Annotated in this window: 42 protein-coding genes (1 of these 42 running past the window's edge); 25 read left to right on the top strand and 17 right to left on the bottom strand. The window is 56.3% G+C overall.

From position 1 onward, the window contains the following. Positions 1–627 carry the 5' portion of a glucosamine-6-phosphate deaminase gene (gene nagB, locus NB063_RS27125; RefSeq protein ID WP_250932195.1) on the bottom strand. 162 nt of this gene lie to the left of the window's left edge, so only the first 627 of its 789 coding nucleotides appear in the window; its start codon is at positions 625–627; its stop codon lies beyond the left edge, outside the window. A 637-nt stretch (positions 628–1264) separates the two neighbouring features. Between nagB and NB063_RS27120 the strand changes: the two genes are divergently transcribed. Both NB063_RS27120 and NB063_RS27115 read left to right on the top strand, forming a co-directional pair. Then, on the top strand, positions 1265–2143 hold the full coding sequence (locus NB063_RS27120; protein WP_250932194.1) for an AraC family transcriptional regulator: 879 nt from the start codon (positions 1265–1267) through the stop codon (positions 2141–2143). A gap of 212 nt (positions 2144–2355) precedes the next feature. Further along, the gene (locus tag NB063_RS27115; protein ID WP_250932193.1) at positions 2356–3720 is read left to right on the top strand and encodes a Gfo/Idh/MocA family protein; all 1365 of its coding nucleotides are present in this window, start codon (positions 2356–2358) and stop codon (positions 3718–3720) included. A 72-nt stretch (positions 3721–3792) separates the two neighbouring features. On the opposite strand, the gene NB063_RS27110 is transcribed toward NB063_RS27115, so the two are convergent. After that, entirely contained in the window at positions 3793–5433 is a 1641-nt protein-coding gene (locus tag NB063_RS27110; RefSeq protein WP_250932192.1) for a vitamin K epoxide reductase family protein, read from the bottom strand. 371 nt (positions 5434–5804) lie between these two features. Here NB063_RS27110 and NB063_RS27105 point away from each other — a divergent pair, with 371 nt between their 5' ends. From NB063_RS27105 to NB063_RS27045, 13 genes are all read left to right on the top strand, one after another. Beyond that, positions 5805–6140: an Hpt domain-containing protein gene (locus tag NB063_RS27105; RefSeq protein ID WP_250932191.1), complete on the top strand. Its 336-nt coding sequence runs from the start codon at positions 5805–5807 to the stop codon at positions 6138–6140. A 192-nt stretch (positions 6141–6332) separates the two neighbouring features. After that, on the top strand, positions 6333–12770 hold the full coding sequence (locus tag NB063_RS27100) for a PAS domain S-box protein (protein WP_250932190.1): 6438 nt from the start codon (positions 6333–6335) through the stop codon (positions 12768–12770). A gap of 93 nt (positions 12771–12863) precedes the next feature. After that, on the top strand, positions 12864–14387 hold the full coding sequence (locus tag NB063_RS27095) for an ATPase domain-containing protein (RefSeq protein WP_250932189.1): 1524 nt from the start codon (positions 12864–12866) through the stop codon (positions 14385–14387). Next, the gene (locus tag NB063_RS27090; RefSeq protein WP_250932188.1) at positions 14384–16033 is read left to right on the top strand and encodes a response regulator; all 1650 of its coding nucleotides are present in this window, start codon (positions 14384–14386) and stop codon (positions 16031–16033) included. The genes NB063_RS27095 and NB063_RS27090 overlap by 4 nt, the downstream gene beginning before the upstream one ends. After that, positions 16030–19149, top strand: a complete 3120-nt coding sequence (locus NB063_RS27085) for a PAS domain S-box protein (protein ID WP_250932187.1) — start codon at positions 16030–16032, stop codon at positions 19147–19149. The genes NB063_RS27090 and NB063_RS27085 overlap by 4 nt, the downstream gene beginning before the upstream one ends. A 650-nt stretch (positions 19150–19799) precedes the next feature. Continuing rightward, the gene (locus tag NB063_RS27080; protein ID WP_250932186.1) at positions 19800–21215 is read left to right on the top strand and encodes an MBL fold metallo-hydrolase; all 1416 of its coding nucleotides are present in this window, start codon (positions 19800–19802) and stop codon (positions 21213–21215) included. Then, complete coding sequence (locus NB063_RS27075; RefSeq protein WP_250932185.1) at positions 21208–21768, top strand: YeeE/YedE thiosulfate transporter family protein; 561 nt, start codon at positions 21208–21210, stop codon at positions 21766–21768. Before NB063_RS27080 ends, NB063_RS27075 begins: the two co-directional genes overlap by 8 nt. A 61-nt stretch (positions 21769–21829) precedes the next feature. Then, the gene (locus NB063_RS27070; protein WP_250932184.1) at positions 21830–22441 is read left to right on the top strand and encodes a YeeE/YedE thiosulfate transporter family protein; all 612 of its coding nucleotides are present in this window, start codon (positions 21830–21832) and stop codon (positions 22439–22441) included. Between the two features lie 486 nt (positions 22442–22927). Continuing rightward, entirely contained in the window at positions 22928–23503 is a 576-nt protein-coding gene (locus NB063_RS27065; RefSeq protein WP_250932183.1) for a DsrE family protein, read from the top strand. 14 nt (positions 23504–23517) lie between these two features. Beyond that, entirely contained in the window at positions 23518–24051 is a 534-nt protein-coding gene (locus tag NB063_RS27060; RefSeq protein ID WP_250932182.1) for a YeeE/YedE thiosulfate transporter family protein, read from the top strand. Beyond that, a complete protein-coding gene (locus NB063_RS27055; protein WP_250932181.1) occupies positions 24044–24655 on the top strand; it encodes a YeeE/YedE thiosulfate transporter family protein in 612 nt (203 codons plus the stop codon). Before NB063_RS27060 ends, NB063_RS27055 begins: the two co-directional genes overlap by 8 nt. A 251-nt stretch (positions 24656–24906) precedes the next feature. Further along, positions 24907–25272, top strand: coding sequence for a DUF2200 domain-containing protein (locus NB063_RS27050; RefSeq protein WP_250932180.1), 366 nt, complete (start codon positions 24907–24909; stop codon positions 25270–25272). A gap of 177 nt (positions 25273–25449) precedes the next feature. Beyond that, positions 25450–25611, top strand: coding sequence for a hypothetical protein (locus tag NB063_RS27045; protein ID WP_250932179.1), 162 nt, complete (start codon positions 25450–25452; stop codon positions 25609–25611). 278 nt (positions 25612–25889) lie between these two features. On the opposite strand, the gene NB063_RS27040 is transcribed toward NB063_RS27045, so the two are convergent. The 9 genes from NB063_RS27040 to NB063_RS27000 form a co-directional block, all read right to left on the bottom strand. Continuing rightward, complete coding sequence (locus NB063_RS27040) at positions 25890–26396, bottom strand: hypothetical protein (RefSeq protein WP_250932178.1); 507 nt, start codon at positions 26394–26396, stop codon at positions 25890–25892. A gap of 104 nt (positions 26397–26500) precedes the next feature. Beyond that, positions 26501–26785 (bottom strand): hypothetical protein, encoded by a 285-nt coding sequence (locus NB063_RS27035; RefSeq protein ID WP_250932177.1) that lies wholly within the window; start codon positions 26783–26785, stop codon positions 26501–26503. A gap of 682 nt (positions 26786–27467) precedes the next feature. Then, the gene (locus tag NB063_RS27030; RefSeq protein WP_250932176.1) at positions 27468–29036 is read right to left on the bottom strand and encodes an MlaD family protein; all 1569 of its coding nucleotides are present in this window, start codon (positions 29034–29036) and stop codon (positions 27468–27470) included. A gap of 5 nt (positions 29037–29041) precedes the next feature. Next, entirely contained in the window at positions 29042–29896 is an 855-nt protein-coding gene (locus NB063_RS27025) for an ABC transporter ATP-binding protein (RefSeq protein ID WP_250932273.1), read from the bottom strand. A gap of 17 nt (positions 29897–29913) precedes the next feature. Beyond that, positions 29914–30711 carry an MlaE family ABC transporter permease gene (locus NB063_RS27020; protein ID WP_250932175.1) on the bottom strand — a complete coding sequence of 266 codons (798 nt, stop codon included), beginning with the start codon at positions 30709–30711 and terminating at the stop codon, positions 29914–29916. Between the two features lie 245 nt (positions 30712–30956). Continuing rightward, positions 30957–31409 carry an FHA domain-containing protein gene (locus NB063_RS27015; RefSeq protein ID WP_250932174.1) on the bottom strand — a complete coding sequence of 151 codons (453 nt, stop codon included), beginning with the start codon at positions 31407–31409 and terminating at the stop codon, positions 30957–30959. A gap of 94 nt (positions 31410–31503) precedes the next feature. Continuing rightward, positions 31504–32892 (bottom strand): HEAT repeat domain-containing protein, encoded by a 1389-nt coding sequence (locus tag NB063_RS27010; RefSeq protein ID WP_250932173.1) that lies wholly within the window; start codon positions 32890–32892, stop codon positions 31504–31506. Positions 32893–32931: 39 nt separating this feature from the next. Beyond that, a complete protein-coding gene (locus tag NB063_RS27005) occupies positions 32932–34152 on the bottom strand; it encodes a glycosyltransferase family 4 protein (RefSeq protein ID WP_250932172.1) in 1221 nt (406 codons plus the stop codon). Next, positions 34149–35381, bottom strand: coding sequence for an O-antigen ligase family protein (locus NB063_RS27000; RefSeq protein WP_250932171.1), 1233 nt, complete (start codon positions 35379–35381; stop codon positions 34149–34151). Before NB063_RS27000 ends, NB063_RS27005 begins: the two co-directional genes overlap by 4 nt. A 616-nt stretch (positions 35382–35997) precedes the next feature. Between NB063_RS27000 and serC the strand changes: the two genes are divergently transcribed. The 4 genes from serC to NB063_RS26980 all read left to right on the top strand — a co-directional run bounded on the left by serC (position 35998) and on the right by NB063_RS26980 (position 40974). Then, entirely contained in the window at positions 35998–37119 is a 1122-nt protein-coding gene (serC, locus tag NB063_RS26995; protein WP_261367621.1) for a 3-phosphoserine/phosphohydroxythreonine transaminase, read from the top strand. A gap of 131 nt (positions 37120–37250) precedes the next feature. Continuing rightward, positions 37251–38873 (top strand): phosphoglycerate dehydrogenase, encoded by a 1623-nt coding sequence (serA, locus tag NB063_RS26990; RefSeq protein WP_250932170.1) that lies wholly within the window; start codon positions 37251–37253, stop codon positions 38871–38873. 43 nt (positions 38874–38916) lie between these two features. After that, positions 38917–39789 carry a DUF1015 family protein gene (locus NB063_RS26985; protein WP_250932169.1) on the top strand — a complete coding sequence of 291 codons (873 nt, stop codon included), beginning with the start codon at positions 38917–38919 and terminating at the stop codon, positions 39787–39789. Positions 39790–39993: 204 nt separating this feature from the next. Continuing rightward, positions 39994–40974: an acyl-CoA desaturase gene (locus NB063_RS26980; RefSeq protein ID WP_250932271.1), complete on the top strand. Its 981-nt coding sequence runs from the start codon at positions 39994–39996 to the stop codon at positions 40972–40974. Positions 40975–41053: 79 nt separating this feature from the next. Here the strand turns inward: NB063_RS26980 and NB063_RS26975 are convergent, their stop codons facing one another. Next, positions 41054–43519 (bottom strand): sensor domain-containing diguanylate cyclase/phosphohydrolase, encoded by a 2466-nt coding sequence (locus NB063_RS26975; protein WP_250932168.1) that lies wholly within the window; start codon positions 43517–43519, stop codon positions 41054–41056. Positions 43520–43872: 353 nt separating this feature from the next. Here NB063_RS26975 and NB063_RS26970 point away from each other — a divergent pair, with 353 nt between their 5' ends. Next, positions 43873–44448, top strand: a complete 576-nt coding sequence (locus NB063_RS26970; protein ID WP_250932167.1) for an RNA polymerase sigma factor — start codon at positions 43873–43875, stop codon at positions 44446–44448. Positions 44449–44480: 32 nt separating this feature from the next. On the opposite strand, the gene NB063_RS26965 is transcribed toward NB063_RS26970, so the two are convergent. Together NB063_RS26965 and NB063_RS26960 are read right to left on the bottom strand one after the other, a co-directional pair. Beyond that, positions 44481–44906, bottom strand: a complete 426-nt coding sequence (locus NB063_RS26965; protein WP_250932166.1) for a thioredoxin family protein — start codon at positions 44904–44906, stop codon at positions 44481–44483. A gap of 227 nt (positions 44907–45133) precedes the next feature. Further along, positions 45134–46378 carry a cofactor-independent phosphoglycerate mutase gene (locus NB063_RS26960; protein WP_250932165.1) on the bottom strand — a complete coding sequence of 415 codons (1245 nt, stop codon included), beginning with the start codon at positions 46376–46378 and terminating at the stop codon, positions 45134–45136. Positions 46379–46695: 317 nt separating this feature from the next. On the opposite strand from NB063_RS26960, the gene NB063_RS26955 reads away from it, so the two are divergent. Continuing rightward, the gene (locus NB063_RS26955) at positions 46696–47790 is read left to right on the top strand and encodes an acyltransferase family protein (protein ID WP_250932164.1); all 1095 of its coding nucleotides are present in this window, start codon (positions 46696–46698) and stop codon (positions 47788–47790) included. 115 nt (positions 47791–47905) lie between these two features. Here NB063_RS26955 and NB063_RS26950 read toward each other — a convergent pair whose 3' ends face one another. Then, on the bottom strand, positions 47906–48856 hold the full coding sequence (locus tag NB063_RS26950) for a ribose-phosphate diphosphokinase (protein ID WP_250932163.1): 951 nt from the start codon (positions 48854–48856) through the stop codon (positions 47906–47908). Next, the gene (locus NB063_RS26945; RefSeq protein ID WP_250932162.1) at positions 48849–49625 is read right to left on the bottom strand and encodes a sugar phosphate nucleotidyltransferase; all 777 of its coding nucleotides are present in this window, start codon (positions 49623–49625) and stop codon (positions 48849–48851) included. The genes NB063_RS26950 and NB063_RS26945 overlap by 8 nt, the downstream gene beginning before the upstream one ends. Positions 49626–50218: 593 nt before the next feature. On the opposite strand from NB063_RS26945, the gene NB063_RS26940 reads away from it, so the two are divergent. Then, entirely contained in the window at positions 50219–50554 is a 336-nt protein-coding gene (locus NB063_RS26940; RefSeq protein ID WP_250932161.1) for a flagellar biosynthesis anti-sigma factor FlgM, read from the top strand. A gap of 241 nt (positions 50555–50795) precedes the next feature. On the opposite strand, the gene NB063_RS26935 is transcribed toward NB063_RS26940, so the two are convergent. Continuing rightward, the gene (locus tag NB063_RS26935) at positions 50796–51803 is read right to left on the bottom strand and encodes a sugar phosphate isomerase/epimerase family protein (protein ID WP_250932160.1); all 1008 of its coding nucleotides are present in this window, start codon (positions 51801–51803) and stop codon (positions 50796–50798) included. Positions 51804–51906: 103 nt separating this feature from the next. Here NB063_RS26935 and NB063_RS26930 point away from each other — a divergent pair, with 103 nt between their 5' ends. The 3 genes from NB063_RS26930 (at position 51907) to secD (ending at position 57205) form a co-directional block, all read left to right on the top strand. After that, positions 51907–52932, top strand: a complete 1026-nt coding sequence (locus tag NB063_RS26930) for a hypothetical protein (RefSeq protein WP_250932159.1) — start codon at positions 51907–51909, stop codon at positions 52930–52932. 319 nt (positions 52933–53251) lie between these two features. Next, the gene (gene yajC / locus NB063_RS26925; protein WP_250932158.1) at positions 53252–53788 is read left to right on the top strand and encodes a preprotein translocase subunit YajC; all 537 of its coding nucleotides are present in this window, start codon (positions 53252–53254) and stop codon (positions 53786–53788) included. A gap of 105 nt (positions 53789–53893) precedes the next feature. Next, positions 53894–57205 (top strand): protein translocase subunit SecD, encoded by a 3312-nt coding sequence (secD, locus tag NB063_RS26920; protein ID WP_250932157.1) that lies wholly within the window; start codon positions 53894–53896, stop codon positions 57203–57205. Positions 57206–57671: the final 466 nt, after the last annotated feature.

Below are 57671 nucleotides of genomic sequence, written 5' to 3'. Positions count from 1 at the left end.
TCGAGCTTGCATGATCGTGCCAACGCCCATCGTGATCGCTTGCCGCGGCACATTCTCAATTCCCGAATACGCACTTGCGGCATCCTCGCGTGTGACGTCATTGAGCGTGACCAAGCGAGTGCGGGAGTCGAGCGTCGAACCCGGTTCATTGAATCCGATATGACCGGCTCGACCGATGCCGAGCAATTGAAGGTCGAGTCCTCCTCTGGCCGCGATTTTTTGTTCGTAACCATCACAGTAAGCAGCGACATCATCGAGCGAAATCGTGCCATCGGGGATGTGAACGTTTTCGGCAGGGATGTCGATGTGATCGAATAGTTGCTCGTTCATAAAGCGAACGTAACTTTGGGCCGCCGTCGGTTGCATCGGATAGTATTCGTCGAGATTGAACGTGACGACGTTCCTAAAGGACAAGCCTTCTTCGCGGTGCATGCGAATCAGTTCGGCGTAGACGTCCAGCGGTGTTGACCCGGTGGCCAATCCGAGAACGCATGTTTGCCCGTCGGACTCACGCAGACGAATCAGGTCGGCGATCTCTCGTGCGACAGCTTGGCTAGCCTCCAATCCTGACGTCAAAACTTGGGACGGGATACCTCGTTTGGCAGGGCAGAGCGGGTCAACTGGCATGGGGCCAAGGTTCCTAGGTGGGGGATGGATTGCGAATTTGAACGCGTGACGGTTGCGTAAGCGTTGTTCTGGATGGGTAAGAGTTTAGAACGCAAGGCGGTTCCAACTCTAACACTAGAACAGCAAAACGTGGCACGTTCTGTGCGCGACAGGGGTGAGGCCGATTGCGATCCCTTCGGTGCGTCACAACGGGAGCGGGCACTTCCGGTGTTTCGATTTGCAGCGAGTGTTTGTTGAATTGGGAGCTGTTTGAGACTTCGTAAGTCACGGGATGTGTGAGCCGATGCACGAAGGTGGGGGGTAGGTACGGCGCAGAGAGTGTGCCACTCCTTGTCGGTCTTGGAAGAGCCAGCTGATTTCTCTTGACGCGGCTCGATGGGGTACACGAGAAACCGGCCGGCGATTCGGGGGCTCGATCGATCGTGCACTGTCTCGCAGAAGTCGCACGGCGAACGCGCGGACATTGGAATCTGTGTCGCATTCGTGTGACCGATGAGAGCAGCGTCTGTGCTTCAATGGCAAAGAACTGTCAGGGGACACGGACGCTAGGCACCAAGAGGAGGTTTTTTTCTGGAAAGTGAGAGGGCGTCGATTCGATTCGGAAAACTTCGCATTCGCGAGTTGCCATAATTGACGTATGAAACCTTCTTTCGAAAAACTGGTTCCCGACGCCGATCAATCGTTCCGTTGCTTCGACCGCGCGACGCTGACGGCGCCGTTGAAATGGCACCGTCATCCCGAGGTCGAATTGACCTACGTCGAGTCTGGGTCGGGCTCTCGATTGGTGGGCGACCATATCGGCGAGTACTCGGATCATGACCTTGTGTTGGTGGGATCGAATCTTCCACATACCTGGTCATCGGATGCGTTTCGTGACAAGAAGTATGACTTGCACGCGGCGACGGTGGTGCAGTTTCGTCCTGATTTTTTGGGGACTGAATTCTTTGAAGTTGCCGAAATGAAACAGGTTCGTCAGATGCTCGACGACGCGTCGAGTGGCCTGTGGTTTCCCGCCACTGAAGCTCACATCATCGGCAAGCGGATGAATGCGATGATCTCGTTGACTGGCGGCGAGCGTCTGTTGAGTTTGCTCAGTTGCCTCCATGACTTGTCACAATCAGCGGCGTCAAAACCACTCGCGTCGAGCGGATACACGGGGCCGGCGACGCAGGAAGCCGAATCGAGAATTCGTATCGTTTGTGACCATATTCAACAAAATTTTTCGGACCCCGAATTTTCCGCCAGCGAACTTGCTGACTTGCTCTACATGAACGCGTCTGCTTTCAGCCGCTTCTTCAAACAGGCAACCGGACGCACTCCCTCGAGTTATATCAATGAACTTCGCATCGGCTACGCCTGTCGTCAATTGATCGAAACGGACCGGGGTATTCTGCAAATCGGCTTCGATTCCGGATTCTCGAGCACCTCTTACTTCAACCGAACTTTCCGTGCCCTGCGGGATCTCACGCCACGGGAGTATCGTGCCGAATATGCCAAGTTCGGAGAGCCGGCCTAGCGTGAGAACCCGGTTGGCGCACAAGGAGTGCTACCTTTTGCAATCACCGAGTGAGATTTCTCGACGTTGACGAAGCTAGACTTGAAGTCCCCGATGCGGAAGCTGTGCGTCGAACACAAACGATTCGGCCGTCACGGCCAACCAAGTGTTGCGATCGGACTACCGCATTTCACCCCACCAGTCGAACCCACCCCAACTGACAGGAACCGACAATGACCGATATCAACACCAATGGCCTGAAACCTTCAGGTGATCCAGCGGTAGCAACCGGTAGCTCACGACGCGATTTTCTTCGTGATCAACTCGCTGCAAGTGCGACCGTCGTGGGCGGTTGGGCGATGGCGACCAACGCTTCGGCCAGCCAAGCGGAGCCATCTGCTGGTTCTTCGGATGATCAGCCATTGCGGATTGCGTTGGTGGGATGCGGGGGCAGAGGCACCGGTGCCGCAAACGATACGTTGACCATCAACGAAAACATTCAGTTGGTCGCGGTCGCGGATCTCGACATGAGTAAGTGTGAGCAAAAGCGAACCTTGATCTCAAAACGGCACCGAGAGAAGGTTGCCATCCGTGATGACAAAATGTACGCCGGTTTGGACGCCTACAAGCGAGTGTTGGACGACCCCGAAATTGACCTCGTTCTGTTAACGACTTCGCCTGGATTCCGCCCCTATCATATCGCCGAGGCGGTCGAGGCGGGCAAGCATGTGTTTGCCGAAAAGCCGACGTGTGTGGATCCAGCGGGATACCGCGTGTGTCTGGCGGCTCATGAAAAAGCGGTCGCCAACAAGACCGCAATCGTGACGGGAACGCAGTACCGTCGGCAAACGAATTACATCGAAGCGGTCAACAAGATTCGCGAAGGTGCGATCGGCGAGATCGTCAGCGCGACAAGCCGATATTGTTCCAACGGGATTTGGCATAAAGTCCGCAAAGACGGCATGAGTGATCTCGACTTCCAGCTCGACAACTGGATGCACTTCATCTGGCTCTCGGGCGATCAAATCACCGAACAGGCGGTTCACAATATTGACGCGATGAACTGGGTGATGGGCGCGCCGCCTGAGTCTGCGTTTGGTTGCGGAGGAAGGTTTACCCGACCCGATGACAGCGAAATGTGGGATAGTATGTCGATCGACTACCAGTATCCCGGCAACCGCATCCTTTCATTCACCTGCCGCCAAATTCCCGGTGCGACCGGCGACAATGGCAATGTCGTTTATGGAACCGAGGCCATCATGCATATCGGGGCGGGAAGCACCGGTTCACGTATCGTCGATCGCTCGGGTAAAGAATTGTGGTCGTGCAAAGGCAGCATCGCCGACGCTTATAAGCAAGAGCACAAGGATTTGGTCGATTCGATTCGATCAGGAAATCCAATCGTCGAATTGAAGCAGACGGCGGAAAGCTCGCTCACCGCTGTTATGGGACGTATGGCGGCGTACACGGGCAAGCAAGTCGATTGGAACTTTGTTACCGAACGATCCAAACTGGATCTGTTTCCGAAGAATCTGACATCGACTTCGGAAATCACCAGTCCAGGATATGCCATCCCGGGCAAAACGAAGCTGGTCTAGCCAGCACCAAGAGCAACGATGGGCCTTCCGCAGTGTGAAGGCTCATCCTGCAAAACCGCAACTTAAAAAGGCTCATCGAACGTAGCGATCCCAACTGCCGTAGGATTCGGTGACCTTACCTCGCGGGATCGACAGGGCGGCGACCGTGATTCCCATGATCATGCTCGTTACGGCATAGTTGATCGAGGCTTGGTCAACCAGCCATGGTCCGACCGCGAGAGCGAGGGCGAGCACTAGGTTCAGGTAGCGTCCCAAACGTACCACCTCGCCCATGCTGATGACGGAAACGGTCACGATTAGGGCGCCACCGAGGTGGCCAATGTCCGCTGCCGTGGTTGTGATGTCGATTCCGAATAGTGTCGGCATGCACATCACGAAGACTCCCAATCCGGTACATGCCACCAACGTCCAGGGGAAGCTCATGCCCCAAATCGACGCTTTAAAAAGGGAAACCGGTCGGTCAGCAAAACCGATCATGGACGGCGATCGCGAGTCCGCGGTGCAACCATCAGCTTTGCCGCCTTTCCAAAAGATGGCCCACAGCGATCCGTCCCGGTCACCACGTTTTTTGGCTTGACGCACGTGCTGGAACATCGCAACCACTTCATCGACCTCCAATGGAATCATCGGAAGCATCACGAGGGCTGCTAGCAGACAGAGTGAGCACCAAGCATGAACAATCACCGGTTGGGAAATCACCAACACGATATGCGTTAACCCCAGCGGAATGACAAGGACGCCAAAGAAGGCAACCATCCACGGCATCGTTCGCCACCGTGCAGGACTGCCCATGTAGCCCATCAAAAACTCGAAGGTGTAGGAAATCACACCAAGACCGCCGTCGGAGATCGGCCACAGATGCGACATCTGTGAGTTCAATACCTTTTTGGTGCCGCTTTCAAATCCGAAGAACGGGTCCCAGACATAGTCGATGTAGCCCAGTTGAAACATCGCCAGGTAACGCGAAACGATGAATCCTAGAAAACCGGTCACGATCATCACCCAACGCTGCGGCCAGCTCGAAGGATTGTAGCTCCAGCCGGGAGGTTGGGCCGGACCATGCTGCATGTACATGATCATGTTGGGCATGCCCGGAATCAAAATCGTCAGTGCCATGACGAGGATCCCGACGAGAGAATCGTTCGCGTACGACGCCGCCGTGGGTGCCCAAAACAAGACCGGCGCAAACGTCAGCCAGACGCCCACGCCGCAGCAGATCCAGAGACTATACGGGCGGTTAGGTTTGAGCGATCGCCAACCAAAAATCGTCAGCAGAATCCCGCTGAGCACATCGCTGCCGGTCATCAACCAGGCTCGTAGTGCTCGCAGTTCGGCGGTGGAGTCTTCGGCAAACCAGGGCCCTCGTCCGCCGCTCGGATCGACCCATAAGGACTCGTTGAGATAACCGAAATTCAACGGGGCGAGCACCAGCCAAATTCCCAGGAGCGGCAACGTCCAATAGACCCACAACGTCTGCTGGTAGTGCATCTTTAGCATCGACAGTCGCTCCTCGCGACTCATCGCATGATCGTGTTCATTGTGCTGCCGCTGTTCATGCTCGTGTTTCTCGTGATCCCGATGCTCGTGATCTCGATGGTTATTGTCATCTCCGCCGGATTGCACTTCCATTTCAGCCATCGGGCGGGACACGCCACGCGAGCCCATTGGGAGGTGGTTATCGCTGTTCGATTTTTGACCTGGTTGCTCGTTCATCTGCCATTCCGGACGTCTGCACCTTTCACGATCGAATTACTGGGGATGTCACTGACTCTGCGAGCGGCAAGATCGCAGGGTCAGCGATGTCGAGCGGCGACGCAAAATGTGTGCCGGGGTGTTGGGGTAAGCCCTCGCTTTTCGGCGTTGTCCGTAATTGCGGATGCATTTCGCGCTGCTGGTAGTCACGAGCGTTCGAGACGTGATACAACAACGAAATGGGCATCATTTTAGAGTGCGAAATTAAAAATTCACCAGAATGTGGCATGTTCGACCCCTTGGAACCTCGCGGGACAGTCGCCGGCGACCTGGGGTTGAAACGCCCGCCCGCCGGATGAGCCGAAAACACGGGGCACCAAAAGGAAATAGACATGAATGAGCGCGAGTTTCCTGAAGCCCTCAAACGCTGTGGCGGTGATCTCGAATTGTTGGCTTCTACGGCGGTGATGATCGGGGAAGACGTTCCGATCGAGTTAAAGCGACTCACCAAAGCGATCCAAAATGGAGATGCACATCAAGCCGGAGCGAGTGCTCATGCACTGAAGGGGATGTTGGCGACGTTTGAGGAGGGGGCTGCGGTGAACGGGCTGCGGAATGTTGAATCAGCGGCGTTTGGCGGTGACCTTGCTGTTGCCCAAACCAGTCTGGATGGCATCCGTGCTGATATCCTTTCACTTACGGAACGAATTCGGGCAGTCGGCACTTGACTCTGTTTCCATTTCACTTTCGGGTTGAGGCCGTCGTGGGAGCTTTGCGGACTGACGAGAATTCAACTTGTGCGTCAAAGGTATTGACGACTATCGCTATTGCCCTTTCTCTGGTCAGTCATCTTTGCTGTTTTCGATACGGTCGTTCTTTTTGGGGCCCTGTGCTGCGTTTCTTTTCTGATGGGCGTTGTAATGAGTGATCAATCACATTTCACGCCATGTGTCGTTGGTGTTGGAGTCTCTGCGGATGGAGTGGAGGCGTTCCAAAAGCTGGTAGCCGCGTTTGATGATGCAGCCGATATGGCGATCGTGTTGGCTCCGCATGTCGATCCCGAAACCCGATCGCAACTGCACAACTTTCTCTGCAATCAAACGTCGCTGTCGATTGTGGAGGTCAGTGATCGTGAAGAGATCGCGGCGGGGTGCGTCTATATCTCTCCGTCCCAATCGCTGTTGGAATTGGACGGCGACAACGCGATCATCGCACATCCCGAAAGTTCGAATCTCGAAGCCAACTCGATCGACCATCTCTTTTATTCCATTGCTAGGCAGCGCGGTGAGTACGCCGTGGGAGTCATCCTGTCCGCTTCCGAGAGTGACGGCACGTTCGGATTGAATTCGATTAGCGATGCTGGTGGGATGACATTCGCTCACAATGCCGAATCTGCCATGGGAGCGATGGGTGCGATAACCACCGTGGCCGATTTCGTCATGCCTGCGGCCAAAATCGCTGCGACAATTCGCAAACAATTCGCCCAGTGGAAAAAAATCGAACAACTCCAGCGAAAGTTGTCGGCCGCCAGCATGCGTCTGGAACAATTGACGCAACCGGTGGAGCAACAGTCAAACGACAACGGTCTGGTAATGCCGCCGGCAAAGGGTCACGTTTCGCCGGTTCGTGCCGCGCCTTCGGAATCCGATCAATCGTATCTGTTGGATAGCACAAATATTGCCACGCTATTCCTCGATGAAAGCTTGTGCATTCGAAGTTTTACTCCAGGTGTGACGTCGATTTATCATGTGACATCGAACGATGTTGGTCGCCCGCTGCAGACCGTATCGCACACCGCGACTGCGATGCCACCGATTCCGAATGCCGTTTCGCTCGTCAAAAACGGGCCAGTTGAAGATGAGGTGGAAACGCAAGACGACCGCTGGTTCCTTCGTCGTATTCAACCTTACGGGGATGAAACGAATCGCGATGGGCTCGTCGTAACGTTTTATGAAATCACCGAGCAACATCGGCTCCGCATGCGATTGGCCGCCGCGCATGCGGTCACGAAACTATTAGCCGATGCTGATTCCTTTGAGACGGTGATTCGCAAGGTTCTCAATGCGCTTCGGGTCTCGCTTTCTGCGGAAGTTTGCTTGCTGTGGCGGGTGGATGAGCGTGGCGAGTTCTTGAAGTGCGTTGAGGCCGACGCGATTGACAGCACGTTGCAGCCATTCGTCGACGTCAGTCGCAACACACGGCTCAAGATGGGGCAGGGATTACCTGGGCAGGCTTGGAAGGATCGTGAGCCGGTTTGGTTTGAAGATGTTCCCAATAAGAAAGGATTCGTCCGAGCAGAGGCCGCCAAGCTAAGTGGGATAGCCAGCGGCGTTGGGACTCCGATCGTCGTCGGTCGCAAGTTTAAGGGTGTCATTGAGATCTTCACCACTCGAATGCTGACGCGAGAGCCCGAATTGCTTCAACTGCTGGGGGCGGTTGGAAACGAAATCGGGCAATTCATTCGACAACGTCGACTGACCGACACGATTCGTGACGAAGAGGCTCGCAAGTCAGCGATTCTTCGATCGGCGCTTGATTGCGTCATCACGATGGATACCGCCGGTCGGATCGTTGATTTCAATCCGGCAGCAGAGCGGACGTTCGGATACGTGGCCGCCGACGTGGTCGGTCGACCGTTAGCCGACGTGATCATCCCCGAAGAATTCCGCGACGCTCATCGCCAGGGATTGTCTCGGTATCTTCGCTCCGGAAATTCCGATTTGTTGGGCCAGCGAGTGGAATTGACGGCCCAACGAGCCGACGGCCGTTTGATTCCTGTCGAATTGGCAATTAGCGTTTCGCACGGTCGTGATGGCACGCCCTTCTTTACCGGCTATTTACGTGACATTACCGAACGCAAACGAGCGGATGCGATTCTCCTGGAACGGGCCGGCTTGGCAGCGCTTCACGCGTCGCTCGCGGTGTCGCTGGCGGGCGAGGCACCGTTGGATGAAATTCTCGACAAGTGTTGTCGCAGGATTGTCGAGGGGCTCGATGCCGCCTTCGCCCGGGTTTGGTTGCTAAACGAGCAAGATCAAGTGCTCGAACTGACCGCCAGCGCCGGGATGTATACTCACCTCGACGGTCCACACAGCCGAGTTCCGTTGGGTGAGTGGAAAATCGGGCGAATTGCTGCCTCGCAGCAGCCGCTATTGACCAACGACGTGTCTCACGATCCCAACATTAGTGATCCTCAGTGGGCTGCGCGGGAAGGTATGGTCGCGTTTGCCGGAATTCCTTTAGTGGTTGAGCATCGAGTCGTCGGTGTTGTCGCACTCTTTGCCAAACATCCGTTGGCACCGGAAGTCTTTGAACAATTGATCCCGATGGCGGATGCCATCGCCCAGTGCATTGCGAGAAAGGAATCCGAGCAACGGCTGGTCGATCGCGAGCAACGCTTAAACTTGGCACTTGAGGCCGGACGACTGGGGACTTGGCATTGGGACATTAGCGTTGACCGCGTGACCTGGTCCGATCAGCTTTTCGAGATTTTCGGGTATTCAAAGGATCAGTTTACCGCGACGAAAGCCGGTTTTCTCGATGTCATCCATCCCGACGATCGAGGGTACGTTGCCGAGCGGCTCGAGGCTGCATTTGCGGGGACCTGCAAAACGTACGAAATGGACTTTCGGATCATTCGCGGGAATGACCACCGGATCATTTGGACGTCGGGACGTGGCGTGATCGATCGCGATGAGTTCGATCGGCCGTTGAGTATTACCGCCGTTGCGAGCGATATCACGGATCGTAAGCACTGGGAGTTGGAACTCACTGACCGAGAATCTCATCTCCGTAGCGTGATCGACAACACACTCTTCTTTATCGGAGTGTTGGATGTCGATGGCACGCTCTTGGAAGCCAATGCGGTGGCGATCAAGGCGGCGGGAATCGATCGGAGCGACGTCATCGGCAAAAAATTCTGGGACTGTTACTGGTGGAACTTCGACGAAGAGCCGGTCGCCAATCTGCAGGTCGCTGTGCAACGGGCGGCCGCGGGTGAGGTGGTTCGCTACGACGTAGATGTTCGCATGGCGGGTGATACACGCATGACGATCGATTTCATGCTGAGTCCCGTCCGGTCCAGTGACGGTTCGATTACCCACCTGATTCCATCGGGAGTCGATATCAGTGAAAGGCGTGCGGCGGAAGCCGCGGTCATCGATCGAGAGCAGTTCCTGACCCTCGCACTCGACGCTGGGAAAATGGGTTCGTTCAAATGGGACGTTGGTTCCGGGAAGGTGGAATGGTCGGAAATGGTGTACGCCATGTACGGCTGTCGCCAAGAACAATTTGATGGCACGGTGACCAGTTTTTGGCAACTCGTTCATCCTGACGATCGGACGAACGTCAGGGAGTGGGTCGAGGAGGAACTTGCCAGTGACACTGACGACCATTTTGTGGAATTTCGCTTGGTACGAGCGAGTGACGGTCGCGTGATTTGGGTCGAGGAGCGTGGGGTCATTCACCGGGATGCCGGCGGTGAACCGTTGCAGGTGACCGGATTGGTGCAAGATATTTCGGAGCGTAAGGTCGACGAACTGAATCTCGCGTTTCTTTCCGATCTGCAAACGCGGCTCGTGCCGTTGTCTTCCGTTGATGATTTGATGGCTGTGGCAACTAAGCTGACCGCAGAACACCTCGGATTGGCTCGCTGTTTGTTTGTTGAGTTCGACAAACAGGGCGAAGTTGCGGATATTCTCTGCGACTATCATCAAGGCGACGGGCCGAGCATGGTGGGGACGCACTCGGTACGGGATTTCCATGACGACGCCGAGCGGGCGGATTTGATCGCCGGACAACAAGTTTTTTCTGGCGACGCCCAGGGGCGGCAGCGTGACGAGCGACTCACCGCGAATTTTCGGGCGTTCGATATCGGCGCGTTTTGCAATTCTGCGTATGTGACCGATCGAGGCACCAAGTTTGTTGTCTCTGCCCTTCACGCCGAACCGCACCCGTGGCAAGCCGACGAACGCAGGCTGTTGCAGGAAGTCGCCGATCGCGTCGGTATTCGGATCGAACGGGCGCGGTCGGAGGAGGAACTGGCAAATCGAGAAGCACACTTGCGTCGCGTGATCAACAACCAGCTCGGGCTCGTCGGCGTTATCGATCGCAACGGTATCCTGTTGGAGGTTGACGACCGTTCGTTGAAGATCGCACGAACGCGGCGTGAAGACGTGATCGGTAAACACTTTGCCGAGGCGCCTTGGTGGAGTTACGACCCGGCTGTTGCCGCCAAGATGCGTGACGCCATGCGGCGGGCGATGGCGGGCGAAGTCGTTCGTTACGACGTTTCGCTGTTCGCCCACGGCGATGAAGGCGTGATGATTGATTTCATGATCGCGCCCGTGAAGGACGACAATGGTGAGATTGAGTTCCTGATCCCATCGGGCGTTGATATTCGAGACCGTTACCGGGCGCAGCAACAGTTGATGGAGAACGAACGTCGCGTCTCGATGGCACTGCGAGCCGGGCGAATGGCAGCTTGGGAGTGGACCCCTGAAAAGAGCCATTGGGATACCAAGTTGTTCGAATTGCTGGGAACACCGCAGGTCGCGGATCCGTCACCGGAGTTCTTTTTAGAACGGATCCACCCTGACGATTTGCCGATGCTGCAAGAGATGTGGGAAACTGCCATCGCGGGCCAAGACGACTACGATGCGGAGTTTCGAGTTAAGTTGCCCAACGGAAGTATCCGTTGGCTCGCCGCGGTGTGCACCGTCATCCGAAACCCCGACGGTAGCGTGGCCGCGATGCACGGATTGAACTGGGATATCACCGAACAAAAGGAGACCCAGCAACGGATTCGTGACAGCGAACAACGGTTCCGCATCATGGCAAACGCGGCTCCCGCAATGATTTGGGTGAGCGACCATAACCATCAATGCACGTTTTTGTCACAGCGTTGGTGCGACTTCACGGGACAACCCGAATTGGAAGGGTTGCAGCTGGGATGGATCGAAGCGGTCCATCCGGACGACCAAGCGGCCACACGGGCAGCTTTTCTGGCTGCTGCGGAGCGACACGAGCCATTCGAGTTGGACTTTCGATTGCGAACAGCCGATGGCGGCTACCGTTGGGCCATTGACGCCGGGCAACCGCGGTTCGATGAATCGGGTGAGTTTGCCGGCTACGTCGGATCCGTGATCGATGCTCACGACCGACACGAAGCTCAAGCGGCGTTGCAAGAAGCTCGTGCCGTTGCCGTTGCGGCTAACGAATCCAAGAGCGCATTTCTCGCCAATATGTCGCATGAAATTCGTACGCCCATGACGGCAATCTTGGGCTATGCCGATCTTCTGGGCGATTTGGTTGAGAAAGAAGAAGCGAAGCAACATTTGCAAACGATCCGTCGCAACGGCGGATACTTGCTCGATATCATCAACGACATTCTCGACCTGTCCAAAATCGAAGCCGGCAAACTGGATGTGGAGCATGAACGCTTCGACCCGTATCGATTGATCGAAGATGTGCGAAGCTTTATGGATGTGCGCGCCAGCGAGAGAAACCTAGCCTTGAGCGTTGAGTATCACGGCAAACTTCCCAAGTTGATCAACTCCGACTCGAAACGGCTGAAGCAGATTTTGATCAATCTTGTTGGCAATGCGATCAAGTTCACGAAGCAGGGCCGCGTCCAGATTCGCGTCCGGTTCGAATCTGCGTTGCAGCAATTGCAATTTGATGTCGTTGACACGGGGATCGGCATCGCGGATGAACAGATGGACAAATTGTTCAAACCGTTTTCACAGGGCGACGCGAGTGTCACCCGTAGCTTTGGCGGCACCGGCTTGGGGCTGGCGATCAGTCAGCGACTCGCAGAAATGCTGGGAGGAGCAATCACGGCGAGCAGTACTGAAGGCGTCGGTAGCACTTTCACCGTCAGAATCTCGACCGGGGAAGTTGCCGAGTCTGAGTTGGTCGAGTATGGCGGTATCGAAGCCAGCAACACCACGGAAACCGTGGCGAGCGGCGGTGGATCCACGCAGTTATCATGTCACGTATTGATCGTGGATGATCGGCGCGATATCCGGTTTTTGAGCAAACGCATTCTGACGACCGCCGGAGCGAGAGTGGACGAATGCGAGGACGGGCTGCTGGCGGTGGATTACATCACCGAGTGCCTCGGCACGGGCGACTGCCCCGATCTGATTTTGTTGGACATGCAAATGCCGAATTTGGACGGCTACTCGACCGCGGCAAAACTGCGAACGCTCGGCTACACCAGTCCGATTATCGCCCTCACCGCGGACGCCATGCAGGGCGACATGAATAAGTGTTTGGAAGCGGGTTGCAACGACTACCTGTCCAAACCGATCGACAAAGCGGCGATGCTTCAGAAGGTTTCGGAAATGCTAACATGATCACAGGCGGTCGACTTATCGCTCTTGCTTCGCTCGAGGAGAAGGTTTACTAGGCTGGCCGTTGGCGGTACGCAAAATGATGGAATTCAGAATATGACCCAACCCGAACAACAAATCAGCACTGGCATCCGCACACTCGACGATATCATGCACGGCGGCTTCACGGCCGATCGTCTATACCTGATCGAAGGTTACCCCGGCACGGGTAAGACAACTCTGGCCATCCAGTTCTTGCTCGATGGCGTCGCAAAAGGCGAGCGGGGACTTTACGTCAGTCTGTCGGAAACCCGCGAGGAACTTGAGGGAGTTGCGGCGTCTCATGGCTGGTCACTCGATGGGATCGACATCCATGAACTTGTCGATCAAGAGAAACTGACCCAGGAGCAAGCTCAATACACGATGTTCGAGCCGTCGGAAATCGAACTTGGTGCAACGATCGAAGGCGTACTCAAGAAAATTCAAGCGATTCAACCAAGACGAATCGCGTTTGATTCGCTGTCGGAGATGAGGCTTCTCGCCCAAGGTCCACTCCGTTACCGCCGTCAAATCCTCGCCCTCAAACAATTCTTCGTCGGTCGCGGATGCACCACGCTCATGCTCGACGATAAATCGGGCGGGGACTTGGCAACCGACCTCAATGACCAACAACTCCAAAGCATCGCTCATGGTGTGATTCGGTTGGAGCAATCCTTGAACCACTACGGCGCTGAACGTCGCTACCTGCGAGTGATCAAACATCGTGGTCGAGATTTCATCGGTGGAACACACGATGTCTTGCTCAAACGTGGTGGGATGCAAGTGTTTCCTCGCAAAACAATCGAGAACGCTCAATGGCAGTCTAGCGGGGAAGACATCAGCAGTGGCAACGCGGAATTAGATACCCTTATCGGTGGTGGGCTGATGGAAGGCACCAGCACGTTGTTGCTCGGTCCGGCCGGTGTCGGTAAGTCATCGACAGCGACTCAGTTTGCAGTTGCGGCGGCTGAGCGAGGCGAACGAGCTGTCTTTTTCGAGTTCGAGGAAAGCAAGCATTCGTTCTTACAACGCAGCCGCGGACTGGGTTTTGATATCGATCGGTATATCGACGAAGGACTGATTGAATTACGGCATTTTGCGTCGGGCGAGACTGCGCCTTCCGAATTCGCGTCGCAAGTCCGTGAGGCGATCAAAACTGACGAGCAAGGGCGAAAGGTGACCGTCGTCACGATCGACAGCCTCAACGGTTTTCTCAATTCAATGCCGCATGAACAATTTCTGTTGATCCAACTCAACGACATTCTGCAAATGCTCGGCCGTCAGGGGATTGTGTCGTTCCTCATCACAGCCCAACACGGAATGCTGGGAACAGGGATGAAGACGCCAGTGGATGCCAGCTATATGGCAGACAATGTCCTGTTGTTTCGGTACTTCGAAACGTCGGGTGAAATCCGTCAAGCAATATCGATGGTGAAGAAACGGACGGGCAGACACGAACGCACCATCCGCGAATTTGCCTTGACGCATAATGGCTTGCAGATTGGGCGTCCACTAACGGAATTTCACGGTGTGCTGAGCGGCACACCGGCATTCCAAGGGAAGCGTGAAGACCTGCTCGGTCGCGACGGAACGAATGCATGAGCGAGCTACCCAAGATCAAACTGCAGCCAAAACACGGCGATAGCCAGACGGTCACCGTGCTGGCGCCCACACCTCAAGACGCGAAGTACTGCGATCAGGTTCTGCGTGAACACGGGGTGCCGGTCGAGATTGTGACGTCGGTCTACGAGGTCACCTCTCGAATTCGTGAGGGTGCGGGTGTTGTGCTGATCGCACAAGAATTTCTCACTTCCGAAGCGACCGCGCGTCTTCGCCAAGCGGTTAATGAACAACCGTCCTGGTCGGATGTGCCGATCCTGGTCCTGCTTGCTCAGCGTGAAACACCGCCTCGCGTCATTACCGAATTGTTAACCATTGGCCACGTGACGTTGATCGAACGGCCGCTAAGGATCGCCCTCTTGGTAAGTACGCTCCAGGCGAAGCTGCGTGACCGCGCCAGGCAGTATGAGGTTCGAGACCTCTTGCTCAAAGCTCAGCTGGCAAATGCATCCAAGAGTGAATTCCTGGCCAACATGTCACACGAAATTCGCACGCCGATGACCTCGATTCTTGGTTATGCGGAATTGATGACTGGGCTGATCGAAAACGAAGAAGCTCTCGGGTATCTTGCCACTATCCGTCGCAATGGCGATTTTTTGCTAGGCATCATCAATGATATCCTTGATTTGTCCAAGATCGAGGCGGGAAAGTTCGATATCGATATCGAGCGGTTTGATCCGGCCCGAGTGATCGAAGATGTGCGCAGGATCATGGAGGTGCGTGCGAGCGAGAAAGGTTTGAAGCTGGATGTCAAATTTGCCGGTGCGATCCCGCAGTTCATTGAAAGCGATGCCAAACGTTTAAAGCAGATTCTGATCAACCTTGTGGGCAACGCGATCAAGTTCACAAAATCGGGCAGCGTCAAAATCACCGTCGAGTTCGAGAGAAACGCTGTCACAGGCGACGATTCAGCAAACCCAGTCACAGACCAACTGCGAATCGGCATCAGCGATTCCGGCATCGGGATGACGCCGGTGCAACGGGAACGATTATTCAAACCTTTCTCCCAAGGCGACTCCCTCATCACGCAGCAATTCGGTGGTACCGGATTGGGACTTGCGATCAGTCAACGACTCGCCGCGATGCTGGGTGGTGAAATCAGAGTCGACAGTAAGATCAACAAAGGTAGCACGTTTACTCTCACGATCGCGACGGGCAAGTTGAGTGACACTTCGTTGATCGAACCGAGGGGGCGGCAAGAGTCGGAGAAGGTAAATGAACCTGCGGAGTCGATTGAGCTCGATGTTCACGTATTGATTGTTGACGATCGCCGCGACATCCGCTTTCTCAGCAAACACATTGTGACCAACGCTGGCGGACGGGTCACCGAAGCGGAAGACGGCGTGCTCGCTATCGAAACGGTCAAACAGGCGACCGCGAATGGAATCTTCTTTGACCTGATTTTGTTAGACATGCAAATGCCAAACATGGACGGCTATGAAACCGCACGACATCTACGCCAACTCGGCTACGCTGGTCCGATTATTGCTCTTACCGCCGATGCGATGCAGGGCGATATGAACAAGTGCCTCGAAGCAGGATGTAACGACTATCTTTCGAAACCCATCGACAAGTTGCGAATGTTGGAAAAGGTGGCGGCGCTAGTCAAGACATCGGAGGAACGATGAATCAGATTTCCATTGATGATCAGATTCAGCAATCACACGAAATCTTTCGACAAGTCGTTGAGGGGAATCCGTTTGGCGTTTATATCGTCGATCACGAATTCAAAATTCGCTATATCAGTGACGGTGCTCGGGAAACGTTCTCGTCGCAAATGCCTGTCGTCGGTCGCGGTTTCCCGGATGTGATGCGTGCGATTTGGCCGGAGCCGTTTGCGACCGAGGCGATTGAGCGTTTTCGCCATACGTTGGAAACCGGTGAACCATACACCGCACCGTTGCTGATCGAGGAACGCGCCGATCGCAAAACGATTGAATCGTACGATTGGAAGATCAAGCGGATTTCCCTACCCGACAACAAATATGGCGTTGTTTGCTACTACTACGACGTCACCGAGCGTCAGAAGTGGGAGCAATCGCTTCGGGATAGCAATGAACTCGTCCACACGATTGCGGAGAACTCAACCGAAGCATTGATCATGATGGATGCATCGGGATACTTGATCTACTGCAATCAAACTTGGCTCGACATGACTGGTTTCAGTCGCGAAGAGTTGGAGTCTGCGCCGTTGCATGAGTTGGTGCATCACCACTACCCCGATGGTCGACCGTTTCCGATCACCGAGTGCCCGATCGACCGAGCGCTTCCTCAGGACAGCCTGATCCGCTTCCACGAAGACGTGTTCTTTCGTAAAGACGGCACGCCGTTCGATGTGCTTTGCTCGGCGCGACCGATCTATCGCGACGGCAAACCACACTCGACAATCATCGAAGTAAGTGATGTTACCGAGCAAAACGCGGCAAAGCGTGAATTGATCGAGTCACAGCAATTCCTCCAGGCGGCATTGTCAGCAACCGGACTCGCGGTCTGGTCGTGGGATTTAAAGACTGGCCAAGTCCATTCGCCCCAGGATATCCGTTCGCTGTTCGGGATGAACGCCGAGGCACCCATGGTAGCCCGCGAATTCGTGAAACGCGTCGATCCGCAAGACCGCGACCGCGTCGATGAGGCGATGAAAACGGCCATTCAAACTGGTGACGTCTACAACGAAGAATTCCGCGTGGTGCGTCCTGACGGGGCGACACATTGGTTGCACATGTTGGGACGCATCGTCCGCGACGAGTCGGCCAATCTCGATTCCTTCTTGGGGGTCGTTGCAGACGTGACGGAACGCAAGAATGTCGAGATGAGAATCCGCGAGAGCGAGAAGTACTTTCGCACGATGGCCGATGCATCACCGGCAATGTTGTGGATTACGGATCGCGATCACATGTGCACTTACCTGTCGCGTTCATGGTACGAGTTCACCGGTCAAACCGAAGAGGAAGGTTTGGGGTTGGGGTGGACCGACGCGACTCACCCCGACGACAGACAACGTGCCGGTAAAGAGTTTTTGTCGGCCGCGGAGGCTCATGTGAATTTCGTGACGGAATACCGTTTGCGAACGGCGAGTGGTGAGTATCGGCATGCCGTCGACTTGGGCCGTCCCCGATTCAACAAGGCTGGCGAATTTGAAGGCTACATCGGTTCGGTAATTGATGATCATGAGCGACGCCTCGCCGAAAATACGATGCGTGCCAGCGAGAGTCGGTTGCGACTCGCTGCCGAGGCAACCGGTTTTGGGACTCACGACTACGACGCTATCAGAAACCGATTGGTGTGGTCTCCCGAACTGTATGCGATCTATGGCATCTCTCCCGAAATAACGCCGACGCTCCAGATGGTCCGCCAGCTCATCTTCCCGGATGATCTGAAAGCATTCGAAACGATCATGGCGGATGCTTTTCGAACGGATGGTTCCGAACGCTATGAAAAGGAATACCGCATCGTGCGAAGCGATGGGGCGATCCGATGGGTTGTCGATACGGGGCGAGTCATTCGCGAAGAGAAGGGCGATGCCCGACACCTCCAACGCATCGTTGGCACGGTTCAGGACATCACGGATCGAAAGAATTTCGAGCGTTCGTTACAGCAAGCCATGACGTCCGCTGAGGCGGCGAATCGCTCGCGTGGTGAGTTTTTGGCGAACATGTCGCATGAAATTCGCACGCCGATGGCAGCGATTTTGGGACACGCAGATATTTTGAAGGATCATCTCGTTGATCCTGACAATTTGCAGGTCGTTGATACGATTCGACGTAACGGACATTTCTTGTTGAATATCGTCAACGATATCTTGGATCTCTCCAAGATCGACGCCGGAAAAATGGAGATTGATACCCAACCGGTTCGTCCTGACGCGATCGTCGGAGAGATTCGTTCACTGATGGATGTTCGCGCAGCCGAGAAAGATATTCCGTTGCGAATTGCGTTCACCGGTCCGGTTCCCGAAACAATCGATACTGACGCGGTGCGTTTGCGCCAGGTGTTGTTGAACCTCGTCGGAAACGCAATCAAGTTTACCGATGAAGGTGAAGTTCGATTGAACGTCGACTTCGACGCGTCGGCAAATCGGCTTCAGTTCGATGTCGTCGACACGGGAATCGGGATCCCATCGGAAAAGCTCGATTCCTTGTTCGAACCGTTTGTGCAAGTCGACAACACGTCAACGCGATCGTTCGGTGGTACCGGTTTGGGGCTGGCGATTTGCCGCCGTCTCGCACAAGCTCTCGGTGGCTTGATTACCGTCGAGAGCGAACTCGGCAAGGGGAGTCGTTTTACACTCTCACTGGACGTCATGAAGCCTGGTCAATTGATCGAACCCAATATCTCGGTTGTCGAGGCGTCGGATCTCTCCCACGACGAAATCACGTTAACGGCAAACGTTCTTGTCGTGGACGATCGGCGTGACATCCGTTACCTCGCTCAACATTTTATTGAGAAAGCCGGCGGTAAAGTTTTCACGGCGACCAACGGGAAAGAAGCGGTCAATTTTGTCATGGCAGAACAATCACCGCGGATCGACGTGATCGTGATGGATATGCAAATGCCAGTGATGGACGGTTACGAAGCATCAAGGCAGCTTCGCAGTCGCGGTTGCGTGTTGCCCATCCTCGCCTTAACCGCCAACGCGATGAAGAGTGATCGTGACGAGTGTCTGGCCGCCGGATGCAGCGACTACACCACCAAACCGCTAGATCAACGTAAGTTGGTCGAGATGATTGCAAGGCTCGCCGAATAATACGGCGTTGGAGCAGATTGTCTGGTGCGGGATCCATCGATCTCGTGATTACGCGATTTGATCGCATGTCGTCATCACGTTTTCCCGTTTACAGCAGCCCCAAAAACAAGAACAGGAGTGCCGTCCCGAGCAACGAAACGACCAGCGAGCCGAGGCAACCCAATCGACTGGAAAAGAATGCGAACATATCGAATAGCATCGAAGTGAAGGAGATAACATGGCAGGGCACAGTACCCAGGGGACGTCGATTTCATTACTGCGGGATTCCAAAAGTAGCGGAACGGCGCGAGCCGTCCGGTAACGCGGGTCCGGACGGCTCACGCCGTTCCGCTAAAAAGAGCACTAAAGCAATCGACGTCCCGTGGGTACATCGAGTTGCAACTGCCGTGCCGGATTCTCATCACGCCGCCCCCTCTCTCCGCACCGCATCCGCAGGTGTAGGCCGCGAAAGTCTTAGCGATTTCCCTCGCCTGTAAATTTCGGAGTTGATGCGGTAGATCAGTCGTGTCCGTCGTTGCGAGTGTCGCGTTGCCCCCGGTACCGTCGATCGTCTTGGTAATGACTTGGTAGCCCCGCCGCACGTCGACAATGGCATGCGATTCGCTCCTGGTGGTGTTGGAAATACCGATACCACCAAAAGGAGTAATCAGATGTTTGTACTTGAAACAGTTTTGACGGATGGCATCGCTCAGCTTTCCTACCTCGTCGGCGATACCGGTACAGGCAAAGCGGCAGTGATCGACCCCCGGACGGACGTCGAAATCTACGAAGAACTCGCAAGAAAGCATGGTGTGTCCATCACCCACGTTTTCGAAACACATATCCACGCCGACTTTGTCTCGGGCGCTCGTTCACTTGCCCAGCGTGTTGGAACGGCGAAAGTTTTCGTGAGCGACGTGCAAGCCAACTACCAGTTTGATGCTGAACCGGTAGCCGACGGCCAGTCGTTTGATTTCGGATCGTTCATGTTGACCGCTCGTCATACGCCTGGGCACACGCCGGAGCATATGTCGTTTTTGCTAAGTGAGGCGAAGCACGCTGACACACCTTGGGCTGTCTTTACGGGCGATTCGCTGTTCGTGGGCTCGGCGGGAAGGCCTGACTTGCTCGGTTCGGGCGAAACCGAGCAACTGGCACGGTCTCTCTACGACACGCTCTATAACTTCTATCTCAAGCTCGAAGACTACGTCACGATTTATCCGGGGCACGGTGCGGGTTCGGCATGCGGTGCCGACATTGGTGACCGGCTCAACAGTACCGTCGGTTACGAGCGGCGAACGAACAAATTCCTGTCGTTCCCAGATTACGAAGCGTTCCGCGAGTTCGTTGTCGGAGATGCACCGCCGGTCCCGTGGCACTATCCGGAACTCAAGAAAGTCAACGCGAAAGGGCCGGACATCATGGACCGGTTGCCAACGATTCCGGCGTTGCCACCGAGCGAATTCCGGAAGGTTTCTCGCGAGCCCGGCGTCGCACTCATCGACACGCGAAGCATGACCGCGTTCGGCGGCGGGCATGTTCCTGGAAGTATCAACATCGGATCGAGACCTGAGATGTCCGCGTGGGTCGGACAAATGTTTGACCTGGACCAACGTCTGTTGCTCGTTTTGGACGATGACGAAGATGCCGAGCGGGTTCAGCGATTGATCGTACGCAGCGGCCACAGTCAATTTGCAGGCTATTTGGCGGGAGGGATGAAAGCCTGGCAAAGCTCGGGCTTCCCGCTGGAGCGATTGGAGCAGATGCCGGTCCACGAACTGCGCGATCATCAATCCAACGGTACCGGCCCAACGATTCTCGACGTGCGAGGCCCGGATGAATGGGAAGGAGGACATGTCCCCGGTGCGGAGCATTGCTTCGTCGCTGATATGCGAGATCGCATCAACGGATTGGACAAGGATCAGCATTACGCGACGTATTGTGCGAGCGGTTATCGAGCCAGCATCGCGTCGAGCTTGATGCAGTCACGCGGTTTCAAGCACGTGTCGAATGTTCCTGGTAGCTGGGGGGCGTGGACCGCTGCGGGCTATCCGGTTGAGAAAGTGAAGGAGCTCAGTCATGCATGAGTTCATGCACAGATTAGGCGGGCTCGGTGATGTCGATCCGCTTCAATACTCCGGACCCGCATGGTCACCCTACCTAGTGGGCGCTCTGATCGGTGTCCTGTCCATGCTGACCTTCTATTTTTCGAACAAGCCGATCGGGGCATCAACTGCTTATGCACGGATTGCCGGAATGATCGGCTTGGCGGTGGCTCCCAAGCACACGCGGTCGCTCAAGTATTTTGAGGGCAAGCCGCCTAAGGTTGGGTGGGAGTTGATGCTGGTGCTCGCTGTCGTCGCTGGGGCGTTTCTTGCCGCCTGGACGGGTGGCGAGCTGACCGGAAAGTTTCTGCCCGCAATGTGGCAAGACCGATTTGGTAGCGACAGTTATCTACTTCGCACTCTCGTCACTTTAGCGGGCGGTGTCTTGATGGCATTTGGCGCCAGAATGGCCGGAGGTTGCACGAGCGGACATGGGATCAGCGGCACGTTGCAGTTAGCGATCGGATCGTGGGTCTCCGCGATCTGTTTTTTCATCGGTGGGATCGTCGCCGCGATGCTGATGTACGCGACCTAATTATATCAATCCGAAACAGTCAATTGACGGTGAACCATTTGGAACCGTAGGAGATAGCGAGATGGCAACAATCACTGAACAACCTCCCGAGACGAAGGCCAAGGCCTCTCCGCCTGTGAACTCTCAGCCCGAGGCTGCCCCTGGGAAAACCTTGGTGCTGGGTGCGGTGTTTGGGCTCATCTTTGGGTTCCTGTTGCAGAAGGGCGGCGTGGCGAAGTTCCATGTCCTGATTGGGCAGCTCATGTTGGTCGACTTTACCGTCCTCAAGGTCATGTTGTCGGCAGTCGTGGTGGGTGCGTTGGGGATTCACTTTATGCACCGTGCCGGGCTCGTTGAATTGCATATTAAGCCGACGCGTTACGCTTCGAACATTATCGGAGGGCTGCTCTTTGGAGTTGGTTTTGCACTGTCCGCCTATTGTCCAGGCACCGGCGCCGCGGCACTGGGGCAAGGCAACTACGACGCGATTGCCATGATGATCGGGATGATCGGTGGGTCGTACCTCTTTGCCGAAGCATCCGGCTGGATCGGCCGCCATATCGACCCAATCGGCGACCGAGGAAAGCTGACGTTGCATGATGTGATCCCGGTGAATCGAACCGGGCTCGTGGTTGCGTTTGCGGCGGTATTAGTCATTGTCCTCGTGGCTATCGAGACGCTTGGAGGACGCTGAATCGACTAGAAGCCTCGGGTCGATGTGTATGAACGAAACACACTCACGATTTTGCAAATCGACGACACCCGCGACTCTTTCAATAAGCACCGTAGGGTATTCCACGAAGGAACCGGAGTTCGTCATGATTGGCTCGGCCGCTACCCACGCATCGAGTCGTCCGTCGACGGTGATCACACGAAGCGTGAGGATTCTTCGTCCTTTGCATTGGACCTTAGCTGGACAGCGCACTTTCGAGCAAAAGGTAAACCGAAGCGTGAGCGAGGGAAGGAGTTACGAAGAATCGCTCGCTCACGCTTCGGGTTACCAATGCATTGTTCGCAAACAACGCACCCACAACACTTTAGATGCCTATTGAACGATCGAAGTGTCGCGACGCGGTCGTTCACACTTCCGTAATCTTGTCGACCACTGACCCGTTAGCCAAAAACGTCGTGGCTGTGGTCGCCATTTGACCAGTTCTTACAACTCAATCGGGGAATCGAAATGAAGACTGCAATCTATCTAGTGGTGTCCATCTTACTGTCTCATTCCGCCGTGTTGGCCGCCGATCCGACAGGTGAGCCGTCGTTTGAGCATCCACTGATCAAAGATCACGGCGGCATTGTCGTTTTGCCGGATGCGGATCAGCAGCCAAAGCCGAACTCAAAAGTTCTTCTTGATATCACTTCTGATGCTAAATCTGGCAATGTGATAAAGGGCTTTGATCGTGCCGCCTTGATCCTAAACCAGTACACGCAAGCCGGTGCGGGAATCGAAAACGGTTTCAAGATGGCCCTCATTTTGCATGGACCTGCAACAACGGCGGCGCTCTCGGATGAGGCATACGGCAAACACGTCAAACCCTATATGAAGGACAAGGGGCAGACGAAGAACCCCAACCTCGAGCTGCTAAAGGAGTTGAGAGAAGCAGGTGTCGAAATCTTCGTGTGCGGTCAAGCGTTGGCGCATCACGGTTTTGGCACCAATGAAGTAGCTCGCGAAGTGAAGGTTGCGGTCTCTGCGGCCACCGTCAACATCAACCTGCAAATGAACAACTACGCATACATTCCCTTTCACTAACTGAGGCGATATCGATGGGAAATCCGTTTCTGAAAAAACAATGGTCTCCGTATTTGGTTGGGTTGGGGATCGGGGTCCTGAGTTGGTTCGCGTTCGCAACCGCTGATCACCCACTTGGCATCACCACTGCCTTCGAGCACGGTGCGGCAATGATCGGACAGGCGATTGCACCCACCCTGGCAGAAAACAATGAATATTTCAGCGAGGAGACGCCCAAGATTAGTTGGGAAACGATGCTGGTTGTTGGCGTGTTTTTTGGTGCTCTGATGAGTTCCGCATGGTCCGGTGATCGCGAGAAGACTGTCGTTCCCGCCATCTGGGAGCAGCGTTTCGGACCGAGCGTCGCAGGACGATTGACGGCAGCCTTTTTCGGCGCTGGTTTGATGATGTTTGGCGCGCGGCTGGCTCAGGGTTGTACCAGCGGGCATGGCATCAGCGGTACGTTGCAGCTCGCTGCATCAAGTTGGGTGTTTTCAATCCTGTTCTTCGGGACGGGAATTATCACGGCACTTTTGATGTATGGCAGAAAAGGAGTCACACATGTTTGATCCAACTTGGAAACTCGCGTTGGGGTTAGTGACCGGTTTGGTCTTTGGAGTCCTGTTGCAGAAAGGGGGCGTGGCGAAGTTCAGGATTATCGTCGGTCAGTTCATCCTGAAAGACTGGACGGTTGTTAAGATCATGGGATCCGCGGTGGTCGTCGGTGCGATCGGCATCTACGGCTTGCTTGCTTTGGATTTGGTGTCGCTGCACATCAAGCCTCTGGCATGGGCGGGTATCGTCGCCGGCGGAATCCTGTTCGGGATCGGCATGGCGGTTTTCGGTTATTGCCCCGGTACATCGGTGGCCGCATGTGGTGAAGGTCGTCGCGATGCAATGGTCGGTGTGTTGGGGATGATCTTTGGTGCGGGTGCGTATGTCGGCTTTTACCCCACAATCCATCGATTCACCGAGAGTCTTGGGAACGGCGGCAAAGTCACTTTGCCAGAGGTTACCGGGACATCACCCTGGCTGTGGATTGTCGCTTTAGCCACGGTTGCGGTCGTGGCCTATCTACTAACACGCTCGGGCATCCGTTCCCCGCGAGAAACGAGCCCCGCCAGCAGCGGGCTTGGTGACGGTAAAATGCCACGTCATCCCGCAAACGTTTAGCATGTAGCCCGACTCATTGAGCACCATCACGAAGTCCCCTTTGAAACTCGCTCGCGGTGGACAACCGCAAGCGAGCAGGGGCTCCGCCAGCCGATCGAGAGGGAACGCACGTACTGCAACTGGATGGGGGCGGAAATCTTGATGATGCCTCGACGTGATGTCTGTTGATCGCGACTCCGCTGTCTGGGACAATGCTAAATTGTCCTGATAACTAGGGGCTAATCGACAACGATCACTATGAGTCGCGTGAGATGAACCGCACCAACGACCACGATGAAAGAGTTGCAAAATTGACGTTCGCAGGCGTGTATCCGCATCTGCTTGCGAAGGTTGAAAGAAAAGGCCGCACCAAAGACGAGCTGCATCAGGTGATCAAGTGGCTGACCGGTTTCAACGAAAGAACGCTACAGAAGCACATCAAAGGCAAGATGTCTTATGAGGAGTTTTTCGCGGAAGCCAAGTTGAACCCCAACGCGCATCTAATCACCGGTGTGATCTGCGGCTACCGGGTGGAAGACATCGAAAACCCGTTGACGCAGAAGGTTCGCTACCTCGACAAGTTGGTGGATGAATTGGCGAGAGGCAAGAAGATGGAAAAGATCTTGCGTGCGGGATAGAAGATAGCTGCGTTCGTCCGCCTTTCGGCGGTTTCAAGACGTCGCCCCTATCCAAGCACCCAACACCCTGCAGTTTGGGATGTCGGCAGTGCCGCCAGGGTGGACGCTGTATTGCTTCGCCGGCCTATAGGTCGCGGGCGAAACCGGGCATCGATGTCCCAGTTCACAGGCAATTTCATGGTCGACTCCTTCGCCGATCGAGTCTCCGTACTCGTCGCTGAGTTCACCTTAGGTTGCAAAGAAGATCGTCTATTCGTTTGGGTGGAAGGAAAGCGAACCTTTGCCATGGATGCCGAGTCTTTTTTGTCGTTGCGTCAACGCGATATCGTCTTGTTCTGAATAGGTGGCGGATTCAAAAACGGTCATATTTGGCATGACTTCCACATCACCATGAGCGTAGATCTGCAATATGTGGTCGGTTGTTCCCACTTCGTGGTGGTTGTCAAATTCCAAGAAGGAATTGACCGCTCCGATGGCAACGTGAGTTGGTCGTCCGCAAACCACTGATTTTCGATCGTGTTGATACAGGATAGAAACGTTACCGAAAAAGAATGGCATCGCGGCGAGTCAGATCGCCGCGTGCATAGCAAGCCCTGAAAGTCGGATCATCGAAGGCACTATTGGCTTTCAATTGCCGCTCCAATAGCGGCCCCGATGTCTGCTCCTCGATTTCCACCGACGGCATTTCCGATCGCTCCACCGATCACGGCACCACGTTGTTGGGATGGACTGACGTAGTTGTACCCGTTGTTGTACGTTCCGCCGTAATAGGATTGGCTCGAATATCCGGGGCGATAGCTTTGATATGTCTGGCCGTAGATCGGTTGCGAGCTGTAACCTCGATATCCGCTACTGTAACGCTGGGGTGTCGAGTAGGAACGATAGGGTTGCCTGTAGGATTGGGAATATCCGTACCGGTACGTGGGTTGTGAATACCGATAGCTTGACTGTGGATACACGCGTGGCGTGGTGTAGACGTTGCCGCCGTAGACAGATTGAGTGCCATAGTAGCTAGGCGTACCAAACTGCACGGTTACTTGGGCGTGGGCGGCTTGATCCGCCGAATGTGCGAACCATAAGGCTGCTGCGACGGCGATGAGGAGCGTAGCTTTGATTTTGGACATGTTATTGTTCCTTGGGTTGGGGGGAGTTTGGGAGTCGTAGTGCATTGTTGAGCTTTTAGTAGCAAGCCGTGTGCCCGGAATGCGGGCATCGTGATGAATTGGGCCTAGCGGCCTGAACGGACGCGGGTCGACGATCCGAGGAAAATCTGGCGTAACGGCCGAATCGGCTCATTCGAAACGCGAGAATTTCTGATCAGACGAACCGTGTTGCCGTATACGTGCAGGGGACGCCCCGGTCGCTGATGAATCGGTGTGGATTTGATCCGTTCACGGTAGACGCCCGTCGGAATGATGATTGGGCTCCAACCGGTGGGGGAGGACGCTTTGGCGTCGTTAGCTGCCACGAGGACGAGGCTGAGTGCAGTGATGAATAGAATGGGGCGTAGCATGACTGTATTTTCTCCAGTTGCGAAAGCGTGATGTGAATGAGTCCAGCGGTGGACGGCGCAAGGCGGTACCGCCTCATGCGATTGTGTATTTCATACAATCACAGTGGCTGTGCAGTTTGCATCTGCTGTTCGCAACTGTTGTGCCAAACAAAGGCCCGACGGCGGTGCCGACACCCCGGATCACGGTGGGGTCTTGGGATAGAGTTTGGGGCCACCCATGTCATTTGGCGACGACCACGACATTGCTGTCACGGGCTAGTGCCATACGGGGGTGCCTAGCGACATGCGGACTACGCCGCGCCAGTGGTCCTGGAGGGCGGGCCGAAGGTCGTGGCGGTGCCGAGACTTCGAGCGGTGGAGAGATGCGCTCGTTGGTCGTAGTCGAGCGGTCGGTTATGTGACCCGTTGATAGGAGCCCAAGGTAAGTGACGGATCACTTCCGCAAGGCCCGCTCGCACGCGGTTAAGATTGGGAGAGGATACTAAAGCGCGTGTTCGCCAATCACGCCGCCCCCATCACGTCAACTCGCTTGGCACCATTCGTTTGCGAGTTTTTACCTCTCAGGTAGCTGAGTCATCGCGAGGTTCCGAACGTAGGCAATGCCCACAATTCTCGGTCTTGCAGCGACCGAGCCACGTGAAAAGTAACGCTGTCCCGTTAGCCGACAGCGTATTGATTCGTCTTACTTCAGTCCGGCTCCGGTGGGGCGGCCACCCAATGCTCCTCGTACGCCGAGTTGGCGTGGGTCGCGAGCGATCTTGTCCGTGAAGACACGAACGTCGTCTAGAATCGGACGGACGCGAGCGGTGGCTGCTTCGATATTCTCGACGGTTCGACGGATCTCGTAGTAGAGTTCATCGTCTTCGAGCAGACGTTTGATCGTGCCGTCGGAAGTGTTGAGTGTTTGGCCGAACGTGTCAATTTGAATCAACGCGTTGTCCACGTTCGCGAGACTTCGCAAGACTTGTTCAACGAGATCTTCGCTCCGCCGTCCGATCGGTTCCGTGATGGCCTCGACGTTTTTAGCAGTCGCTTGGAAACTCTCGAGCGTGTCACCGGCAGTCGTCTTCAGTTCATTAAGTGCTTGTTCGGCGACCGAGCCGACTTGTTCAAACTGTTTGCCGACGTCAGCAAAACTATCAAACGTCTTTTGAGTCGTCTTGAGCGTCTCGGTTGCTTGGTCAAGCACCGTTGGGAAACGACCGATCGAATCAGTCAGGCCGCGACGAATTTGTTCGTTGCTGAGGATCGATCGCGCGTCGCGAATAGCGCCTTGCAGTTCTTCCAGTGTTTCGATTGCTTCTCTTTGGAGATCGACCAGGGTGGGTTGCCCTGTGTTTGGACGCTGCGTGACGGGCGGTGTGAGACCTTGTTGCAGCGAGTTCGGCGGCAGTGTTCCCGGTGGCGGGTACTGGGCTCCAGGAGGGGGAAATTGATTCTGGTTCGGATTGGGATCCGCGTAAGCGACCATTTGGATGGCGTTTGCGTCCCTTGAATCGGCCGAGGCACGCGAGACCAGACGCACCGGGCGTGCCCAGGCGGGCCCGGGCATCATTTGGCCCCGACCCGTTGCTGCGAATTGTGGCAAGCCATGTACCGATTCGAACGAAGACTGATTCGGCAAACGGGACGGGTAAGTCGGCGATACGGGAGTCGCGTTACCATCGATCCCGATCACGCTGCGGACGTCGGTCATGAAGGATTGGATGCTCTGTCCGGTATCTTGGACGGCGTCGCCGGCCCCTCGAATGCTGCGGAACGTCGAACGCATTTCGTCTTCCATTCCGAACAACAGCGAGAACGGATCGCCGAGCTTTTGACCGTAGGCGACGTACTCGTCATTGCTATACGTGCGGCTGATGATTGCGGTGTCACCCTGAAAGATTTCGTTGAGTTCCTTCGGGTCCGCTTTGCGAAACTCGAGTTTGGAGTCACCGGTAATGAGTGAGCCGATGCCGATTCGTGGCACGTATTGGTGCGTCATGACGTACTCAGCGTCCATCGCGAGTGTCAACACGACACCCCCTTCGTCGCGCAATTGAATATCCGACACACGCCCGATCTTGACTCCATCACGGAGTACCGGTGAGTTCGTGTTAATGCCTTCAGCGGACTCGAAGTAAACCGTCAACGTGTATTCACGATTGAGGATCGCCGGAAAGGCTCCGAACAGGAACGTGAGGATCACACCGATCCCGATCGCTGCGATGACCAGCACGCCCACGCCAAATCGTAGTCTATTTTCATCCATGAAAATTACGCCATTGCTCGTGACATTTCGCGAAGTCGATCGCCCGCTTCCCCACGCACAAACTGGCGAACTCGCCGGTCTTCGGCGTGTTCGAGTTGGCTGGGCGGTCCATCGAATAAAATTTGAGATTGGCCCTTGTCGAGCATTCGACGCGGGTAAAACATCATCACACGATCAGCAACTTTGCGAGCCGTGTGCATGTCGTGAGTAACCACCACGCTGGTGACCGGATACAGTCGGCGGGTGTGGAGGATCAGTTCGTTGATTACGTCGCTCATGATCGGGTCGAGCCCGGTCGTGGGTTCGTCGTAAACGATCAGTTCAGGCTGGAGTACGAGGGCCCGGGCGAGCCCGACGCGTTTCTGCATCCCACCAGAAATCTCGGCGGGGAACTTCCCTGCGACATCTTCTGGGAGTCCGACTTCGACCAAATGTTTTCGCACGCGTTGGCGGACTTCGTCTTCGCCGGTCGTGGGCTCGTTTTGTCGAATGGGAAACGCCACGTTGTCAAAGATGTTCATGCTGTCGAACAGCGCCGCGTTTTGAAACACGAATCCGAACCGTCGACGTGTATGTGCGAGTTGAGCGGGCGTGAGTCGGTTGAGGTTAACTCCGTCAAAGAGCACGGTGCCCGTGGTCGGGGTGAGTAATGCGACAAGCGTTTTCATGAACACCGTTTTGCCGCATCCGCTTTCACCGATCACTGCAACCGTTTGGCCGCGAGTGATCGAGCGAGTGATTCCAGACAGGATGCAATTCCCGTCGAAATCGATCGAGAGGTTGTTGACCTCGATCAACGGAGCGGCGTTGGGGCCATCCGGGGACGGCGCTTCGTCGACTTGCGATGGTTCTTCGCTGATGGGTTGTTCTTCAGTATTCAAAACAGCATCGTTCCTTCCGGATAGATCATGAAGTAGATCGAATCCAAGACGATGTTTAAGAACAGGTCAATCGCGAGGATCAAAACAAAGGAATAGACGAACGCCGCCGTCGCCGCTTTGCCGACGCCTTCCGCACCGGGTTGGCAGTTGAATCCCCGATAACAGCTGATGATCGCGATGATGCCGCCGAAGAAAAAACTCTTGAAGATGCCGCTGAATAAATCAAACCCGACGACTCCTTCACGCGAGTGGTGCAGGTATGCGGCGCGATCGATTCCTAAGATGATCACGCTGTAAAAGTATCCACCGACGATTCCCATGAAGTCCGCCATCACGGTCAATGCCGGGATCAACAGAAGGCATGCGAGAAACCGTGGTACGACAAGGTAGTGAATCGGATCGGCGCCCATCGTGGTCAGCGCATCGATTTGTTCGGTAACCCGCATCGTGCCGAGTACGGCGGCCATCGCGCCACCGACCCGTCCGGCGAGCATCGTGGCTGCCAATACCGGTCCGAGCTCGCGAACGAGCGACGTGTTGATCACCACGCCGAGTCGGCTTTCGAGTCCAATGGCTTGGAATTGGTAATAGCTCTGGACGGCAAGCACCATGCCGATGAATGTTCCGGTCAACGCGACCACGGGCAGACTCAGCACACCGACTTGGTAGAAGTTGATCATCATGGTGCCGCGTCGCGGCAACCGCGTGAACATCCAACTGAGCATCTGCCAAGTGAAGTAGGCGAGATCACCGACGGATGAAATTCCATCGACAACCGCGGTGCCCCACTGCATGATCCACGCGTGCAAGGGGTGGGGGAGACGCGATTGGAGGCGCGAGCCGAACGAAGAAAGTCGATCGATAGAACTCGAATCGCCCGACATCAAAAAAACCTCGCCGTGAAAAATCCCGTGAACGTTTCACCAACGCGATCGCGATTCGCTATTTTTCTAGCGAGGCGCAGCGGTAGTGCGTGTAAAGGATTTTATCGGCGAGATAAGAGATGCCGGTTAGTCAAAATTTGACGATCGGAGCGAACTCACTCCGATTTTTTGTTGAAGAAGCCCTTCTTGGGGTCGCGTCTGGCCACGCCGGCGCGGTCCATCAGCGAGCTCTTCATGACCTCATCGATGTAATCATCGTCGGCAGGGGGTGGGCCGTAGGCACCCAACAGCTGCGGGTCATATTCTAAGACGTATTGATGGCGTGCGATCGCGACTTTGCAGTTGGGGTCGGCCCGTTTCCGCATGATCGGTCGCCCGTCGACCTTGGTCCCGTTTCGGCTGTTGAGGTCACGAATAAACCAGTACCCGTGCTCCAACGTCATTCGGCAGTGTTGGCTGGACACGTTGGGGAAGTCGAGGCAGATGTCGCAATGCCGACGGCGGCCGATCAGCAATTTATCTTTGATCAGTGGGATCGGATCTCCACCACCAGTCGGTGTTAATTGCCCAAAAGCGCCAGCAAATTCGACTTCGTCTTCGTGACTCATGTAGGTTTGTGCCCGCAACGTTTATGAGAGGATCTGTGGAATTGAAACTACCCCCCCATTATAGATTGGCGTTGGGGATTCTCCAGGGACCATTTCAAAGGAGATCCAAAATTCGTCTCAACTTTGCGGCGACGTAGTCGTCTTCCTCGCGTGTGAGACGTTGACGAAGTCGCTCCAGGACGGCCTCGTCCTTGCCCGTGGCCAGTGTCGTCGCGAGGGTCGAGGCGACGTGCAAACGGACTCTCCGATCAGGATCGTCCAATAGCATCGACAACCAGGGGCCTGAGTTTAGTCGACTCGAATGGACCAACGAATCGACCAATCGCATGCGGTCGAGCGGTCCGGCGAGGGCGATCGCTCCCGCCATTTCGAGTTGGGCGTCAGAGAAACCTCGTTGAATCAGCTCGGCTTTTGCTTGACCGGCGAGCATGGCGTCGGGATTCGCGAGATGCCGTATGACGGTTTCATCGGAGAGGGCTGATAACGGTGAATCGACTAGGTGCGTCGTCATCGTAATCGTTTGACCAACCGGCGGACGGGCAGAGACGACTTGCGATGGAGACCGAATGACCCGCGGTTCGACTTGAGTGAGCGGCACGGTCACCCCTTCCGGCACGGCTTGCAGTTTTTCACGCGGGACGTCGGAACTTGGAGCGGCGGCGTTGAGTTTGGAACCGGATCGGACGATGGATGCGTTGGTCGAATTACTTGGTGGCGGCCAATCCGTCCAACCGGAACGACGCCCGGTGGGCGAGACCTCCAACGCCTGGTCGTTTTGCATGAGTTTCACGCCACTCTTTGCCAGCGTTGCGTTGGCGGGCGGTTGCACATTCAAGGCGACCATCAAGCGGTTGGCACCTGCGAGCAGGGATTGCACCTCGTCCGACGTCTGTCTCTCTCCTCCGGCCGAACCCGAAAATTCGAGAATCGTTTGACGCACGAGTTCGCGGGCACGCGCCAGTTGCCGGGGCGACAGTGTCGTGGATTCGCCAATATGTGAGTGGTAGGTCGCCGCGATCGCTGACATCAATCGGCCATGGACCGCCTTAGCGGCATCTGGCTTTAACGTGATCCAGTCGTTCTGCATTTGTTGGAGCAACGTGAATGCAGATTCCGATACCGCGTCGTCGTCCGAAATTAGCTTGTCGACCAACGGTTCGACCGCATCGACGCCGAAGCTTGCGATCTGCACCAAGCGACTTTGTTTGCCGGTGGAATCGAGATCGTCAAAACCGGCGACCAATCGCGAAAGCAAGAATTGTTTTCCAAAAAACACGCCCGCGAGCAGCACCGACGTCAGCGCCAAGGTGGCGATCATTGTCTTGAAGGCACGGAAGAAGCGTGACTTGATTGACGGTTCGCTTGATTCGAGCACCAGGGCAAACGGATTGGGGCCGTCGTCACTCCACGCAGCTTCGGCACGCTGTCGCGAGACGCGAGAGGCGGATTCGGGCTGACCGTTGGATTCGAAGCTGGGGGACATGGCCGCGATTGTGCCGTCCACCGTGAAACCACGACAAGATCAATTCAATTTCAATTTTGCAACCAAATTGTTGATTTGCTGTGCGGCGAGCTCCGGCGTGCGGTCAGATACGGATTCCCGCACCGCGATTCGCATGCTTAGCCGTTCGGCACTCGAACGCGAAGTGTAACGCTCGATCGCCGAATGCAGCGATTCGGGATCGCCGGTGTGATAGCGGAAACCGTTGACGTTGTCGCGGATCAATGTGACGACCGCTTGGGCTCGGTCGTTACCCACCACGACGAGCCCTGAATGCATGGCCTCGTCAACGACCAGTCCCCACTCATCGCCTCTTGTTGGAAAAAACATCATTTCGTGCTCGCGGTAGGCTTCGCGGATCTCACTCGAGTTGACGTTGCCGCGAAAATCGACGTGCAAATTATCAGGGAGTGCTGTTTCACGAAGGGGGGCCATCAATGGACCGTCACCCAAAAGTGACCAGTGGATCTTGAGGCCTGGCATCTGCCGCGCCACTTCGATGAGCTTACCGAGTCCTTCGCGAACACCCTTGCGGGTAATCAATTGGCCGACGGTAACGATCCGGAGCGATGGAGAATTGTCTGAGCCAATCGATTCGATCGGGCCGGTGTAAATTTTGGTCGGATCGGCGGCATAGTAAAACGGATAAAGCATTTTATCTGGCACGCCGAGTTCGACGAGCCAATCGCGACATTGCGGCCCGTGATAAGTGACCGCGTCGGCGCAGCGAAGCAGCAGGCGACGCAGTCGTCCCGAACGGCTTGCCTCGATCCAAGGCGATGTGCTGACAGCGAGGACTAGCTGGCAACGCCTGCGTCGAATCCCGAACCAACCCGATGCGGCGCAGTAAAAGTACGAGAGGATCGAACGGAGACCGAGTTCCGAGGACACGACCACATCGGGCTTGGCACGACGCAGCTGCCCGATCGTATCGAAAGGCAGGTGCACGTAGTTGACGTCGCTGTAGCCACCGGGGTGGTGGTCCATTCGTGTGCGTGTCCAGGTCCGTTGGACGCGAAGGTCCAACCCACCGTTCTCGGCCTGCCACGCACGATTGCCCTCCATCGCCACGCTAACGAGCACGATGAGATGTCGGACTTTGGTCGACCATGACTGGCACACAGCGATCATGTTGGGGGCCAAGAAGTTCAGCAAACACACCACGGTGGCATCGACGGTTTGATCGGGAACAGAGACGACTTTGTCGGGCACAGGAAGGGTGTCGACGAATGCCTCGCTCACGCGATCTCTCCCACGAAGGCATCGTCACGTCGCGGTTCTTGTTGTGTTGTTGCTGTTTGCGTCACTCGGACCGGATAGAGGCAGCACATCAAAAACGCGATCGTGACCGGCCCGGGAAAGGTCTCAAGCACAGCGTCCTCAGCGAGCGACGAAATCACGACGAAGGCGGCGAGGCTGCGGACCATCAACGCATCAGAACTCGTGACGAGATACAAACACCACAGCATCAGACCGAGCATCATGCACCCGCCCACGATTCCCGAGGTCAGCGTGGCATGCAAAACGGCGTTGTGGGTCGCTTGCGAGTGATCGATCATCAACGTGGGCGCGGCGTTGAATCCGTGTCCGATGATCGGGCGATTGGCAATCAAACTGATCGCTTTGGTCCAAATCTCCGATCGCCCCGTGCCGGTGGTGATCTCTTCCGCTTTCCCGCTCTTGGCTATCTTGGACAGAACTTTGCCGACGACTCGATCTTCGTGTCCTTGCATGTAGATCGCCGTGACACCCGCGATCCCGCAGACGACCGCCAAGGCAATCGCGAGTACGCCGGCGCGGCTGAGGATGCGATCGAGATACAGAACCGCGATGCCCACAACGCCCGCTAAGATCGCCGTGCGACTCCAGGTCAGGTATGCCCCGAGAGTGAACATTGCGACCAACAATCCGACGGGCAAAAGCGGCAAGACATCGGTTCGGAAGAAATAAAGAGACAGGATGAGCCCGATGACCATTGCCCGGCCGACGGCATTGGGGTGTGCGGTGCCACTGAGTCGCACCACGACGAGTCCGCCTTCGAGGAGTTCGGGAAACATGCCGTAACTGGGCACAAAGAACCAGAGCGTGAGCGCCAGCAGTGCGGTGAGTGTGATCCCGGCCAAAATAGCGAGTCCGATGCCACGGAGCTTCAGCGTCAGTAAGGCGGTGACGATAAACATCAGGCTGCCAAGATTGACGAGCGTCGTCGGCAAGGAGGTGCTGCTGATCGCGGTCGGGGTGGCAAGGGCCGCGAGCAGCAAGATCAGCCCGATCGCGAGCGCAGGCAGCGTTAGGAGTGTTTGGCGAACGGCGGCGGAGGTCAGCACGCCGTAAGCACCCACCAAACTCGCCAGTCCCACGACCAGCAGTTTGCAGGCGACTTTCGCGTCGAGGCCGACTGACATCTTGGGGGCGCCGGACGAGATGTCCAACGGACCCGTGAAAACGGCCAGGACGATCAGCAGCCACATCGAAATCACCAATGGGGATTTCGATTGGGGCGGGGCCTCCGAAGTCGTGGTCGGTTCAGGAATCAAGTTTGCAGCGAAGGTGCGTCGGAGCCGGAGCGGGAGAACGCCCGTGAAATTTTCATCAGGCTGAGAATTTCTTTGTCGAATGACGATTGTGATTTTGCGACGCAGCGGTGGTGCCTACCGCGTCGCGAGGCCGTACCGGTTTCATTCTAATCTGCGCTCCCGATTGTGCATGAGGAGCAATCTCGGTGAGCGGTATTTTCCGGTTGTGGGGCCAGACCGGATCGTCTGTCTCCCCGGCGGACGACGGGACGCTGCAGGGCCGATTTTGAGGGTCGTATCCGTTAAGACGCCACGCCGTTAAGACGCCACGGCACGCCGAATCCGCTTCACACGTTCGTTGTGAGGATTCGGCTGTGTTTTAGAATGCCGTTCGCCGGGGGCCGACCTCCATTTGCGTCGTGCTGCCGCGATGCGTAGGCTTCTGCGTTGCCTTTCGCAGATCGCTTGCGAAGCATAGAATCCGGCGAAACGGACCCTCACTGGACCGTTTCTCGTATTCCCCTAGTCGGTTTCCCCTCCACTTCACTCTTTCATCAGAAGAGTTTTTCGAATGACCGCTTCGGCTCCCCTTGCTGCCACCGACCGCGTTTTCAACTTCTCCGCTGGACCGGCCGTTCTGCCGGAATCGGTGCTCCGCGAGGTCCAGGACGAAATGTTGTGCCTGCCTGGTGCGGGTGCCTCGCTGCTGGAAATCAGTCACCGCGATAAGCTGTTTGTCGAGATCTTGCACGACGCCGAAAACACGCTGCGAAGTCTATTGGGCGTCAGTGACGACTACGGCGTGTTGTTCATGCAGGGTGGTGCGACGCTGCAATTTTCTGCGATCGCCGCCAATTTGCTGCGTGGGACCGGAAAACGGGCCGAATACTTGCTCACCGGATCGTGGGGCAAAAAGGCGATTTCCGAAGCGAAAAAAGAAGGCGAAGCCGTTGCCATCTACGACGCCAAAGAAACCAACTACGACCGCTTGCCGGGGGCGTCCGATTACACCGTGTCGGATGACGCCGCCTACCTGTATTACTGCAGCAACGAGACGATCCAAGGCGTTCAGTTCCAGAATGAGCCCGAATGCCCAGCCTCGGTGCCGTTGGTCAGTGACGCGTCGAGCGATTTTCTGTGCCGACCGCTGCCGGTCGACAAGTATGGATTGCTCTACGCCTGTGCCCAAAAGAATGCCGGGCCGGCTGGTGTGACCGTCGTCGTGATGCGGAAGGACCTCATCGAAAAGGCCGATCCGTCGATTCCTGGTTACCTGTACTACAAGAACCACTTGGACAACGATTCGGAATGGAACACTCCACCGACGTTTGCGATCTATGTTCTCGGCAAAGTGGCCCGTTGGTTGCGTGACGACATCGGCGGTTTGGCCGAGATGGAAAAGATCAACCGCGAGAAATCGAGCTCGCTGTACAAGATCATCGACGAAAGCGGCGGGTTCTATCGCGGGCACGCCAACGTGGAATGCCGGTCGCTGATGAACGTGACGTTCAACTTGCCGTCGGACGAATTGACGGCGAAGTTCATTTCCGAAGCCGGTGCCAATCGATTGGCCGCCCTCAAGGGACACCGCAGCGTCGGTGGTATCCGTGCCAGCATCTACAACGCGATGCCGCGTGAAGGTGTCGATGCCCTCGGTCAATTCATGGCCGATTTCCTCAGCCGAAACGGCTAAGCCGCGGTCCGTCATGAGTTGGCTTTTGCCGAAAGCCGACGACCGGCTGCTGGTTACTTAGGGAGCGGACGTTGGTCCGTTCCCTCCTTCTTTATCTGATCATCCATTCTCCCATTCAACACACTCCTCCCATGTTTCGCATTCTTGTTCTCGACGATATCGCCCAAGAAGGGATTGACCTGCTCGAAGCCACTAAAGGCATCGAGTACGAAGTTCGCACCAAGCTCAAAGGCGAAGAACTTCGTAAATCACTCAACGAATTCGACGGTGCCATCCTTCGCAGTGGCGTGACCATCACCCCCGAGTCTCTCCAGGGCAACACGCGGTTGCGTGCTCTCGTGCGTGCTGGGGTGGGAACTGATAACATCGACAAACCGGCGGCAACCCGTCGCGGGATCGTCGTCATGAACACGCCGGGCGGCAACACCGTTTCGACCGCCGAGCATACGTTTGCGATGCTGCTGGCTCTGAGTCGCAACATTGCCCCGGCACACCAAAGTCTGGTCGAAGGTCGCTGGGACCGCAAAGCCTACATGGGCACCCAAGTCGCTGGTAAAACCATCGGTATCGTGGGCATGGGGCGGATCGGCCGCGAGGTCGCCTCTCGTGCCCGCGCGTTTGACATGAAAGTCATCGCATTCGATCCGTTCCTGACGGACGATCAAGCCGAATCGCTGAAGGTGGAACGCGTCGACACGGTCGACGAAATGCTGCCATTGATCGACTACCTCACCGTCCACACGCCGTTGACGCCTGAAACGAAGGGCTTGATCGGCATGGCGCAGTTGGACAAGGTCAAGCCGGGATTGCGTGTCATCAACGTCGCCCGCGGTGGCATCTACGACCACGATGCGTTGGTCAAAGGACTCGAGTCCGGCAAACTCGGCGGCGTCGCGTTGGACGTCTACGAGAACGAACCTTGCACCGACAGTCCGCTGTTCAAGATGCCCGGAACCTGCTGCACGCCCCACCTCGGTGCCAGCACTGAAGAGGCCCAAACGCAAGTCGCGGTCGAAGGAATTCACCTGCTCATCAACTATCTCAAGACCGGTGAGATTCGGCACAGCGTCAACGTCGCGTCGCTCGACCCGAAGACGCTCGACGAGTTGCGTAGCTACCTGAACATCGCACACCGTCTCGGTTTGCTCGTGCATCAATGGCACGGTGGCGGCATCGATCACGTTCGATTGCTGTGCCGTGGCGTCGTGGCTGGCAAAGACACCCGTGTGCTCAGCAACGCGTTCTGTGCCGGATTGCTTGAGCGAGTCGTCGAAGATGCCAACGTCATCAACTCGGAGATGTTGCTTCGCGAACGTGGCATTGAATTGACGGTGGAACACAACACCGAACAAGGTGCATTCACGAGCAGCATCACGGTTGAGGTTTCCGGTGGCGGAAAGACTGTCAGTGCCGGTGCCGCTGTTCTCGGCCATGAAATGCCACGTTTGATCCTCTTGGACGGCTATCGTTTGGAATCGTTCCTCGACGGACGCTTGTTCGTGTTCGCTCACAAAGACGTGCCTGGCATCATCGGTAGCGTCGGAACGATCTTCGGTAACAACGGCATCAACATCGCTCAAATGGCGGTCGGTCGCGAAGGCAATGCGGCCGGTGGTGACGCCATCGGTGTGCTCAGCTTGGATAGCGATGTTCCTGAAGCGGTGATGAAGGAATTGATGAGCATCGATGCGATCACGCAGGCGAAGCTGATCGAGCTGCCCGCCGCCGGTGAACTGCCTAGCTGGATGAGCTAAGGCCCTGGTACCCCACGGCCCTAAACCTTGATTCGTTGAGCTGATGCCCGACACGATTCCTTTTGCCGCTCTGCGATACAACCTCGACCACGTTAGCTCGCTCGCTGATGTGGTCGCGCCGCCCGAATGCGATCTGGACGCGGATTCGGTTGATCGGTTGTACAAGTCCCATCCGGCGAATGTGGTGCGTGTCATCGCCAACCGGCATGAACCCGGCGACGAGGAACAAGAACGCTTTGAACGAGCCGGCGAGTTCGTTGTGCAATGGATTTCGGAGGGCGTTTTGCGTCCCGATGCGACGCCAGCGATCTTCGCGTTTCGGCAGGCGGTTGGGAGCACAGCAAACGCGAGCGGTCCGTGTTGTCGTGGATGGATCGTATGCACACGAATTCGAGAGTCCCTCGAGTTGCCCAGCGAAGTAGGGGGCGATGCGATCTCGTCGGCCCAATTCCCGCTGCAATGGATGCGTGCGACGGGTTTGGCTAGCACACCGGTCGTGACGACGTGCAGCGATCCGAGCGGCCGCGTTTTTGAACCGCTTTCGGATGCGTTTGAGAATGCCCCAGTTCGGACCGTGGATTATCGAGGAACGACGCATTCCCAAGTCGCGGTCACAGATCTGAAGGTCGTGAAATCGGTGTGCGACGCAATCGATGAACAAACCCTCACGCTCGTTTCGGGGCGAATTCAGTACGAAGCGGCTCGCGAATTTCGGGGCGAACTCGCCAAATCCGAAGGCAATTTGCTGGACGATCACCCTGCCAACTTCGTACTGACGATGGTTGTTGATGCGGCGTCGGTCGCCGGTCGTGATCAGGCCGGGGGAGGCCCGGTTTTCTCGTCAGGGAGCGGCGGGAGCCTGCCGATGCGGTTTGCGGGGTTGGTATTTTATCCAATTGCCGCATCTTTCCGGTGAGGCGCAAAAGTCGCATCTAGGTAAATTGGGATTGCAAGATCGGCTGAGAATACCGACCCTACCCCACTGCCGACCTTCCCAATGTCCACCCAACGCTCGTTTGAGACGGTACCGATGTCGACCTCTGAAGTTATGCCCCAATCGACCAGCCCTGCCGGAAAGCCGGTTTCCCCGGGCGATCGCGCTGCGTCGGAATATGATCCGATGGGCGACGAACTGCTCTACAAGGACGAGGAGCTGGCCGGTCACGACCCGCAGCGATTGCCTCGTCCAGAGGCGACTGAGCCGCTGCAGGTCATGTGGGAATACGTCGCGGTATTGACGCTCGTGCACATCGTTGCCGTGCTCGCGATCGTGCCCCCGTTCTTCAATTATTTGTTCACTTGGTCCGGATTCATTGCCGCCATCGCCGGTCACTTTGTTTTTGGGATGTTGGGGATCACGATCGGGTATCACCGTTTGCTGACCCACCGTGGGTTTACGTGTCCAAAATGGCTTGAGCACACGTTTGCGATTTTGGGCATGTGCAATCTGCAGGACAGCCCGGCGCGATGGGTTGCGATTCACCGTATGCACCACCAGCATTCCGATCACCAGCCCGACCCGCACTCGCCGCTGGCCAGTTTTCTGTGGGGGCACGTGGGATGGGTCGTTTGTCGGCACCGCGATCTCGATCGCACGAGTCGCTATGAACGCTATGTCCGTGACCTGCTTCGCGATCCGTTCTATCTCAAACTCGAGCGGAAAGACGGATGGTTTTTCGTTTTTCTCGCCCACGCAATCGTGTTGTCGGTCGTTGGCGGTTTGATCGGACTCGCCATCAGTGGCGGTGATTGGTCAGTTGCGCTGCGGTACTATCTGAGTTGGGCCGTCTGGGCCGTGGCCATGCGAACGGTCTTCGTGCTTCACGGCACTTGGTCGGTCAACTCGCTCGGTCACGTTTTCGGTTATCGCAACTACGAGACCCGGGACCACAGCACGAACAATTGGTTGGTCGCATTGATCAGCCACGGTGAAGGTTGGCACAACAACCACCACGCTGCCCCGCGAGCGGCGAGACACGGACACAAGTGGTACGAGTTCGATATGTCGTGGGGCGTGATTCGGTTGCTGGAAATGGTCGGCTTGGCCAAGAACGTCCAGCGTCCGAAAGCGGTCAGTGTGGCTGGAAAGACGATCTCGTAACGGCCGTCTCGACGATGCCGATGCTGGTCATCGAAGCGACCAGCGTCAATTGCAGGATCGTGGCGTCAGTGCCGCGATTCTATTGCTCCGATTTCACGACTTCGGCCATCAGATAGCTCTTCAGGCTGTTGATGACTTGGCGAACACACGGCGCGAAGCTGGCGCTGCGACGGTCTCGGCCGCGTACCGGTGTTACCGTGACGCTGATTTGAGTTTGCGTCAACGACGCGCCGCGAATGCCTCGTTTGCCACGTGATTCACTCAGTCGGATGAGGGTGTTGAGTGTCATCTGATGATCCGCTGCGCGACGACCGTTACCGCCCCGCACGTTCAGTCGGAGTGACAATTCGCTGCCGCTGACATTGATGATTTCGGCGCGATGGTCGGCAATGAAACCACGCAGTTTTTCGACGGCGAGATCGGTTGGGACCGGAGTCGCCAATTCGAACTCTTGCTGTTTTGCGGAGTCCTTCGACGTGAGCCAGCTCAACCAACTCGACGAGTCCACTTTCTCGCCTGAATCAAACAGACCGCTGCCGAGCTGAACGACTCGGTTGCGACCGTTTTCTTTCGCTTGCATCAACGCCCGATCGGCACGTGCGACGATTGTTTCGGGGGCGTCACCGGTTTGGAACTCGGTTACACCGATGCTGACCGTGACGGATTCACCGTTGAGTCCCTTCAGCGGCGTTGCGGCAACGGCTTCGCGAATCTCTTCGGCGCGTCGCGTCGCGGTCGCGTTATCGCTATCGATCGCCAAAAATACGAACTCTTCGCCACCGTATCGGGCAACCAAATCGGAGCCGCGGGTGTGCCGCTCGAGAACGTTGGCAAACTGGATCAATGCTTCGTCGCCGGCTTGGTGTCCGTGGACGTCGTTGACCTTTTTGAAGTGGTCGATATCACACATGATCAAGCTGAACGTGACGCCTTGCTGTTTCGCTTTAGCGGTCGAGTGCAACAGGCGTTGGTCGAACTCCGCTCGGTTGGCGACGCCGGTAAGGGGGTCACTGGTCGCTTTCTTGTGCAGCGTCTGGATTTGGCTCTGCATTTGAGCGCGATCGGAAATGTCGCGAACGATGATCACCGCACCGCCACCGAATTCGTGGCCGACAGGTGCAACATGGACGAGCACGTCCCGTCCGGGCAAATCGGATGCTGGTTTAAGCGGCGCTAGGCGGTCGCGATCCGATGGTGTGTCTTGTTGAATCCCCGAGACCAACTTCATCGTGCGGGTCACGGTGATCTCACGTTGGAGACATTCGGTGACGGGGCAATCTGCAAACTCTGTTTTACCGACCCTGGCGAACTTCAGCACGTCGGAGTCCCAATGAGTTCCGATCGAGGCCACGGCCGCGACCTTGGTCATTTGGGCCATGGAGTCGTTCCAGTAAAGGATCTCGCCTTCACGATCGGTGAACGCGACACCATCGCGAAGGTTATTGCCGAGGGTTTCGTAGTACGGTAACGGCATCTTGGAACCGGTACCGGAATCGTTGTGCGTTTGTGGTGATCCAACCGCCACGAACATGGACGTCATCTGGTTGTCGATCGCTGCTTCGCTTGGCAGAGCGACAGCCGGTTGGTGGATGCCGGTACTATTGCCGATCGATTTTCCGAGTAGGTTAGCGGGGCTCGTCTGGAGTTGTTGCAGCCATCGATCGACGACACACTCGTGGAGCATTTCGGGACGTTTCTCCAGCATCGTCGCAAAGTCGCGAGTCAGTTCGGGATCGAACTGAGTGTTGCTGCCGCGAAACAGTTCTTGCAAAGCACGCTCGCGACTCATCGCACCACGATAAACCTGATCCGTGGTCATGGCGTCAAACGCACCCGCGACCGACAGCATGCGAGCGCCCAACGGCAATGCCTCACCGCGGACGGCGTCGTCTTGCCGTCGCGATTCAAACCACGTTCCGCTGTAGCGGACGGTGTCGAGCAGGTTTTGATCATCGGTGCAGCCTCGGAGGATCTCGCAACCGAGTTCCGCACAGCAGTCCATCGTCATCTGTTCTTCGACGGTCAGTTTTCCAGGTTTGCGCAAAATCCGATCTGGAATGCCAATCTTTCCGATGTCGTGCAGCAACGCAGCGACTTCGATTCGATCTCGTTCGTCTTCATCGAGGCCGAGACGTTCGCACCAGGCGGAGCAGGATATCGCGACGCGGAGGCTGTGCGCCGCCGTCGGTGCGTGTTTGGTACGTAGGGCATAGAAGAGCGATGTGGCCATGCCCAGCCGGACCATCGCCAAGCGGTTCTCGTATTGGCGGGCCATCGACGATTCGATTGACGCAGCGGAAGTCTCGTCACACGACGCATTTCCGTCGTCGGTCTCTTCTGGATCAATCGAGGGCGTCGGGGCAGTGGTGGAGGGCGTCGTGTGCAGCGCCGCTAGGTCACCCGTTGCGGCGTCGCCTAGCCCCACGAGTAGGTCGCTCAGACGCGACGCCGATTGTCCCGCATTGCAGTCCTCATCAGTCGGTGCGACCAGCGGGAAGACGGGCGAGGGGGAATGCGTCAGGGCGTCGGTGACGTGGTCGTTCATGAGATTAAGGTGCGGAGCAAGCGGATAATCGGAACCTCGCTCAAACCTAGGTCATGCCTGATGCCGAGGGGGGAAAGAATCATTTGCGACGCTTACTAACCTGGTGGCGTTGCCCCCCGAACGGCGTCGCAATGTTCATTTCCACTGCGATTGGGATAAAAAGCGCAATCTGACTTGCTCGGATTATCCGAACCACCAAACCAAAACTTGCTCTAGAGGCCAGCTCGACTTACTATGCAACGTTAGCGGCGGGGGCCCAACGTGTTAAAAACGACGGTGACGCGGTTTCCCAATCAATACGATCTCGTGATCACATCCCGCTTCGACTCTTTTTATTTTCGAGAGCCACTAACGTGAGCCTTTCCGACGTCGATCGACTTCTCCTACAACGCTGCCTCGACCGTGAACCGCGGGCGTGGCAGAACTTTGTCGATCGCTTCGTAGGATTGGTTGTGCACGTCGTCCACCGGACAACGGCCGGACGTGGAATCTCGATCGACGAATCGACACGAGATGATTACGTCGCAGAGGTTTTCATGGTCTTGATTCGCCATGATTTTGCGGTGCTTCGTCGTTTTCGCCGGCAGTGTTCTTTGGCGACCTATCTGACAGTGATCGCCCGTCGCGTTGTGGTGCGACGTTTACAGCAATCGCACCGCGAATCGAACGCGGTCGCCGAGCATTCGCAGGCTCAGCAGGTCGTTAACGGAAAGCACCTGAGTCCGTCCGATCCGGATATTCAACGCATCGACGACGCCGAAGAGGTCAAGCATTTGATGACTCGCCTCGATCCTCGCGAAGCGAATGTCGTGCGGATGTATCACCTGGAAGGGAAAACCTATCAAGAGATCAGCCAAGCGGTCGGCGTGAGCGAAAACACGATCGGCCCGCTATTGCATCGGGCCCGCGAGAAAATGAACCGCGGGTAAGTTACCTGGCAAAACGTTGGGCGGCGTTTGCGTTATGGGGTGTTCCCGCGGTATTCAGCGATCCAACTCTGGATCCGATCGCCGCTCATGTAGCCGATTTCTTCCGAAAGAATTTCTCCATTTCGGACCAGCATCAGTTTCGGGATGCTGCTGATGCCGTATCGCTGAGCGAGTTCAGGGTTTTCATCGACATCGATCTTTAGCACTTCCACATCTTCAGGAAGCTGCCCGGAGAGCATCTTGAGTTCCTGGTCGACATCGCGACAAGGGGGACACCAAGTCGCGCCGAATTTGACGAGAATCAGTTTGTCTTGATTGATGGTTTGATCGAATCGGGTTTGAGTAACGGCTTCAGCCGGTTCGGTGGGAGCTGGCGGTTTGCAACCGGTGCTCGCCACGAAGAACAGGCACAATAACAAGGCGGGTAGCGCAATCGGGAGGAACGCTTTTTTGATCATCTGAAACGAGTCCAAAGGCAAGTTAAAATCGGAGTCGGCGTCGGCCGAATCAACGAATCATACACAATAGTAATGTGCATCGATGCATTGATACCGCCGATTTTCCGCGACCATTCACGGCAATACCACCGCTGCACGATTCGTGCCATCTGGTGGTGTTTGATTGTACCGTGAAGAGTTCACTTGGAGAGTCGGTTGGCAAACGCCAAGTGATCTGGCGTGATTGCTCAGCCGTTGCCTTTGAGGAATTGTTCCATCATCGTCCAACCCGGATCGAAGATCAGACCCGATGCGACGGCCGCTGATTCGTCGTAGGTGGTCGCGGCATCTGCTTTCACGCCACTACCCGCCATGACCAAAGGTACAGGTCCGTGGGTGTGTTTTTTGGTTCGGCAGAACGTCGGGTGATCGGGCAAAATCAGGATCTTTGCATCGGATCGCTCGCGGATGACGTCCCAAAGGGGAGCAACAATGTGTTGATCGATCTGTTCGAGCGCTTCGACTTTGGCGTCGGCACGGCCTTCGTGGGACGCTTCGTCTGGCGCCTCGATGTGCACGCATACGATGTCGTACTTCTCAATCGCTTCGACAGCCGCTTTGCCTTTGCCGGCGTAGTTGGTGTCCAGGTATCCGGTTGCCCCTTCAACCTCGAGTCGATCCCAACCCGCTAATGCGGCGAGTCCACGTAGCAGGTCGACGGCGGTGATCATCACGCCTTGGAGACCATAACGTTCATTAAATGTCGGAAGACCGGGGGCGCCACCGCTGCCCCAAAGCCACACGTTGGTCGCAGTCTTCTTGCCCGCTGCGGCACGCGCGACGTTGATCGGGTGTTCGGCCAAGATTTCGACCGAGGCACTCATCAGTGCGGTCAAAATGTCACTGCCCGGCCCGCGTGGGAAATCGTCTGCGACGGAGAGGTCGGTCAAATCGTGCGGCGCCGACGTGCGTGTTGACGGAGTAAACGGCGAGGGGTGATCGGCGTCTCCGCGATAAATCAACAAATTGCGATAGCTGACCCCGGGAACGAATTCCAAACGTGAGGCCACGTCCGCGTCGATCGCCGGATGGTCTCCGCCGAGCAGTTTGGCGTTGAGGTCGGTCAGCATCGCAGTCGCATCTTCGGTGCTGATGTGGCTGGCGGTGAAGTCGATCATGATTTGGTCTTCGATGGTGACCAAATTGCATCGGATGGCGCAGTCGTGGGGACCCAATTGGATGCCGGTCGCGGCCGCTTCGATCGGCGCGCGGCCGGTGAAGAATTCGTTCGGGTCGTATCCGAGCAGGCACATGTTGGCGACTTCACTGCCCGCCGGAAAGTCGACCGGTGTGTTGTCGGTCACGCCGACGCAACCGGCAGCGGCGATCGCATCCATGGTCGGCAGCTTGGCGGCTTGCAGCGGTGTTTTGTCGCCGAGCGACTCGAGTGGTTCGTCGGCGCAGCCGTCAGGGATGATGATTACGTATTTCATGGCGATTCCTCCGCCGGATTGTTCTGAAAAAAGTCCAAAAGGCAAACCGTAGAGTGTCGTGCAAGCGACGAAAATGCGAAAGGGCAGGCAAATCAAGCGTTTTCCAAACCATCGCGGTAATCGGCGCCGGCCTCTCAACCGGCCGGACCCGAAAGGTTGTGCTGATCCGGAACGCTGTGGCGAAAAACCGCAGGAGAGGGGATTCGTTTGATAGCTAAATTGCCGCTTTCAAACAGACTAGCGGTTTTCGTCACGTGACTTTCCGCAAAGCCCCGCCGCCTATGTCAGTGCCTACATCGTCCCTGTCCCTGTCGTCCGTGCCAGCCTCCTCGATGCCTGTGACCGCACCTGAACCGCAGCGTCGCCGAATTACGGAACTCGATGCTCTGCGTTCCCTTGCGGCCATCAATCTCGTCCTGTTTCACTTCACGCACGTGTACGCGGTGAAGTTTGGTTTCTCCACGCCACTCGGTGGCGAGTGGCCGTATGGCGCCTATGGCGTGATGATGTTTTTTATCCTTTCGGGATTCGTCAACAGCATGTCGTTGATGCGTCGCGGCAGACCGACCGATTTCCTCGTCGCGCGACTGATTCGGATCGTGCCGTTGTTCTACATCGCGATCGTTGCCAATTTGGTGATCTGCCGGATGGCACCGCTCAGTGGCGACCCGATTACGATGGGGCAATTTCTTGCAAACCTGACGTTGATGCCTCGAGTGTTCGGCTATCAGTGCGTGGACCCGGTGATGTGGACGTTGCAAGTTGAGATGATGTTTTACGTCTTGCTGGTCGTGCTGATGCGGTTGGGTGGATTGCGAAACTACTTCGTCGGTTGGGGCGTGCTGTTGCTCGGTTCGCTGACGCTTTGTCCTACGCTGGATCTGTTGAAGACCGAATACTCGGACGCGACCTGGTTCGCGGCCGGGACGGCGGTGCGTCATTTGTTGGCGCTCGACTTTGCCCCGCTCTTTGCGATCGGTTTTTTGCTGTATCAGATCAAAACGAAAACCGGACGGTTGTCTCACAACTTGATCGGTATCTTGGTCGCAGGAACCGTTTTTCACTGCATCGATCATGGCAAGCACAACCCCGCTGCGACGATGCTGATTACGGTGGTGGTTACCGCGGCGGCCTGGGGAAATATCCCGGTGTTGCGGTTCCGCCCGCTCGTGTTTGTCAGCGGCATCTCGTACGCGATTTACCTATGCCACAACAATTTGGGTTGTGTGCTGATGAACACATTCGACAAGGCGGGCGTTTCGCCGGTGATGTGTTTGTTGATCGTGATCGCGTTCTCGTTTTCGGTCGGACTGTTGGTTACTCGCCGAATCGAGCAACCGATCACACGCCGGTTGCAGGCGTTGTATCAACGCATTCAAACACCCGCACCGGGTGTGTGCGCGACCGAGTGATCGCGTGGAATGGCTGTTCCGTTGTCAAAGACCCACAACGCTCGATCCGGCTTCACCGGTTCGAGCGATCAAGTAGTCGTGTGCTTGAGCGGTAATCTGAGGCCAATCCTCTGACCTATCGTTCGCGGAACAGTTCGCTGATCGATTGGTCGTGGTGGATCCGTTTAATCGCTTCGGCGAGCAGCGGCGCGACGGACAATTGCACCAAGTTCGGAAGTTGCTTCTCGCCCACCACCGGAATGGTGTCTGTGACGGTGATGGAATCGATCGGCGCCTCACGTAGTCGCTCGATCGCAGGCCCGCAGAAGACTCCGTGCGTACACGCGATGTGGATTTCTTTGGCACCGGCTTCGTGAACCAACCGGGCCGCACCGCAGATTGATCCCGCGGTGCTGATCATGTCGTCGAACATCAGCGCCACGCGTCCTTTGACCGGACCGCCGATGATCGTGCTTTGGCGAACTTCGAGGGCACTGGCGCGTCGTTTGTCAACGATCGCGAGCGTTCCGCCGAGACGTTTGCCGTGGCCGACGGCACGTTTGATGCTGCCTTCATCGGGACTGACGACAACGATTTCGTCACCTTCGAAGCGGCGACTGATGAAGTGGTCGTTGATGACCGGAGCGGCGTAAAGGTGATCGACGGGAACGTCAAAGAAGCCTTGGATCTGAGCGGCGTGCAAGTCCATCGTCAGCACCCGGTCGGCTCCGGCGCGGGTGATCAGGTTCGCCACCAATTTTGCCGTGATTGGAACACGGCCCTCGTCTTTGCGGTCCTGTCGGGCATAACCAAAATACGGAATCACGGCGGTGATCCGTTCGGCGCTGGCTCGTTTGCAGCAGTCGATCATTGTCAACAGTTCGATCAAGTTATCGTTGACCGGCGGACAGGTCGGCTGCATCAAGAACACGTCACGGCCGCGGACGTCTTCATCGAGTTTGCAGAAGTTCTCACCGTCGGGGAATTGTCCCAACGTGATCCGGGCAGGTTTGAGATGCAGGTGTCGGCACAGCTTTTCGGCGAGTTCTCGGTTAGCCCGTCCGCTGAATATCTTGAGTTCACGCATAACCCATCGCTCGCATTGTTTGGTCGACCAACTTCAGTTCGTCTGGATTGTTAATGGATAGCGACTCGCAATCCTTCAGGACTGGTAACGCTTCGACGGCACGTCCTGCTTGATGCAGAAGTCGAGCGCAATCGGTGAGGTAGTATTCGCCCTGCGCGTTGTCGTTACTGAGGTTTGACAACGCCCAAAGGAGGTCGGGGGTGGAGAATAGGTAAGTGCTCATGTTCACTTCCTTGATCTCTCGCTGGTCGTCTGTAGCATCCTTGTGCTCGACGATGCCAGTGAACTGTCCGGATTCATTTCGAACGATTCGGCCGAGCCCTTCCGGGTTTTCTTTCGTTAACGTGCCGAGCAGCAATGCGGGACGGGTTTCGTTGAATCGCTCGATCAGGTTTCGCAGGCTTTCCGCTTGAACGAGCGGTGAGTCGCCGGCGATGACGAGCGTCATGCCTGGGTGACCTTCGAGATGTTCGAGGCACATTTGGACGGCGTGGCCGGTGCCGAGTTGTTCGTTTTGTTCGGCGAACACGATGTCGGATTCGCCGCGAGTTTGCAGTTCATCGCGGACAGCCTGTTTTTCATAGCCGATAACCACAATCTTTTTACCGATCCCGGCCTGCGAGGCGGCATCCAGGACGAAATGGATCATCGGGCGATCAACGACTCGGCAGAGCACTTTGGGCAGGTCGCTGTTCATGCGAGTGCCTTTGCCGGCGGCCAGGATCACGGCCACGGGGGTGCTCTCGTGGGGACTAGTTCCGGAATTCATGGGGATGTGTGGGGGATACCAGATTTAAGAAGGAGAGGTCGGCGGCGTCCGGTGCCGCCCAATCGTCGTCTGTGGAGCCGGTTCGGACAAGGCGGTGTGGTGGGCGGAAATTCAGCATCGGATTTTTCGACAGATTCTCCAGATTCGCTCAAGTTTCCGTTCGGCTTGCTCTTGCTGCCGGTTTCACGCGGTTGCTAGTCTGACCGGAGACCCACGTCCTAGGATTGTTTCTCGTCGAAAGACTCAAAACGCACTTCAGAAATCGCAGCGAACACGACGATACAGAGGGTGTTCTCAATAATCTGCGCTTGCGAAGTCTCCACTGATTCTGACGGAATGCATCCTGGGACAAGGATTGCGGCGCTGGTAACCGAATTGAGAGTTGTCGATTTGACGACCCTAGCCGAACGCGGGAAATCCGTGTTTCGTGGGGGTGGTAGGCCGACTCGGTTGCCGCTTAGCCCAATTCTAAAACCGTTTCTGATGATCTCGCATCTATTGTCGCGCCGTTCGCCGTTCATTCGGTCCGGTACCCACGAAGGGTGACAATCGGGGTTATCAGGTTCCGCCTTCCTCCCAGGGAGCCAGTGAAGATGCAAATTTACGGACCGTTTCGTCTCTCGACTACACAAGCCGCCTCGCCATCGAGCAGCACTTCGGGTGCAGGCCGCGGCGCCAATCGACTCGCCACACCTGCCGCGGGGAAACCATCCGCCGCTCCCGTGGATCAATTGGATCTCTCGTCAGCAGCGAAAGCGTCCTCGACCAGTGCAACCAATCGATTGCAAGACACCTCTGCGGTAGCCGGTGGCGGTGAAATTCGCGTCGACCGGGTTGCCGATCTGCGTCGTCAAATTGCCCAAGGCAACTATGACACGCCAGAAAAGATGGATGCCGCTCTCGATCGTTTCCTCGACGGGCTCGCCTAAACACGCGACGGATGCATGAGATTCGCTCAACGAGCGAATCGTTTCCGCGAAATCCGGCGGCGTTGATGTGACGGCGCCGGTTCTATTCCAATGCCGGCCCGTGTTGAGGCCGACGGATTGCACCGGATGGTTCGATGCCCTCGATCAGGAGGGCGATTCGAATCTGCTCTGAAAATCCGGTGATCCGCCACATGCTGTTTGTCCGGGCCGTGGTAAATCGCGGCAGCTGTCCCGTTGGACGCTATTTTGCCGCTTGCAGCGATTCGAACGAGCGGAGTTCGTAGCCGACGCCGACGTAGTCGAGCAATTTGCACAATGCTCGGGCGGCAATGCCGAAACCATCGGGGCCGCTAAAGCCACCAAACTGGCCGCCTCCGCGGACGTGCGGTTCCAAGTCGATGAAGACGCCGTCGACGCCACGTGATGTCATGCGTTCGTGGAGTGTCGGCAAAAATCCTTTCAGGTCTCGCAGGATCGCCTCGTGGGCACTGTCGCCGCGGTCCGCCGGTACGAAGTGGCTGGCAGATTCTTCATCAACGTGATCGACGCGGCCGCCGAGGGTCGGATCGCTGTAGTCCTTGATGTGGAGCCATCCCAGGGACGGTTTCATCGCTTGATATTGCGCGTAAACCTGATCCGGGGTGAAGCCTTGCATGACGATATTGGCTCCGTCAAAGATCGTCACCATCGCGGGATGGTTCACCTTCGCGGCGATATCGGCAAGCAATTGGCCGGTTTGTCCGACCAAATTGGCTTCCACTTCCAGGCCAAAGGTCAGGCCGCGTGCATCGCAGGCTTCCGCGATCGCGCCGAGTTGTTCAACGACTTGGTCGATGTGGTCTTCGGGGCGGGTGCCCTTGGGGTGGTAGAACGAGAAACCTCTCAGCAATTTGGATCCGAACGCCTCGGCCCGATCGCAGGCCGTTTGCACGTCTTCGCGTAGATAGGTTTCAAACGGGATGAATTTGTTCGCCGTGCCGTCGTCGACGTCGCGAAGTTTGACTTTGCCGATCGGAGATCCGATGCTCGAAACCTTGAAGCCGTAGTCGGCGTGCATTTGCTGCAGCAGGCTGATTTCCGAATCCTCGAGCACCATCACGTTTTTGATACCGTTGCCGACATCGACAAAACGGATCGAATAGTACTGCAGTCCGATGGCCGCCAGGGCGGCGAATTGTTCGTTCGCCTTCTTGGTCATCGCGGATTCGTCGGCAAAACCACTCAACAATACGTTCGGTGCAGAATTCATCAAAAACATCTCGGGGGCAATGAGTTAACAAGAGGGCAAATAGTGTGCGATAATTCCTCACAAGAGTGAAGCCGCCTGATCCCTCTCCCGCCTGGCCAACCTGATGTCTGATCCGAGTGGTGTTTTGACGCCCGAGTATTTGCGAGCGTTCTGGTGTCGGCACGGGCGGTTGGTGTTGCTAGTCGCGGCTTTTGCGGTGCCGATCTTTGTCAACACGCCCCTGTTTGTTTTGCCGTTGGGTGATCAGATCCCGTTCAGTTCACCGGTTGGTGTCTGCTTTCAAATTCTGCAGCGGATGCCGTCGCTCATCACCAGCATCGCGATGCTGGTCTGGTTAGCGTGGCGAAAGGAGTGGGAACCGTCGGAGTCCCGGGCCGAGCTGATGTTCGTGGCTTTGTTTGCGGGAATCGTGCTGTTGCCGCTGTTTTGCAGCATCCTGAATACGTTCACCATTCTCTATTCGACGGGCACTTGGCGAGTCGCGATTGCCGAAACGTGGCGTTGGTGGGGTCCGCCGCAAATCTATTTCGACCTCATTCGTGTCGTGATGCAGGCGGCGATTGTGTTGGTCGCCCTTCGTGTCGCCGATCGGGTTTCGCCACGCAGCATCATCGAACCGGGGCGTGCGTGGCAGTCCCCTCCACGGCTGAATCTGACGATCCGATGGACCGCTGGCGTGACCATTAGCGTGGCGGTCGTGCTGTTCGCTACACGCTGGTTAGTCGGTCGATTTCAAGATGCGGAGCCGACACTGACCTTCGATTCGGTCGCGATATGGCTGGTGTCGCAGGTTTGGGGAATGCTCTCGATCGCGATCATCGTGTGTCTTGTTGCGAGAATCAGTCATCATTCGTTTGACGTTTTGGTTCCGGCCTTGGCAATGGTCTGTGGCGTGCACTTGGGGTTGATGTATACGGACTCGCAGATTTTGGGGCTGTTTCCCGACGGGTACGTTCTGCCGGGCGAATTCTCGCTGTTGGATCGGCTGCCGGTCGCGATCTCGTTGGTTCTGTCGGCTCAGGTCGTGTTTTGGTTATTTCGCAGCATCGGTCTTCCGATCCAGTACCGATCTCTGAAGGGTAGCGGGGGAGAAGACAGAGAGGACGATGCATGTGTCGAGGCCGTTTGACTTGACGATTGCCCGCGATCTGGGGCGATCGGCGTGCGAAAACCTTCTTTTTTCAATAGGATCGGCGATCGCGTCTTGATGATCAGTCGGCCCGTCGTCGCATCACGTCCGACGCGTCTCGGAATCGTCGCTGAGCGACAGGCGGCGGTTTGAGGCGAATTCGGTGGGGCGTATAGGGCACCGTTTCGAGGGTTTCGTCGCTCCATGGACCGGGCTGGGCTTGTGGCGTTTTTTGGCCTTCCATATCATGCCGCCCTGCGCTAGCTGTCTATCGTTGCGGTTTGATGCGCCACCGCAGCCCTTTAGTACAACCCCACCGGTGCCTGGATACCCTCCGTTGCTGTTTTTTTTGGACCCCTCATTTCTCGATCTCTTTGCCATGTTGCCTTCGCTCGATCGAGTCGTCGATGGTTTTTCGTGGATATTGTTGATCGGGCAGGAAGTGGGTGCGGGTGATCCCGCAGCCGGACCGCCGTCGCCGTTGCAGTTGTTTTTCAGCAGCCCGTTGCCGCTCATCGCCGGATTGGGGATGATTTGGTATCTGACGTGGTTTTTGCCTGAAAAACGCAAGCGTCAAGACGAGGCCACTCTGCTCGCTTCGCTCATGAAAAACGATCGTGTGATCACGATCGGAGGTTTGCACGGCACCGTGGTCTCGGCACCGGCGGACAGCGACGTGGTCACTCTCAAAATTGACGAAGCGGGGACCACCCGGGTCAAAGTCAATCGATCCGCCATCTCGGCGATCTCCGTTCACGCGAAGGGCAAGTCGCTCGATAAAGACGGCCGTCCTAGCAAAATTCCTGGTGGTGAATCACCGTCCAAAAACGCCTCCGACGAGGATTCGTCGGACTAGCTGACACTCATTCTCAAACCGCCAGCGGGCCTGTGGGCCGCGTCAATGATTGACGTTCAGCGCAGCCGCCAGCGAAAACCCACAACCGTCTTTCGAAAAATCACGATGGATCTCCCTTCCTCTCGCCTCGACTCGGTCTTTTCCTCCGCCACTTATTTCGCGTCGGATTCGATCTCTCTTCTTACCACCATCCTCGCCCAGACCGATTCCGCTGTCGCGGGCGAAGTGCGAGGCATCTCGGCACAGCAATGGCTCACGCTTCTCGTTGCAGCCGCGATCTTGATCCTGCCGTTCGTATTCGGTGGTTGGTTGGCTAAGCAGATCAAGATGCCAGGTTACGGCACCCGAATCGGTTTCATTCTCGTCGCGATCATCGGCAGCGGTGTCACGTTGTGGAACAAATTGCCCGGCCTCGGTGTTGACCTTCGCGGTGGAACGATTTTGGTTTACGAAATCGATCCGGAAAAGCAAAAAGAGCTGAAGGAAACCGGTTCTCCGATCACCAGCCAAGACTTGGTCGAGCCTTTGACCCGCCGGATCAACCCCTCCGGTACCCAGGAAATCGTGATTCGCCCCTATGGTGAATCCCAAATCGAAATCATCGTGCCTGCGGTCGACGACCGTGAAGTCGCACGAATCAAGAAGCTCGTCGAAGAAGCCGGTGTGCTGCGGTTCGCGATTCTGGCTAACCAAGTTGACCACCAAGCCATCATCAACGCGGCGATCGATCAAGCGGAATCGGACGACCCGGCGATCGCGACTCAGGTCAAGGTCGGCGACATCGAAGACGGTCTTTACGGACGATGGGTCAAGTTGGGCCGTGAGTCGAAACCAAACGCGGACGGCATTCGCCCGCTGCGGATGTCCACCCAAGGCACCCTGATCCGAAACCCTAACAACGGCAAGATTCTCGAGTTGCCGTCTGAACTGCTCGGCCGTGACGAAGAAATCAAAGTCGCCAAGTGGCTCAAGACACAGCCGTTTTCCGAAATCGAAGTGTTGATGGTGATCAACCCGCTGCTCGATATTCAAGGAAGCGACCTTTCGTACGCCGCCAGCACGTTCGATGAAAATGGCGGTCCCGCGGTCGCGTTTAACCTGACCGATTTTGGTTCGGGACGTTTCCGTGCACTCACCCAGAACAACTCGCCCGAAGGGACTCGCAAGCGTCAGCTCGGAATCATCCTCGACGATACGTTGCTGTCGGCTCCGAATATTTTGCAAGCCATTTCCAAGGAAGGCCGGATCACCGGTAACTTCACGCGGGAAGAAGTGGACGGACTCGTCCAGATCCTCAAAGCCGGGCAATTGCCAGCTACGGTGACCAAGCAACCGATCGCCGAAAACCAAATCGACGCGACTCTCGGGGCAGACACGATCCAAAAGGGTGTGTTCTCGATCGGTCTCTCGCTCGGATTGGTCTTGGTGTTCATTCTGTACTACTACCGATTCTCAGGTGTGATCGCGTGCATCGCGTTGATCATGAACCTGATGATGATTCTCGCCACGATGGTCTTCATCAACCAACCGCTGACCCTGCCTGGGCTCGCCGGTTTGGTTTTGACCGTCGGTATGTCGGTTGACGCCAACGTGCTGATTTTCGAACGGATCCGCGAGGAGCTGAAAAAAGGTGCCAAGGATCGGATGGCGATTCGAAACGGTTTCGCCCGCGCGACGACGACCATTGTTGACGCTAACCTCACGACGTTGATTACGGCGATCGTGCTTTATGCGATCGGTACTGACCAAATTCGCGGATTCGCCGTCACGTTGATCCTCGGTATCATGTTCTCGATGTTCACCGCGATTTATGTTTCGCGAACCCTGTTCGACCTCGCCGAACGCCGTGGAATGTTGTCACTGTCGATGTCCGACACCGTTAATTCGGTACGGGCGGCAATGTCGGGCGGCGGTGAATTCGATTTCATGGCACGCGGCCGGATGATGTTGTTCGTGTCGTCGGTTCTCGTCGCTGCCGGTTTGGTCGCGCTGTTCTTCCGCGGCCAAGGTATCTTCGATATCGATTTTGCGGGTGGCTCATCGGTTCAGTTCCGGCTTGATGCTCCTACCGAGACCGAGGAAGTTCGTCGGATCGTTTCGGCCGCATTTGAAGATAGCGGTGACGAGAAAATTCAGTTCACCGTCAACGGTGTGAGCATGGAAGGTGCCGCCGAAAACACGATCTTCAAAGTTGATTCATCGGTCGACCAAGTGGATCTGCTTAAGAAAGCGATTCAAGACGGGTTCGCTAAGGAAACAAGCGTCGGATTGTCGACTTATCAAGTCGATATCACGCCTGCCGACTTGGGACCTGGCACGGTCGATGAAGCTGGTCAACCCGTTTCGGAATCCACCGGTGCGACCGCCTCACCTGACGTGAGTGATCAGTCGCAGTACGAGCGATTGAGCAACGGCGTGATGCTGACCGCATTCCAAGCCACCGAAGAAACAACCGAAGAAGTCGCCGCTGAGGACGCCGAAGCTGAAGACGAAACGCCGGAAATGCGTGATGTCCAATTGCCAGGGTTTGCCTACAGCACCTCGGACATTTCGCTCGGTATCGAAGGCAGCGAGAAAAACGCCGTCATCAGTGAAGACGGTTTGATGGACGCAATCATGCAAGCCGCCGAGGTGGCTGGTGTTCCGTTGAACCAACGCGGTGTGCGGCTCCGGCCTCTTGGCGAAGGTACCGACGAATGGGCCGGCGGGTCTGCTTTGCCATACTCGCAGTGGCGAGTCCAGTTGCCACTGACCGGCGACAAGGCGATTGCTGTTATGGCACAACTCGAGAAGAAGCTCGGCAGCGATCCGGTGTGGATCAGCAGTAGCAGCGTGGGGGCTCGTGTCGCAGGTGACATGATCAGCCGTGCTCTGGGTGCGTTGTTTGCCTCGCTGTTGTGCATCATCGGTTATATCTGGTTCCGATTCCAACGCGTGATCTACGGCGTCGCCGCTGTGGTGGCGTTGGTGCACGACGTGTTGATCACCCTCGGGGCGATCGCGGTCAGCTACTGGGCCGCCGGTGCACTCGGGTTCCTTTTGATCGATCCGTTCAAAATCTCGTTGACGGTCGTCGCCGCCTTGCTGACGATCATCGGTTACTCGCTCAACGATACGATCGTTGTGTTCGACCGGATTCGTGAGACGAAGGGCAAGGCTCCTCGTTTGACAGGCGACATGATTAACTCGAGTATCAACCAAACGCTCAGCCGAACCTTGTTGACGTCGGTCACGACGTTGATCGTGGTGGTGTTGTTGTACGCGATGGGCGGAGAAGGCATCCACGCGTTCGCCTTTGCCTTGGTCGTCGGCGTTGTGGTCGGTACGTACAGTTCGATGTTCATCGCCAGCCCTGTGCTGTTGTTCCTCGTCAATCGCCGGGAAAAGAAAGACGCTCTGGCGGCACAATCCCGCTGAGTCGGTCGATTGGCCCCGGTTTTATCCTCATCGCGTGTGGCGAATCGCTAACACGCGTGAGGCAAGCCTTTCCGGTACCGGTCGTCGCGAGATGGCCGTTTGGGTACGCGGGATGTTACGGTCGCGTGCTGCGGCGGGGTGGTCTAGCGGGATCCAGCATTTAGCGATCCATCCACAATCGGAATCGTGAACAAGGGATCAGGCAATCGCTCGCCGATACCTCGGTTTGCTAAGCAGGTACATAGAAGTGATTCGGTAGAACGAGAATTCCGCTGACCGTGATCGGTTCGGCGTAGGCCGGACCAAGGAGCCTAAGCGACGCAGTTCCGGCACGACTGAGCAAGTGAACGCCGGAACTCGCAAAGCCTCGGTCCGGCCAACAGTTCGCGGCAGTTTCGCCAGATGATTCCTGCCTACCTGCTAAGCGTCACCCAGTTTTAGACACATGCTCAAGGGGCTATCGAAT

The sequence above is a fragment of the Aporhodopirellula aestuarii genome, from assembly GCF_023701485.1.
GTDB lineage: Bacteria > Planctomycetota > Planctomycetia > Pirellulales > Pirellulaceae > Rhodopirellula > Rhodopirellula aestuarii.
The sequence above is the reverse complement of the archived record's forward strand: the minus strand, read 5'-3'. Positions and strand labels throughout refer to the sequence as shown.

Bases quoted from the DNA above. Each gene is read 5' to 3' on its own strand.
- NB063_RS27120 (WP_250932194.1), top strand. From the start codon at position 1,265: ATGAAACCTTCTTTCGAAAAACTGGTTCCCGACGCCGATCAATCGTTC.
- NB063_RS27115 (WP_250932193.1), top strand. From the start codon at position 2,356: ATGACCGATATCAACACCAATGGCCTGAAACCTTCAGGTGATCCAGCG.
- NB063_RS27110 (WP_250932192.1), bottom strand. From the start codon at position 5,433: ATGAACGAGCAACCAGGTCAAAAATCGAACAGCGATAACCACCTCCCA.
- NB063_RS27105 (WP_250932191.1), top strand. From the start codon at position 5,805: ATGAATGAGCGCGAGTTTCCTGAAGCCCTCAAACGCTGTGGCGGTGAT.
- NB063_RS27100 (WP_250932190.1), top strand. From the start codon at position 6,333: ATGAGTGATCAATCACATTTCACGCCATGTGTCGTTGGTGTTGGAGTC.
- NB063_RS27095 (WP_250932189.1), top strand. From the start codon at position 12,864: ATGACCCAACCCGAACAACAAATCAGCACTGGCATCCGCACACTCGAC.
- NB063_RS27090 (WP_250932188.1), top strand. From the start codon at position 14,384: ATGAGCGAGCTACCCAAGATCAAACTGCAGCCAAAACACGGCGATAGC.
- NB063_RS27085 (WP_250932187.1), top strand. From the start codon at position 16,030: ATGAATCAGATTTCCATTGATGATCAGATTCAGCAATCACACGAAATC.
- NB063_RS27080 (WP_250932186.1), top strand. From the start codon at position 19,800: ATGTTTGTACTTGAAACAGTTTTGACGGATGGCATCGCTCAGCTTTCC.
- NB063_RS27075 (WP_250932185.1), top strand. From the start codon at position 21,208: ATGCATGAGTTCATGCACAGATTAGGCGGGCTCGGTGATGTCGATCCG.
- NB063_RS27070 (WP_250932184.1), top strand. From the start codon at position 21,830: ATGGCAACAATCACTGAACAACCTCCCGAGACGAAGGCCAAGGCCTCT.
- NB063_RS27065 (WP_250932183.1), top strand. From the start codon at position 22,928: ATGAAGACTGCAATCTATCTAGTGGTGTCCATCTTACTGTCTCATTCC.
- NB063_RS27060 (WP_250932182.1), top strand. From the start codon at position 23,518: ATGGGAAATCCGTTTCTGAAAAAACAATGGTCTCCGTATTTGGTTGGG.
- NB063_RS27055 (WP_250932181.1), top strand. From the start codon at position 24,044: ATGTTTGATCCAACTTGGAAACTCGCGTTGGGGTTAGTGACCGGTTTG.
- NB063_RS27050 (WP_250932180.1), top strand. From the start codon at position 24,907: ATGAACCGCACCAACGACCACGATGAAAGAGTTGCAAAATTGACGTTC.
- NB063_RS27045 (WP_250932179.1), top strand. From the start codon at position 25,450: ATGGTCGACTCCTTCGCCGATCGAGTCTCCGTACTCGTCGCTGAGTTC.
- NB063_RS27040 (WP_250932178.1), bottom strand. From the start codon at position 26,396: ATGTCCAAAATCAAAGCTACGCTCCTCATCGCCGTCGCAGCAGCCTTA.
- NB063_RS27035 (WP_250932177.1), bottom strand. From the start codon at position 26,785: ATGCTACGCCCCATTCTATTCATCACTGCACTCAGCCTCGTCCTCGTG.
- NB063_RS27030 (WP_250932176.1), bottom strand. From the start codon at position 29,036: ATGGATGAAAATAGACTACGATTTGGCGTGGGCGTGCTGGTCATCGCA.
- NB063_RS27020 (WP_250932175.1), bottom strand. From the start codon at position 30,711: ATGCAGTGGGGCACCGCGGTTGTCGATGGAATTTCATCCGTCGGTGAT.
- NB063_RS27015 (WP_250932174.1), bottom strand. From the start codon at position 31,409: ATGAGTCACGAAGACGAAGTCGAATTTGCTGGCGCTTTTGGGCAATTA.
- NB063_RS27010 (WP_250932173.1), bottom strand. From the start codon at position 32,892: ATGTCCCCCAGCTTCGAATCCAACGGTCAGCCCGAATCCGCCTCTCGC.
- NB063_RS27000 (WP_250932171.1), bottom strand. From the start codon at position 35,381: ATGTGGCTGCTGATCGTCCTGGCCGTTTTCACGGGTCCGTTGGACATC.
- serC (WP_261367621.1), top strand. From the start codon at position 35,998: ATGACCGCTTCGGCTCCCCTTGCTGCCACCGACCGCGTTTTCAACTTC.
- serA (WP_250932170.1), top strand. From the start codon at position 37,251: ATGTTTCGCATTCTTGTTCTCGACGATATCGCCCAAGAAGGGATTGAC.
- NB063_RS26985 (WP_250932169.1), top strand. From the start codon at position 38,917: ATGCCCGACACGATTCCTTTTGCCGCTCTGCGATACAACCTCGACCAC.
- NB063_RS26980 (WP_250932271.1), top strand. From the start codon at position 39,994: ATGGGCGACGAACTGCTCTACAAGGACGAGGAGCTGGCCGGTCACGAC.
- NB063_RS26975 (WP_250932168.1), bottom strand. From the start codon at position 43,519: ATGAACGACCACGTCACCGACGCCCTGACGCATTCCCCCTCGCCCGTC.
- NB063_RS26965 (WP_250932166.1), bottom strand. From the start codon at position 44,906: ATGATCAAAAAAGCGTTCCTCCCGATTGCGCTACCCGCCTTGTTATTG.
- NB063_RS26960 (WP_250932165.1), bottom strand. From the start codon at position 46,378: ATGAAATACGTAATCATCATCCCTGACGGCTGCGCCGACGAACCACTC.
- NB063_RS26950 (WP_250932163.1), bottom strand. From the start codon at position 48,856: ATGCGTGAACTCAAGATATTCAGCGGACGGGCTAACCGAGAACTCGCC.
- NB063_RS26945 (WP_250932162.1), bottom strand. From the start codon at position 49,625: ATGAATTCCGGAACTAGTCCCCACGAGAGCACCCCCGTGGCCGTGATC.
- NB063_RS26940 (WP_250932161.1), top strand. From the start codon at position 50,219: ATGCAAATTTACGGACCGTTTCGTCTCTCGACTACACAAGCCGCCTCG.
- NB063_RS26935 (WP_250932160.1), bottom strand. From the start codon at position 51,803: ATGAATTCTGCACCGAACGTATTGTTGAGTGGTTTTGCCGACGAATCC.
- NB063_RS26930 (WP_250932159.1), top strand. From the start codon at position 51,907: ATGTCTGATCCGAGTGGTGTTTTGACGCCCGAGTATTTGCGAGCGTTC.
- secD (WP_250932157.1), top strand. From the start codon at position 53,894: ATGGATCTCCCTTCCTCTCGCCTCGACTCGGTCTTTTCCTCCGCCACT.